We start from the raw sequence: 48,867 nt of genomic DNA, 5'->3' as shown, positions 1-48,867 counted from the left end.
CACCGAGCGGGGTTGCTGACTAAGCAGTACGGCCTGCGCCGCACCGTGAGCACGGTGCGGCGCAGGCCGTATTCGGTGACGAGTTCTGCGGCGGTGTCTCAGAGCGCGAGCATCGCGGGAATCGTCAGGACCGCCACGTAGTAGCCCATGAACAACACCCCGGCGTGGATCTTGAAGAACCGGCACAGCAGACCGCCCACCAGACCGACCGTGAGCGTCACGGCGAGCCCCAGGATCCCGCCTTCCCAGACGCTGATCACCACGACCAGCCCGGCGAACGCGGCGATGATCGCCTCGTGGCTCACGTAGCGCACGACGATACTCGCGGCCCGATGCGCGAAGTTCATCGCGAAGGGATAGGCGATGAGCGCCGCCACCGCGACGGCGGCGAGTCCGTAGAGCAGGAATTCGGTATTGGTGAGCGCGGTGGACAGGTTGTCGATATTGCCGTTGCCGTCGTCGGTGGTGAACACCGGTGGGGCGTTGAACAACGGTGCGGCCGGCCCGGCGGCCACCGGGCTCAACGGCAGCCCGAACGCGATGAGCGGGATGAGCGCTTCGGCGATATAGGTGGATTCGGTTGTGCCGTTACGTGCGGCGATCACCGAGGTGAGCCGGCGGTAACCGTGTTTGATACGGGCCCCGACGAGCTCGCCCATCAGCACCGTCATGGCGACCGGACTGAAGACGAACGTGGCGCTGGAGACCGTGGCGGTGGCCGCGACGTAACCGGTCTGCCCGCGGTCGAGTATCCGGAACGGGTTGGGAAAGTATCCCTTCCAGGTCTTGACATCGGGAGCCAGCCATACCGTGGCCGGTTCCTTGCGGGCCATTTCGGCGCGTCCCTGCGGGCCGAGCGACAGGAACAGGTCGGCGATCAGGGGTCCGACGGCGATACCGAGGAAGTAGCTGATGTTGAGTGCGACGTCGTAGGACTCCGTGAGCTGCTTGAGCCCCAGGATGAGCACGACGAACGGTACGAGCGCGAGAACACCCGCCCATTTGCCGGGCGAGGCATAGGCGATACCGACCGCGGCCAGCAGGAACAACCACGGCGCCGCCGACTGGACCGTATCGGCGACCGGGGCCAGCAGGGTGGCGAACAGGACGGCGGCCGGTACGGCGAGCACGGCGGCGATGAGCGCCGCGGAGATCGCTTTGCGCAGCGCGATATGCGGGACGCCGAGCGCGCGCAGCATGCGGGCTTCCCGCAGGAGCGGCACCGCCATCGTGTCCCCGGGTATGCCGAGCAGTGTCGTCGGCGCCGCATGCGTCATATGTTTGGCGACGGCTCCGGCGAGGAAGAAGGTGAACACGCCCGCCGGGGGAGCGCCCAGCAGGATGACCAGCAGGGTCAGCGGGGCGATGGTCGCGGTTTCGTCGGTACCCGACACCATGCCGATCAGCGAGAAGACGATCGCGCCGACCACGGCGAGCATAACGGCCAGCGCGATATCGCTGGTGAGAATCGCACTCATGACGCGGCCCCGGCACCATCGCGTTCGGCCGCGGCGAACCGGGCGCGCAGCCCGAGATCGTCGAGTTCGCGCCGGGTGTGCTCGGGCAGTTCGTCCAGCGACCCCAGGCCCTGGCGTTCCTCCCGCAAGGTGGCGATGACCTCACCGACGGCAATGTCTTCGGACGCGTCGGTGACCACGATCCGCTTCGGCCGGAACAACCGTCCGCAGATCACTCCGGCCACCACACAGCCGGCGATACCCACGAGCAAGGCATAGGCGTCGGCGAGTGAATCGTTGGTCACGAACGCGGAGAACACCCGCTCGGAGACCAGTAGCGCGGCCAGGCTCACACCGATACCGACGACCACGGATACGGCCAGGTGCCGGCCGACGACGGTATCGCCCCAGACCTCCAGGTACTGCGGGTGTTCGCCGCCGGGCCCGGTGTTCGGGGCAGCCGGCGCCGCCCCCGCTGCGGGTGGCGGGGTTCCGGCCGGTGGCGAGGTTTCGGTGGACATGGGTACTCCGTCGGCGTCGAGGGGGTCGGACAGGTCAGGATGTCGAGGCGGCGAGGGCGGTGACCACTCGCGAGGGTGCGGGCCGGCCGAGCACGGTGGACATCCACCGGGAGGTCGCGGCGAGGGCTTCGAGGTCGATACCGGTGCCGATACCGAGCCCGTGCAGCATCCACACCAAATCCTCGGTGGCGAGGTTTCCGGTGGCTCCGGCGGCATACGGACAGCGGCCCAGGCCGCCGGCCGCGCTGTCGAATTCGGTGATGCCGGCGGTCAGCGCGGCGTAGACGTTCGCGAGCGCCTGACCGTAGGTGTCGTGGAAATGCACGGCCAGCGTCTCGGGGCGGATACCGCGCGCGAACAGGGTGTCGAGGAGGTCGTGCACGTGTCCGGGCGTGGCGACCCCGATCGTGTCGCCCAGCGATATCGAGCCGGCGCCCATCTCGAGAAGGCGTTCGGCGAGATCGGCGACCGTCGCGGTGCCGACAGCGCCCTCCCACGGATCCCCGAAGGCCATCGAGATATACGCGCGGGTGGCGAGCCCGTGCGCGGCGGCGCCGTCCACTACGGGGCGTGCGGAGGCGAGTGCGCCGTCGACCGTGGTGTGCAGGTTCTTCTCCGCGAAGGTCTCGGTCGCGCTGACGAACACGGCGAGTTCCGTCGCCCCGGCGGCCAGTGCCCGATCGAACCCGCGGCGGTTCGGGGCCAGCACCACCTGCCTGGTACCGCGGGGCAGGTCGAGCCCTGCCATCAGTTCCTCGGCGTCGGCGAGCTGCGGAATCCAGCGCGGTGCGACGAAACTCGTGAGTTCGACGGCCGGCACGCCCGCGGCGACGAGCCGCCGGCAGAATTCGGCCTTGGCCGCCGTCGGCACCACGGCCGCTTCGGCTTGTAGCCCGTCGCGGGGGCCGACTTCGTAGACCCGGACCGCCGCGGGCAGACCCGGCCGGCGGTGTACGTGGGGCGCCGGCCGGCGAACGGTTTCGGTATCCGGACGCATCTCAGCTCCGGCCCCGCAAGCCGGCGAGCACCTTTTCGGCGTGCTCGACCCGGATGTTCTTGTCCTCGATCAGTTGCGCCACGACGGCATCGAGTTCCGCGGTGCTCGCGCCGGCGGTGACGGCGACGGTCCGGGCGTGCAGGCTCATATGGCCGCGCTGAATACCTTCGGCGGCGAGCGCGCGGCAGGCGCCGAGATTCTGCGCCAGCCCGACCGCCACCACGACTTCGGCCAGTTCGGTGGCCGACCGCACGCCGAGGATCGCGAGTGCCGCCTGCGCGACGGGGTGCGCCTTGGTGGCTCCGCCCACCAGCCCGACCGCCATCGGTACCTCGAGGGTTCCCGACAGGTGTCCGTCGGCGGTTTTCTCGAAATGCGACAGCGCCGTGTACCGCCCGTCGGGGCCGACCGCGTGGGAATGGCAGCCCGCTTCGACGGCGCGGGTGTCGTTACCCGTGGCCAGTACGGCGGCGGTGATGCCGTTCATGATGCCCTTGTTGTGGGTGGCGGCACGGTACGGGTCGGCTTCGGCGAAGGCGGAGGCGTGCACGATATCGTCGACGACCTGTTCCCCGCCCAGTAGTTCGCGGTCGAACACGGCGCGGGCCCGGACGAGGCGCCGGTCGGCCATATTGGTGAGAATCCGCAGCAGCGGGCGCCCACCGGCGAGGGCGGCCAGCCGGGGCGCGATGGCCTCGGCCATGGTGTTGACCGCGTTGGCGCCCATCGCATCGCGCACATCGACCGTCAGGTGCACCACCACATGGGTGCCGGTGCGCGTGGGGACCAGGCGTACGTGCAGGTCGCGGGCACCGCCGCCGAACCGGACCAGGGTCGGGTCCTGTTCGTCGGCGAGCGCGACGATTTCCGCGCGGTGTTCCAGGATGCGCAACCGCGCGGCTTCGGGATCGGGGAGATCGAGCAGCTGGATCTGCGCCTGCATCACGGGGTCGGTAGCGGAGGTGAAGAATCCGCCTTGGACCCGGGCCATCCGCGCGGCATTGCTGGCCGCGGCGACAACCGACGGTTCCTCGGTGGCCATGGGCACCAGATAGTCCCGGCTGTTGATCCGGAAATTGGTGGCGATACCGATCGGGATGCCCAGCACGCCGATCACGTTTTCGATCATGTGGTCGGCCTGTTCGGTGGCCAGGCCCCGCGCGGGGTCGAGAACGGCCAGGTCCGCGACAGCAACCCCGGTCCGTTCGGAGACCACCGCGCGCCGCTGCTCGACGGACGAGTCCTTGAATCCGGGAATTCTGCTGTTGACGGTCACTACGCCCTCCACATCGCGAGGTCGCCGTGCCGACGACCCCGGTGAACATCTGCCGGCTCCGACGCTACGGTCGCGCTGTAACCCGCGACATGTGTGCTCGGCACATGAAATACGCGATTCTATGGAGTATCGGCACATCCGGCATCACGGCCGGACTACCGAGCGCAGCTCGTCCAGCCGGGTGGCGAGCGAGATGCGGAAGAGGTGTTCGTCCTGGCGCCAATCCTCGCCGAGCAGGGCCTTCAGGCGGTCGAGGCGCTGGAGGATGGTGTTGGTGTGATAGTTGAGGGCCCGGGCGGTCTTGGTCGGGCTGGCCTCGTGCCGGACGAACGTCCGCAAGGTGGTGAGCAGATCGGTACCGTGCCGGGCGTCGTAGTCGGCGACCGGTCCGATGGTGCGGTCGAGGAACGCTTGCAACGCTTCCGGGTTCGCACCGAAAAGCACTGTGTACGGGGCGTATTCGTCGGTGCCGGCCGCCCGGTCGTCGATGCCGAGCCCGGCCAGCAGGCGCACGGTCTGCCGGGCGGTACGGAACAGCTGCGGGAGTTCCGCGGCGGACCCGGCTCGCGGCGCCGCGACGACCAGTACCGGTGCCCCGAGCGCGCCGACCAGATGCGCCCGGAGATCGTGTGCGAGGGCCATCGGGTCGAGGGCCGATCCGATCACGGCCACGACGGCCGAATACTCGCCGACCAGACCCTTGTCGCCGATGAATGCCGCGGCCGCCCGTTCGGCACCCGCCCGGCGGGCCGGGGGTACATCGACGATGAGCACCGTGGTCAGCTCCGCGAGTGCGAGGCGATGAGTCCGGGCCCGCTGATCCATATCGCGCCGCCGTTCCGGCGACGTATCCAGCAGGTCGGCGATCAGTTCCCCGCGCTCCCGCCGGTACGCGTCGGTGGCCGCCCGCTGCTGCAGGGCCAGCAGCGCGGCGACCTGAGCCGCCCGTTCGATCGTGCGCCGCTCCACCGGCCCGAGTTCCACGCTGCCCGGGCCGAGCAGCAGGGTCCCGAAGAACAGTTCTCCGGCCGTGACGGCAGCGACCGCCTCGACCGACCTGTTGTTCTCGACGGACCGGCAGTGCCCGCTCGACCGGCTCAGCGATATCGCGGCGCGCACCGCCGGCGGCAGACTCACCCGCACCTGCTCCTCGGCGGCCATTGCGGAGGTGGCGATCGGGAAGGATTCGGTATCGATGATCGTGACCCGCCGGTCCAGGGCCGCCCCCAAGGTCCGCGCGACCTGCGGGAAGCCCCCGCCGGACAGCACCGCATGGACGAGTTCCTGGTGGACGGCACTGGACCGGTCGCGCGCCTCCAGGTGTTCGGTCAATTTCTCCAGGGCGCCGCGGGTGCGGTCCTGCGACTCCCGGAGCTGGGCCAGGATATTCGCGGTTTGCAGCACCACCGAGGCGTGGTCGGCCAGGGCCGAGAGCAGCGCGATCTCCTCCGGGGTGAACCGGTGTTCCTGCCGGGTCGCGGCGAAGAGCACCCCGAGCACCGTGCCGTCGGACAGCATGGGCACACCCAGGATCGAAACGATCCCCTCGGCGAAAACGGCCTCGTCGATGGTTTCCACGTGCGGGCCCTCCACGTACTCGCTGTACCGGGGCACCCACTGCGCCGAGCGGGTATCGGCGATCCGGCTCGCCAGCCCCGAACCGGCCGGGACGTGCAGATCCTGGAACTGCGGGGTCACCGCGCCCATCGTTTTGCGGACATGCAGGTCGCGAGTGGTGGGGTCGAACTCCGACAGGTAGGTCACGTCGGTGCCCATCATCTCGTGCGCGCGGGCCACCAATCTGGCCAGCAGCGCGTCGATATCGCGGACCTCGGCCAGATCGCGGGCACTGGAGAACAGGGCGGTGAGTTCCTGTTCGCGCCGCCGCAGCCGCGCGACCTCGGCCCGGTCGCGACCGGCCCGGTCGACGATCTCGCCGATCGTCTCCTCGTCCAGGCCAAGCCCGGTCAGCGAGCGCGCCAGCGCCGTGACGTCCGGCTCGCCGCGCGTGACGGTGCGAAGAACCTCCTGGACGATACGGGCGACGCTGTTCATGGGTACAGACTGCCCCGGTGCACCGGGACCGGTCGCGGCGCACCCGGGTCGGCGCTGTGACGCCGATATGGATCGCCGGGTGGCTAGCCGGAAAGCCCCGACACCCGTTCCACCACCACGAGCGGAATCTCCCGTTCGGTCTGCTGCTGATGTGCGGCCATATGCGGGAAGCGCTCTTCCAGCATCCGGAACAACCGCTCGCGCTCGGCCCCGGTCGCGGTATGCGCGGTACCGGTGAACAGATCGATACCCGCGGGGGTCGGCCGCTCGACGATCACCTGCGGATTGGCCACGAGATTCCGATACCACGCCGGATGCTCGGCGGCGGCCATATTCGACGCCCACAGCACGATGCGATCGTCCTCGTCGATCAGGTAGCCGAGCGGCACGATATGTTGCCGCCCGCTGTGCCTGCCGACGGTGGTGAGCAGAACGAGATCGGACCCCTTCAGCATTCCTTCCATCGTGATCTCCCCGCCATTGGCGCGGAAATTCTCCACCACGGACCGATTGAACGCGCGCATATCACTCGGCAACGACATCTGCCGGATACTAGTGCCCACCGGTAACCGGATCGACGTAGCCGCTCTCTCGCGGGATCGCGGGCGCCGGTGGCCGGGTGGCTCAATGCTCCCCGATCTCCAGATCGATGATCTCCAGGTCCTTTTCGATTTGCGCCCGGGTATCGAGCAGGAGCGGGACGAAGGTCCGGTCCACCAGGCCCGTGAAGCGGGCGGCATGGCTGGACAGCGATACCGCGCCGACGGCGTGACCGGTGCGGTCGTTGATCGCGACCCCGACCGCCGCGACGCCGCGTTCGGTTTCCTCGAAATTGATGGCGAACCCGCGCGCCGAGACCTGCGCGAGAGTCTTCGTCAGGGAATGGAATTCGTCCTCGTCGAGGCCCGGGGTGCCGCCCGGGCCGGAGCGGCGGTACAGCTGGCGTAGTTCGTCCTCGGACAGGGTGGCGAGCAAGGCTTTGCCGCCCGACGCCCGGTGCGCCGGCATCACCACCCCGTCGCGGTCGTTGGTGGCGTACACGGATTGGGCGCGGACCGTACCGAGGAACCGGACGGTATCGCGGACCCGGATCATCAGGTTCGCCGATTCACCGCTACGCCGGGACAGCACTTCGAGATGGGGCTGGCAGAGAGCGCGGAAGGTTTTGGTCCAGGCGAGCCGGGCGGGTGCCGCGTCCAGGGACGGGCCGGGGAAGTAGACATGGGATTCATCCTGCACCGCGAACCCACGGTAGGCGAGGGTCTGCAGGAGCCGGTGGGCGCTGGAACGGGAGATGTCCAGATCGGTCGCCGCGTCCATCACCCGCAGGCTGCCGTAGTCGCGCAGCAGTTGCAGCAGGCGGAGCCCGCGGTCGAGGGAGCCTACCGCGCTGGGCGGTCGTTCGGGTAGTGGCGGGTTGCGCATAGCGGAATCTTATTCCGTCCGCCGGTGGGATGCACTCATGCTTTTCCGCATGATTGAGTGTGACCTGGATAACGGTGTCCTGGTGGTCGGTGGAGGCATCGGCGGTCTCGCGACCGCACTCGGCCTCGTCCGGGCCGGCCGAAAAGTCGTGGTAGTCGAGCAGGCCGGCGAGTTCGGAGAGATCGGTGCGGGTTTGCAGCTCGGTCCGAACGCCACCCGGATCCTGGATTCCTGGGGGTTGCTGGAACAGGTGCGGGCGGTAGGCGTGGCGCCGGAGAATATCGCTATGCGGGACGCGATCTCCGGCGTGGAGATCGCCCGGTTCCCGCTCGGTGCGGATTTCCGCGCCCGCTACGGCACCCCCTACGTCGTGATCCACCGGACCGATCTGCACGCGATCCTGCTGGAAGCCTGCCGCCGGGCGGACGTCGAACTGCTGACCGATGTGCGTATCGAACGGGTCGACACCACCGATACCGGCACCGTCGCCCACGCCACCGGCGGCCGCACCTTCACCGCCGCGGCCACGATCGGGGCCGACGGTCTGCATTCGGTGCTGCGGCAGGCCATCGTCGGTGACGAACTGCAGCCGTCCGGATACGTGGCCTACCGCGGCACCGTGCCCGTCGACGAGGTGCCCGCAGGTGATCGCGAACTCGACGATGTGCTGGTCTGGGCCGGACCCGGCTGTCATCTGGTGCAGTACCGGCTGCGGTCGGGGGAGGTACTCAATCAGGTCGCGGTGTTCGAATCGCCGGGCTTCCTCCGCGGTGACGCGGACTTCGGCGGGGTCGACGAACTCGAGGCCGCCTTCGCGGACTGTCATCCGCAGGTGCGGGCGGCGATCGCGCATATCGGCAAACAACGCCGGTGGCCGCTCTACGATCGGTTGCCCGCCGACGACTGGGGTCACGACCGTGTGGTGCTGACCGGTGACGCGGCCCATCCCATGCTGCAATACCTGGCCCAGGGCTGCTGCCAGGCGCTCGAGGATGCGAACACCCTCGAAACGCTGGTTCGCGACGGCGCCGGCGATATCGAATGGCCGGAGGTGATCCGCCGGTTCACCGCAGCCCGGATTCCGCGCACGGCCGAGGTGCAGACCAAGGCGCGCCTGTTCGGCGAGATCTGCCACGCCCGCGGCGTGCACCGCCACGTGCGCAACGAACTGCTCGACCGGCTCGATACCGCCGACCTCTACGCCCACGCGGATTGGGTCTACCGCGGCCCGCTTTTCGCCCCGGTGCCCGCCCCGGCCCACTCCTGAGTCCGAACACACTCCCAGACAAGGTCTTTCGTTCATGCGTCTAGCAGTTCTCGACGGCGATCGCGCCGCCGTCGTCTCCGGTACCGACGTCTACGACGTCACCGAACACCTGGCCACCTCGCCCGGACCCTACGGCGGGCCCTGGCTGCCATGGCTCGAACGGGGCGGTCGCGTGGCCGACCTCGCCGGCATCGACCTGTCGGCGTGCCCCGGGCAAGCGCTGGATGGTGCCGCGTTGCGGGCACCGCTCTCGCGTCCGGGCAAGATCGTCGCGGCGCCGGTCAACTATCTCGATCACAAAGTCGAGATGCACGAGCAGAAAACAATCGCCGAATACGGCGTCTTCCTCAAGGCCAGCTCCTCGGTGATCGGCCCGGGCGAGCAGGTCGTGCTCCCGTACAGCGATATGCGGACCGACCAGGAAGGCGAGCTGGCGATCGTCATCGGCCGTACGGCCCGCAACGTGAGTGTCGACGACGCGCTCGACCACGTCTTCGGTTACACCGGTGTCCTCGATATCACCGTCCGCTCCACCGAGGACCGTTCGACCCGCAAATCGTTCGACACCTTCACCCCGCTCGGGCCGTGGATCGTGTCCGCCGACGAGATCGGCGACCCCGACAACCTGCCGCTGCGCTGCTGGGTCGGCGACGAACTGCGCCAGCAGACCGATACCGCCGAGCTCATCTTCTCGGTCGCCGAGCTCGTCGCCTACAGCAGTTCGGTGATGACGCTGTACCCCGGCGATATCATCGCCACCGGCACACCCGCCGGCGTGGGCCCGCTGTACGACGGCGCGCGGATCCGGCTGGAGATCGGCGGTATCGGGACGCTCGAGGTCGGGGTCACCGGCCGGGATGCCATCGCCTACGCCGATCGCCCCGGCGCCCGGCACGACGTGCGCGCGGCAAGGGGGTAAGGCCGTGGATATCAGGACCCGAATCGAATCGTCGCCGATGCGGCCGCTGCAGTATGCCGTGGTCGCGGTATGCGTGCTGCTGAACATGCTCGACGGATTCGATGTGCTGGCGCTGGCGTTCAGTGCCTCGCATATCTCCGACGAATGGGAACTGTCCGGTTCTCAGCTCGGTGCGCTGCTCAGTGCCGCGCTCATCGGTATGGCGGTGGGGTCGATCGTGATCTCGCAGGTCGCCGATATCGTCGGCCGCCGCCGGACCATCGTGGTGTGCGCGTTCATGGTCGCGGCCGGGATGGCGCTGTCCGCGGTGGCGACCGGTTTCACGATGCTGCTCGTCGTCCGGGTGCTCACCGGCCTGGCGATCGGCACGCTGCAGGCCTGCCTGAACGTCATGGTGGCCGAATACTCGTCGGCCCGCTCCCGGTCGACCGCGATCAGCGTCTACACGGCCGGTCAGCCGATCGGCGGCACGGTCGGCGGAATCATCGCGGGGGTACTTCTCGCGCAATTCGATTGGCGCGCGGTGTTCCTGTTCGGTGCGGGCGCGACCCTGGTGACAGCGCTGATCGCCCTGGCGGTGCTGCCGGAATCGCTCGACTATCTGCTCACCCGGCGCCCCGCGAAGGCGCTCGAGCGGGCAAACGTCATTCTGGTTCGATTGGGTCAGCCGGAACTCGGCACCCTGCCGCGGGCACCTGAGCGCGCCCGAGGTTCCGCCGGACGCTGGAAGGAACTCGCCACCGGCGCCAATCCGATCACGACCCTCCTGCTGGGGTTCAGCTTCTTCGTGCTCATGGCGGGGTTCTATTTCGCCAACTCGTGGACCCCGAAACTCGTCACCAGCAGCGGGTTCACCAGCGCCGACGGTGTGCAGGCGGGAGTGCTGTTCAGTGCGGGCGGGATCGCCGGTGCGCTGGTCTTCGGGCCGCTGGCCGCCCGGCTCGGTGTCCGGCGGACCCTCACCGCACTCTTCGTGCTCGCGGGTGCCGCCTTCGGGCTGTACGCGGTCTCGGTGGACTCGCTGAACGCGGCCTTCGTGACCGCCGCGTTGCTCGGCCTGGCCACCAGCGCGGTCATGGCGGGCATGTTCTCGATCGGGCCCATGTACTACGGGTCGTCGGTCCGGGCGACGGCGGTCGGCCTGATCATCGGTCTCGGCCGGGTGGGCGCGATCCTGTCGCCGATACTCGCCGGTGCGCTGCTCGATCTCGACTGGGCGCCGCGCAGTATCTACTTCCTGTTCGTCCTGCCCATGCTGGCCGGTGCCGTCGCGATCTATGCGATGCGCACCCGCCGGCCGGTGCTCGCGGAGAGCCGGGACAACGCTACCGAGCCCGGTACCGAGCCGGGCACCGCGGTCGTCGTGCACTGAGCGGTCCGCCGAAACCTGCCCACTCCCTTCTGCTGAGGAAATACTTCGTGACAAGCGAGAACATCACCGAGGAACCAACTGCCGAACTCGACCGCCTGTACGCCGATTTCGCGCGCAACTCGACGGCACCGCTGTGGACCCAGACCACCGATCTGATGCCCGCGGCACCGGCCCCCGCCGCTGTACCGCATGTGTGGAAATGGTCGGAACTGCTCGATATCGCCCGGCGCTCCGGGGAATTGGTGCCGGTGGGCCGCGGCGGCGAACGCCGGGCGATCGGACTGGCCAACCCCGGCCTGGCGCCCACCGCGTACGCCACCCCGACGCTGTGGTGTGCGATCCAGTGGCTCGGTCCGCGCGAGACCGCGCCGGAGCACCGCCACGCGCAGAATGCCTTCCGTTTCGTGATCGAAGGGGAAGGTGTGTGGACGGTCGTCGACGGCGACCCGGTCGCGATGCGGCGCGGTGATCTGCTGATGACCCCGGGCTGGTGCTTCCACGGCCACCACAACGAAACCGACGAGCCGATGGCCTGGATCGACGGCCTCGATGTGCCGCTGGCCCATGATCTCGATTTCGGTTTCTTCGAATTCGGTCCGGAAACGGTGACCGATACCAGCACACCACCGATCTCGCGTTCGGAGCGGCTGTGGGCCCATCCCGGCCTCACTCCGCTCGCGGCGCAGGACCCCGCCGGTGCCACGCCGATCGCGGCTTATCGCTGGGAGCACACCGACCGCGCGCTCACCGAACAGTTGCTCCTGGAGGAAGAAGGTCACGCGGCCACCGTCGAACCCGGTCACGCGGCGATCAAATACACCAATCCGACCACCGGCGGCGATGTGCTGCCGACGATCCGCTGTGAATTCCACCGGCTACGCGCCGGCGCCGCCACCGCGCCGCGCCGGGAGGTCGGTTCGTCGATCTGGCAGGTGTTCCAGGGCGACGGCCGCGTGACGCTGGGCGCCGAGAAACGGGCGCTGACCACGGGTGATCTCTTCGTCGTCCCGTCGTGGGTGCCCTGGTCGCTGGACGCGGAGACGGAACTGGACCTGTTCCGCTTCTCCGACGCGCCGGTGGTGGAAAAATTGCGGTACCACCGGCCCCGGTGAGATCCGCGAGCAGATTCGCCCGAGGAGCCGGACCGGTCGCTCCGGCCGGACGGCACTGAACAGCTGCGCCCCATCGCCCGCACAGTACGGGCGATGGGGCGCAGCGCTGTTCCGGTATACGGTCAGCGCGACACTTCCGCGCTCACCTCGGTCAGCACCGACCGCAGCCATTGGTGGGCGGGGTCGGCGCGATGGGTGGGATGCCACCAGAACGCCTCCACCAGCGGGACGACCTCCCAGGGGCAGGGGAGGATTCGGACGTTCGCGGCGGCGGCCAGCCGGTCGGCGAGGCGACGTTGCAACAGTGCGACGCAGCGGGTACCGGTGACCATGAACGGCACCGCGAGGAAACTCTGCACCACCACCCGGATATCGGGTTCGATGCCGATCATGCGCAGCTGCCGGGCCGCGGGGGTGAAGGCGGTCGGTGCGTGATAGGTGACCACCCAGGGCAATTCGGCGAGCTGCTCGAGAGTGACGGTATCCCCGACCTCGTCGTTGTCCGCCGACACGATGAGCACCCAGCTGTCGGTGAACACATCGAGCGACGGCATATCGGTCAGGAACCCGTGCGGTAGGAAGGTGCCATCGGCGGTACGCAGCGATTCGGGGGCCTGGTCGATATGGGCGCCGGTCTGCTGATCCAGGCGTAATCGCACGCCCGGGGCCTGCTCGGCGAGGACGGTGGCGAGCTGGTCGCAGAACACCGTGGCCGCGTAGTCGGAGACCAGTACGGTGAACTCCCGGTGGGAGGTGGCGGGGTCGAAAGCGGGCACGGCGTCGAAAACCCGCTGGATCCCGACGAGCGCCGCGGCGGCCGGTTCACGGAGTTGCTCGGCCAAGGGGGTGAGTTCGTAACGGTTACCGCTGCGATGCAGGAGTTCGTCGTGGAAATGGCGGCGTAGCCGGCGCAGTCCCGCCGATACTGCAGGCTGGCTCAATCCCAGGTTCTCGGCGGCCCGCGTGACATTGCGTTCGGTGAGCAGCGCGTCGAGCGTCGTCAAGAGGTTCAGATCCAGATTGCGCAGCGAGCCGGTGGTCATACCTCGAACCATAAGCGCCGTGGATGGTGAGCATAAGCAATCCGCTCTTCCGTGATGGTGATCTGGGTCGCAGAGTGGTCGCTATCACCTCGTCGCGGAGGGCTCGGCGAGGTCACGAGAGCCACTGGAGTCTGTTGTGTCAGCTGTCCGGAATGTGTTGGTGATCGGCGCCGGTTCGGCCGGTACCGCCGCCGCGATCCTGCTCGCCGAGGCCGGGATATCGGTCGACCTCGTCGAGGCCAAACCCGATATCGCCGCCCTTGGGTCGGGTATCACCCTGCAGGGCAATGCCTTACGCGTGCTGCGGCAGCTGGGGGTCTGGGACGAGGTGCGGGCGAAGGGCTACGCCTACGACACCCTGGGCCTGCGCGCGCCGGACGCCGCGGGCACGCTGCTGGTCGAACTCGACGAGTTGCGCTCCGGTGGCCCGGACCTGCCGGCGAACATGGGTATGTTCCGCCCCGATCTGGCTCGCATTCTCGTGGACCGGGCCGTGGCGGCGGGCGCGAAGATCCGCTTCGGCCTCGCACCCACCGGCCTGGCCGCCGACGACCAGGGCGTGACCCTCGATTTCTCCGACGGATCCACCGGCCGCTACGACCTGGTCGTCGGCGCGGACGGTATCCATTCGTGGACGCGGCGCACCCTCGGTATCGATATCGAGCCGCAGCCGACCGGGATGGGTATCTGGCGACTGTTCGCCCCGCGTCCGGACTCGATCACCCGCACCGACCTCTACTACGGCGGCCCGGCCTATATCGCCGGTTACTGCCCGACCGGCCCGGATACCCTCTACGCCTACCTGGTGGAAGACGCCCGCGAGAATGCCAGCCCGACCCCGGAACAGGGCCTGGCCGCGATGCTGGAGCTGGCGGCGGCCTACCACGGACCGTGGGACGAGGTGCGGGCCTCGATGACCGACCCGGACCGCATCAACTACGCGAAATTCGAAAGCCATGTAATCGACGGGCCGTGGCATCGCGGCCGGGTGGTGCTGATCGGCGATGCCGCGCACAGCTGCCCGCCGACCCTCGCGCAAGGGTGCGCCCAGGCACTGGAGGACGCCGCTGTGCTGGCCGAACTGCTGATCGCGCACGACGCGATCTCCGAGCGCCTGTGGCGGGAGTTCACCGATCGCCGGCTGCCCCGGGCAAAGGATGTCGTCGAATCCTCGGTCCGGCTGGGGCAGTGGCTGCTCGACGGTGAACAGGGCGATGTCGCCGGACTGATGACCCGGATCTCCCACTTGGTCGCCGAGCCCGCCTGAGCGGCGCTTGGCCGATTCAGCGACCCGAAACGAAGGGCAAGAGCATGAACGAACGATTGATCACCCATTTACGCCATGTCGATTTGGCGGTCCCCGACTACGACAAGCAGTTCGAGTTCTACACGAATATGTGGGGGCTGGAACCGGAGACGACCGAGAACGGCCTCGCCTTCCTGGCCGCGGCCGGCTCGCCGGAACAGTATTCGGTGCGGCTGCGCAAGGCCGAGGAGAAGCGCCTCGACCTGATCGCGTTCGGCGCCGCGACCCCCGCCGATGTGGACACCATGGCCGAACGGCTGGCCGCCGACGGGGTGAAACTGGTCAGCCAACCCGGTGAACTGCAAACCCCGGGTGGCGGTTACGGATTCCGGTTCTTCGACAACGACGGCCGCACCCTCGAGGTGTCCTCGGATGTGGCCGTGCGGCAGCACCGCAAGGTCGAGGAAGGGGAGCCGGTGCCGGTCAAGCTGTCCCATGTCGTGATCAATTCGCCGAATCCCGAAGCGACCGTCGCCTTTTACCAGAAGCACCTGTCCTTCGCGCTGTCCGATACTCTTTTCCACCCACATATGGGCGAGATGATGTGGTTCCTGCGCACCAACCGGTTCCATCACAGCATCGCGATTGCGCGCTGCCCGCACGTCTCGCTGCATCACGCCTCGTTCGAGATGCGCGGAATCGACGAATACATGCGCGGCACCGGCCGGCTGCTGCGCGGCGGAGTCGAGAAGGTGTGGGGTCCGGGCCGGCATATGGCGGGTAACAACACCTTCAGCTACTTCCTCGACCCGCACGGCAACACCGTCGAATACACCACCGAACTGGAGGAACTCGACGAGGACACCTGGCATCCGCATCTGTACGACTTCTCCGATCCCACGGTGAGCGACCAGTGGGGGACCGCGAATCCGATGGAGGAGTTCGTGGCGAAGAAATCGTTCAACGACCCCGACCGCGGCTGCTTCGTCGCGCCTCCCGTCTGATGCGGCTCGCGACTTTCACCGCGCCCGGCCTCGCGGAAACCCGTGTCGGGGTGGTCGACGCTGACAGGGTCTACCCGTTCGCTGCCGGGCTGACCATGCGGGATGTGATCGACGCCGGGTTGACCGAGGCGCACCGGCTGGCCGAACGTGCTCGCGCGCAGGAGTCCGCGCGACCGCTGGACGAGGTCCGGCTGCTCGCCCCACTGCGGCCGGCGTCGATTCGCGACAGTGTGGCGTTCGAGGAACACGTCGAAGGCGTGCGCCGCAGCGTGGACGGCAAGTCGGGGGTGCCCGACGCCTGGTACGACGCACCGACGTTCTACTTCACCAACCCGCACGCTGTTCTGGGACCGGACGAGGAAGCGCTGTTCCCGGCGAACTGTGCGGTGCGCGATTTCGAACTCGAGGTCGCCGTGGTGCTGGGCCGGGCCGGGCGCTCGCTCACCGAGGAACAGGCGCGGCAGGCGATCTTCGGGTACACGATCATGAACGACTGGTCGGCGCGGGATCTGCAGAGCCGGGAGATGCAGGTATCGCTCGGGCCCGCCAAAGGTAAGGATTTCGCGACGAGCCTGGGCCCGTGGATCGTTACCGCCGACGAACTCGACCCCTACCGCGACGCCGACGGATTTCTCGACCTCGAGTGCGCGGTGTGCGTCAACGGAGCCGAAATCGGCCGCGATGTGCTGAGCAACGCGGGCTGGACCTTCGAATCGATGATCGCCTACGCGTCCCGCGACAGCGGGGTCGTATCCGGTGATGTGATCGGTTCGGGCACGGTCGGCAACGGTGGCTGCCTCGGCGAACTCTGGGGCCGCCGCGGCGAGCAGGATCCGCCGCCGCTGCAACCGGGCGATGTCGTGACGCTGACCGTCGAGGGAATCGGAGTGCTGAGCGGCCGGGTCGGGATCTCCGATCCCGCGCCCGCGCTGACCCGTGTGCGGCGTCGCGACTACGCGGCGTTCCGGCGGGGGACGGTATGAGCACGCTCGCCGGACGCACCGTGGTCGTCACCGGAGCCGGGTCGGGTATCGGGGCCGCGGTCACGGCCGCGGTCACCGGCGCCGGTGCTCGCGTCGTAGCGGTCGACCGGGTCGCGGGGGACGGTATCCGCCGCCTCGACGTCCGCGATCCGGACGACTGGTCGGCGCTGGTCACCGACCTCGCCGGCGAACCTGTGCACGGCCTGGTCAACTGCGCGGGCGTCACCTGGCGGGCGCGGCTCGGGGACGTCACCCCGGACGCTCTCGCCGATACGCACGCGGTGAACGTCGGCGGTCCGCTGCAGGCGATCCAGGCCCTGTCCCCGCTGATGTCCGCCGGCGGTTCGATCGTCCTGATCGGTTCCCTCGCCGGCTACCAGGGCCACTACCCGCTGGCCTACACGACCAGCAAATGGGCGCTGCGCGGGCTCACCCGTACGGCCGCCCTGGAACTCGGCGACCGCGGAATCCGGGTCAACGCCGTGCATCCCGGTTTCATCGAGACCCCGATGACCGCGTCGGCGCCCGCGCAGTTCCGGGACGCGTCGATCGCGGCCGCACCGCTGGGGCGCGCGGGCAGCCCGGAAGAAGTCGCGTCCGTTGTCGTGTTCCTGCTCGGCGACGGTGCCTCGTACGTGACCGGAGCCGAGATCCCCGTCGATGGCGGTGCCGCCTCGCACGCGGGCGCGAAGCCGGTCTCGGATGCGCTGCGCCCGCTCTACCAACCCCCACACCCCACCCAGTGAGCAGAGGAATCATGTTCGAATACTTTCCGGGCAATTACATCTGGAACCTCGGTGTCGTCGCGACGCTCAACAGCGGCGGTCTGATCGACGAGGTCGACCGCGCCTGCCGCCCCATCCGCGAACTCGCTGCCCAGGGCTCCGATGTCGGCACCGCCGAATTCATGGCCGCCTGGCGGGCCGTGGCCGACCGGCTCGAACAGCAGGCCGTGGAGGCGGAGAAAGCCGGCCATATGCGCACCGCCGGGCAGGCGTATTTCCGCGCGTCGGTGTACGTCGCGCAGGCGGAGCGGATGCAGAGCGCCAAGGATTCGAGTCGTAATGCCGAATACCAGCGCAGCGTCGACCTGCTGCTGAAATCGTGCGCGCTGATCGACCCCGCGACCACCAAGGTCGCTATTCCCTACGAGGACACCACCCTTCCGGCGTACTTCCACAACGCCACGGCCGATGGGTCGCCGACTCCGGTGATCATCATGTGGAACGGGCTGGATTCCACCAAGGAGATGATGGTCGGCGCCGGAGTGCACACCGAGCTGGCCGCACGCGGCATCTCCACGCTGATGGTCGACTGTCCCGGCAGCGGTGAGGCGCTGCGATTGCAAGGGCTCACCGCGCGGATCGACACCGAGGTGTGGGCCGCGGCCTGCGTCGACTGGCTCGAGGCGCGCCCCGATATCCGCACCGATCGGATCGGGCTGGCCGGTTGGTCGCTGGGCGGCTACTACGTCCCGCGCGCCGCCGCGTTCGAGAAGCGGCTCGCCCTCTGCGTCGCCTGGGGCGCCAACCACAACTGGGGCGCGGTGCAGAAACGGCGGCTCGACCGCGAGGGCGAGAACCCGGTGCCGCACTACTGGGACCATGTGCTGTGGGTGTGGGGTCAGCCGGATATCCCGACCTTCATCGAGTTCGCCGAGGATATCCACCTCGACGGTGTGGTCGAAAAGATCACCGTGCCGTTCCTGATCGCGCATGGCGAGAACGACCGGCAGATTCCGCTCGAATACGCGCACCGCTCCTACGACCAGGCGGTCAACAGCCCCAAGCGGGAACTGCGGATCTTCACCCCCGAGGAAGGTGCGACCGAACATATCGGCCTCGACCATCTACCGCATGTCACCACCTACATCGCCGACTGGGTGCGCGATACCTTCACCGAGCTCGACGGAGGTGCGCTGTCATGACCCCGGAAGAACTGGACCGCACCGACCCCGAGGGCGCCATCGCCGCCGCGGCCGCCCGGGTCTCCAACTGGGGCCGCTGGGGACCCGACGACGTCCTGGGCACCATGAATTTCCTCGACGACGACACCCGCCGCGTCGCGGCCACCGCCATCCGCACCGGCCGGTCGTTCTCGCTGTCGCAATCCTTCGATATGGACGGCCCGCAGAAAGGCTGGCGCCGGCGCACCAACCCGGTGCACACCATGCTCGACACGGGCACCGACGCCGTCGCCGGAATCCAGGGCTTTCCCCACGGTCTCGGCGGCGCCGACGATGTGATCGCCATGCCCCTGCAATGCTCCACCCAATGGGACGGTCTCGGTCATATCTTCGACCACGGCCACGCCTGGAACGGCCGGCCCGCGGACCAGGTCGTCACCAGTCTCGGCGATCAGGTCACCGGTATCGAAACCGTCGCCGACGTCATCTGCGGCCGCGGTGTCCTGCTCGACGTCGGCCGGGCGATCGGCGAAAACGGTGAACTACCGGACGGTTTCGCGATCACCCAGGCGCATCTCGAACAGACCATCGCCGCCCAAGGCCCGGCCTCGGAGATTCGCCGCGGCGATATCGTCGTCGTCCGCACCGGGCAGCTCACCCGCGCCCGCCGCGACGGCTGGGGCGAGTACGCGGGCGGCCCGGCGCCCGGGCTGTCGTTCACCACCGCCGATTGGCTGCACGGTACCGAAATGGCCGCAATCGCCACGGACACTTGGGGTTTCGAAGTCCGCCCGAATGAATTCGAGGTCGCCTTCCAGCCCCTGCACCAGGTCGCGATCCCGCAGATCGGCCTCTTCTTGGGCGAGATGTGGGATCTCGACGCACTGGCCGAAGCCTGCGCCGCCGACGGCAACTACGACTTCTTCCTCACCGCCGCCCCGATCAAGATCACCGGCGCCGTCGGCTCCCCGGTCAACCCGATAGCAGTCCGATGAGCTGACGAATGAGCCTTGTCGGTGCCGCCAGGTACTTTGCCGAATATGTCGGTGAGACCGGAGAGGATGAGCTGGGCCCGGTGATCGATGAGCTCGGACCCCGAGCCGAGGAGGTCATTGTGACAACAGCTGAACGACTGCAGCAAAGGGTCGCGCGGAAGGGCGCGCGGAGGGGCGTGCGGAAACTCTGGTGGAGACGCTGACGGAGTTGCTGACCATAAAGTTCGGGTCGTTACCCGCTGTCGCTTCAGACCGAATTCGTGCAGCCGGTAACGCCCAGCTTCGGACATGGATGCGGCGCGTACTGACCGCGACGAACGTGGACGACGTTTTCGGCCGCACCTGAGCTCGATGCGGGAGGATCTGCGGCCGCGGTCAGCGGCGGCGGCCGGCGCAGGGGGCGGTGCGGGCGGTTTTGGCCTGGTCGACTTCGTCGTCGGTGAGGGCGCGGACCGGTAGTTCCTGGCGGGCGACGGTATCGGCGCGGATGCCGTTGAGGGTGATGGCCAGGTAGCGGCGCCACACCTCGGGGTTGATCGGTTTGGCGAATTCGGCCAGGCCGTCGACCATATGGATCATCGCGAAGAGATCCGAGGGCTCGATATCGGGTTGCAGGACGCCCGCCTCCCGGGCGCGGGTGACGATCGCGGCGACCGCCGGTTTGATCCGGTCGCGCAGCCGGTGGAATCGCTCGGTGTCGAGGTCGAGTTCCAGGATCACCTCGCTGAACCCGCGGTTGATCGCCATATGGCGGCAGGCGTATTCCACGAATTCGATCAGGCCGAGCCAGGGGTCGGGGTGGCGCAGGCTCGATTCGGCCGCGTCGGCGAATTCGCCGAGATGATGTTCGAACACCTCGGAGATGAGTTCGGTCTTGTTCGCGAACCGGCGGTACACCGTGCCGACGCCCACGCCCGCGCGGTCGGCCACATCGTCGAGGGTGATCTCGAGACCACGGTCGGCGAACAGCTCACGGGCGGCCTCGACGATGCGTTGCTGATTGCGGACGGCGTCGGCGCGCAGACGCCTGGTGCGCAAGGTCGTGGCGGGTTTCACAGCCGCAGTCTATCAACGCCGGGATTAAGTGGAGGCATCTTCTCCGTTATTGTGTTAGCGTTCAGCTAAGCGGAGACGACTTCTCCGGATAATCCATCCATTCAAGGGGCGAGATGACTACCACGATCGATCGCGGGCCATCCGCGCAGGAAAAACCGTCCGGCAGGCGCGGCTCACACGCGCTGCGATGGTGGGTTCTCGCCGTCCTCGGCGTTGCCCAGCTCATGGTCGTGCTCGACGCGACCGTGGTGAACATCGCACTTCCCGAGGCCCAGCGCGACCTCGGCTTCGACGATGCCAGTCGGCAGTGGGTGATCACCGGCTACGCGCTGGCGTTCGGCAGCCTGCTGCTGCTCGGCGGCCGGCTCAGTGATCTGTTCGGCCGGCGCAACACCTTCATCGTCGGGTTGATCGGCTTCTCGGTGGCGTCCGCCATCGGCGGCGCGGCCGCCAACTTCGAGATGCTGGTCGCGGCCCGTGTCGGCCAAGGCGTCTTCGGTGCACTGCTCGCGCCCGCGGCACTCTCGCTGCTCACCGTCACCTTCACCGAACCGTCCGAACGCGCGAAGGCCTTCGGCATCTTCGGCGCCGTCGCGGGCACCGGCGGGGCCATCGGCCTGCTGCTCGGCGGGGCGCTCACCGAATGGGCGTCGTGGCGCTGGGTGATGTTCGTGAACCTGATCTTCGCCGCGGTCGCGCTGGTCGGCGCGGTACTGCTGCTGGCGCGGCATGCCGGTGGTGTGCGGCCCAAGCTCGATATCCCGGGTACCGCCGTGGTGACCGCGGCGCTGTTCGCCATCGTCTACGGCTTCTCGCACGCCGAGAGCGAAGGCTGGACCGATTCGGTCACGCTCGCGTTCCTGATCGGTGGCGCGGCACTGCTCGCCGTGTTCGTCTGGCTCGAGACCCGGGTGGCGCATCCGCTGCTGCCGCTGCGGATCGTGCTCGACCGCACCCGCGGCGGCGCCTACCTGGCGGTGTTCGTCATGGGTATCGGGATGTTCGCGATCTTCCTGTTCCTCACCTACTACATGCAGCTGACCCTGGGCTATTCGCCGATCATGACCGGTGTGGCGTTCCTGCCGATGGTCGCGGGCATGGTGGTCTCGTCCACCACGACCCCGTCGCTGCTGCTGCCGAAGGTCGGCCCCAAGGTGGCCGTGAGCGGTGGGTTCGTGATCGCGGCGATCGGTATGGCCTGGCTGACCCGGATCGGGCTCGACACCGGCTACGCCACCCATATCCTGCCCAGCCTGATCCTGCTCGGCCTCGGCCTCGGCGCCGCGATGTCGACGGCGTTCCAGAGCGCCACCGCCGGTGTGCGGCACGACGATGCCGGGGTCGCCTCGGCGATGATCAACACCAGCCAGCAGGTCGGCGGCTCCATCGGTACGGCGCTGCTCAGCACCATCGCGGCGTCGGCCGCCGGTGACTACCTGGCCGGCCGGGCGCCGAGCGAGATCACCGTAGCCCAGTCGGCGATCGAGAGCTACACCACCAGTTTTGCTTGGGCCGCAGGGATTTTCGTGATCGGTGCGGTGCTGCTCGCCGCGCTGCTGCCGAATACGGTGCCGGCTCCCGCCGAAGGTGAGCCCGTGCTCGCGCACTGATGTCCACGAAGACGTGCCCGCCTTCGCCGTCCGCGGAGGCGGGCACGTGCAGTTTCCGCCGGGGAATGCGTGGATAGGTAGGCCCGTGGTCTACAGGTCGGTCGCGTAGTCCGGCTACGGGGGCGGGACTACCGGGCCAGTGCGAGAACGCTTGCCCGGCTGAGCTTGCCGCACAGGAGCGGGCATCGAGTTCGCGGTTCAGTGTTCCGGCGGCAGGATCGGCGAGCTGAAAACCTCTTCGAGCGGGGTGGGGCCGGTGTAGCGGCGGCAGCTGCAGCGCACCCATTCGCGCAGGCCGCTGGTACCGCGGCGGGAGAACTCGGCGTGGCAGGTGCCGGATTCGCGATCGTGCAACGCCAGGTCGTGACCGCAACCGCAGCGCGCGGTGAGGTGGTTCCGGCCCGGCCGGGCGGTGCGGCGATGCCCGAACCGGCCGACGGCCCAGCCGAGCGCGACCAGACCCGCACCGACAGCCAGGCTGAGAGGATCGAGCATGGTTACAGTATATGTATACGCATAGCCGACTGGATCGGCGATCCGGGCAAACGGGGCCCGACACGAGAACGGGTCTCGCACGACACGGCCGCCGCGCTGCTCTGGAACCCCTGGACGCTCAGGGGCGTGGAATCGCCCGGGGCAGTTCGTATCCCCGTTCGGCCAGTACCGCGCGCAGTTCGTCCGGACGGTTGGTGATCAGGCCGTCGACACCGAGGTCCAGCAGATGGACCATGGTGGCGCGGTCGTCGACAGTCCACGGCACCACGCGCAGGCCGCGGCGGTGTGCGGCTTCGACGAGGGCGGCGGTGGTGAAAGGCGCATAGCCGGGGTCGGTGATCGCGCCGTCCTGCGGGTCCCCGTGCACCGGGGAGACCGCGTCGGCGCCGAGTGCCGCAGCGGCCGCCACATATTTTTCCTGTGGTGACCCCGGGAAATCGTCGATATCCAGGCCGCCCAGCCACGGTGAGCCGCCCGGTCGGCCCACCTGCAGGAATTGCTGCCCGTTGGTCAGGGCGACGAGCGGCAGTTCGGGCGCCCGCGCGCGCACCGACCGCAGCGCCGCCCAGTCGAAGCTCTGCACCGACACCCGATCCGTCATATCGGCGCGCCGGATCTCGTCCACCACGATGCGGGCGAAATCGTCGCGCGGCATGGTCTCGTGCGGTGCGGCGGCTTCGACCTTGGTTTCGATATTGAGCCGCACGGAGTCGGCGCGATGGGCGCGGACGAGGTCGAAAACCTCGGAGAGCAGGGGTATTTGCGCGCCCGGCACGGTGCGCTGGGCCGGATAGCCGGGCAGCGGACGGGAGCCGCAGTCGAGGGTGCGGACCTGCGCGAGCGTCAGGTCGCGGATCAGGGTGGGGCCGGGTACGTACGGGAATTCGGGGTCGCCGGGGAAGGCCGGCGCGGTATCGGCGCATTTGGCGGGGTTCGGGTCGCGGTCGTGGGTGATCACCGCGTACCCGTCCGCGGTGATCTGCACATCCAATTCCGCTGTGTCCACACCGAGTTCGAGGGCATTGCCGAAGGCGGCCAGGGTATTCTCCGAGACCAGGGCGAGCCCGCCTCGGTGCGCCTGCAGGTCGAAATCCCGGGTAGGCGGTGGTGGCTCGCTCGCGCCGGGACCACATCCGGTGACGAGAGCCAGTAGTAGCACGGCGAGCGTCCGGCGCATGGCTCCATGCTGTCGCAGAATCCCCTCACCGTCGACTCGGCCACCGGAGGGGCGACCGGCCCGTGTGGACGACGAGTGTCGCGCCGGCCCAGCGGAATCGTTGTCTGCGGCGGCGCCTACACCTGCGCGCAGGCGATACCGGACCCACCCTGACCGTCGAATCCAGCGGCCGCAGCATACTCGGGTGGATCGAGCAGCCCGGCGGCTACCCCATGGTGGATCTCGTCGCCACCGATATCACCGACGACACGATGCGGGGCAGCGTGGACGGCTCCGGCTGCACGACATTCCGGGTCGGCCGCGATCGTTCCTGAACTCGGCCGGCGCGATATCGCGCACGAGCGATCGGCGTTTCCGCGATCGGGGTGCCACAAGCGGGGATCGGGTGACGGCGGGGCAGGGTGATCGAGTGGCTGCGGCGGGGTGACCGGCCTGGTCTCGTACACCCCGGTTCATCAGCGCGACCGGTGAACCAGGGTGTACGAGTCAGGGGTCGGATCAGCCGGCGGGCCGGGTTGCGCGGCGGGGACGCCGTGCGGTGTCGGCGCCCGTCTGTGCCGCACCGGTGGTGCGCTTCGTACCCGACTGGCTCCGGTGTGCAGTACCTGACTGCCGGTGTGTCTCATGGCTCGACGCGGCCGCCCGGCCCCCGGCGCGACCCGCCGAATTCCCGCGCCGTCCGCCCGACCCACGCGCTCCGGCGTGTTCGGCGGAACCGGACCTTTCCCCCTGCCGGGAACGGGTCCCCGCTGTTTCGGGCCGGCCGCGTGCACCGGACCGCGCGGACCGCGGCTCGGCGGCCGGATCGGCATGGCCGGGAGCGCGACCGTTTCCGCCACCACGGCGGCCGCGCGAGCCCCGGCTACCGCGCGGGCCGCCCTGCGCTTCCCGCGACCTGCCGGGCTCCGGCGGCACCGGATTCGGCTCGGCCGCGACCACGGGAACGGTGCCGTCCGAGAGGTCGGCCAGGATCGGCGAATCGAGGGTGACCGGTCGCGGTTGCACGGTGATACCGGCCTTGCGCAGTAGCACCGCGACGTCCTTGCGCTGTTCGGGCAGCACGAGCGTGACCACGGTGCCCTCGGTGCCCGCCCGTGCCGTGCGGCCGGATCGGTGCAGATAGGCCTTGTGCTCGGCGGGCGGGTCGACATGGACGACCAGTTCGAGATCGTCCACGTGGATACCGCGCGCGGCGATATCGGTCGCGACCATGACGCGCGCGGTGCCCGCGGCGAACGCGGCGAGGTTGCGGTCGCGCGCGGGCTGCGAGAGATTCCCGTGCAGATCGACCGCGGCGATGCCCGCCCGCGTCAGTTCCCCGGCGAGCCGGCGGGCGTGATGTTTGGTGCGCATGAACAGGATGCGCCGTCCGCTGCCCGCGGCCAGCACCTTGATGATCTCCTTCTTCGCCGCGGCGCCCGCGATCTCGAAGACATGGTGTTCCATCTTGGGCGGCGGGGCGTCGGCCTCGTCCACCGAATGGGTGACCGGTGTGTGCAGGAAACGGTCGACCAGTTTGCCGACCCCGTTGTCCAGGGTGGCCGAGAACAGCAGCCGCTGGCCGTTCGCGGGTGTCGCCGCCATGATCCGGGTGACGCCGGGCAGGAAGCCGAGATCGGCCATATGGTCGGCCTCGTCCAGCACGGTGATCCGCACCGTGTCCAGGGCGACCGCCCGCTGCTTCATCAGATCCTCGAGCCGGCCCGGGCAGGCGACAACGATATCGATACCCTGTTTCAGCGCTTTGGCCTGCCGGTTCACCGGCACGCCGCCGAATACGGTGGTCACCCGCAGCCCGCGGACCTGAGCCAGCGGAGTGAGAGTGGCCGCGATCTGGGTCGCGAGCTCCCGGGTCGGGGCGAGGACCAGGCCGGTCGGGCGGCCGGGGGCGCGTTCGGCGCCGGCGAGCCGTTCGATCAGCGGAATCGCGAAAGCCAGGGTTTTCCCGCTACCGGTTTTGCCGCGGCCGAGAACATCGCGGCCGGCGAGGCTGTCGGGCAGGGTGGCGGATTGGATGGGGAACGGCGCGGAGATTCCCGCGGCCGTGAGTGCGTCGACGACCCCGGTGGAGACGCCGAGGTCGGTGAAATTCTGCGCGTCGGCAGTATGGGCAGGCATGGAGTATGGGCGCCTTTCGGCATCGGAGGTGATACCGCGACGTCCGATCGGACCGATGTCCGCGCCTGGAGGTGGCGGCGTCGCGGGTCCCGACGCGAAAAGCCAGGTATCCCGCGACGGAGGAGTACATGCATGCTCGCTGGCGCAGGTACTGCAATCACCCTACAGCACGCTTCTGGCAATTCCGGTATCCGCGAACACCCCGGCAGGGCCTGCGGATATACCTCTGCCGGGATTTTCCCACGTCTTCACCGGTATTCGGTTTCGCGCCGAACGCGACCGATATCACTTCGGACCGCGCCGTGACCGGCGTTCCGGGCGCTCGCACCGGGATTTCCGGTCGCGTATTCGCCGCCGGGTGCCCATGAGTTCACAGCCGGTACATCGCTACCGCCGGGCAAACGTCCGAAGTTTCTCCGGTTATGCGCCTACGGCCGGAACGGTCCGGTCCGTTGTTGTGAATTACCGAGGCGCGCCGTGTTTTTCATGAACTCGGGGGACAGCGATACGGCAGCGACATTACGCTGTGATCGGCAGTACAGCCAACCGAAGCGCTCCAATTCCATACACCCTCCGGGCGTGGTATATCTCTGCTGCGGCGCCCGTCCGGGTTCCGGCGAGTTCGTTGAAGAAGAGTGTGCGCGTGTCCAATCCAACCGATCCCACCCGCGGGCAGAATCCGAGTCCGCATTCGCCGGCACGTGTCGCGCCGGGCGCCCGTCCCGGCGATCCCGTGCAACGCGTGACACTCGTCGCAGGGCTCGGTTTCGCACTGGCGATCGTCGGTTTGGTCGTCACCGTGCTCGTCGCCCCGGCCTCGGGTGAGGCGGATCCGGAGACCGATATCGCGGCCACCTCGACCGAAAGTCCGGCCACTCCGGCCGCGCCGCCACCGGCCCCGGCCACCACGGTCCCCATACAGCAGTACCTGGCCGATCTGCCGCCGGTCGGCAGCACCGCCTACACCGGGGCGATCCCGGTGAACGGCGTGTCCTACCCGCACGCCATCTACCAGCAGTTCAGCGGCTGCGCCACCGAGGTGAGCCATACCTACGACCTGAACGGTGAATGGTCGCGCTTCGCCTCGTCGATCGGCGTGGCCGACGGGGGGAACAGCGCGGCGGTGCTGCGGTTCGAGGTGATCGCCGACGGTGCGTCGATCTTTTCCTCGGGAAATATCCGGGTGGGCGAGCCGCCGAAGATCGAGGTCCCGGTGACCGGCGTGCAGAACTTGACGATCGGCTTCACCCTGGTGGACGGAAGCTCGGGGAGTTGTACCGCGCTGGGCAACGGCGTCTGGGGCGATCCGATCCTTACCAAGTAAGCGGAACTCTCGGTCGTGGAATCGTTCACCGGTACAACCATGCTGTCCGTGTGGCACGGTGAAGACCGGCGTCCGAAGCCCTTTCGGCCGCATCGTGAATCCGCCGGCATATGCGCGGGAGAATATGCGCGCCGAACTCGAACGCGCGTGGTGCTGATTCCGCCGATTGGTTCGGCGAAACGACCGGAGAACCCGTTCCGACCATTCCGGCGATTTCATTCCGGTATGCGCACCTCGTCCGGGGTCTTGTCCGCGCGCAGGCCGCGCCAGCTCGGATGACGCAGCCCGTCTCCGGTGTATTCGCGGTATTCGATATCGCCGACCAGTACCGGCTCCGCCCAATGAGGGGTGCCGGGACGGCCGCGGCCGGGCGTCAAGGGGAACAGCGGTTCGCGGCGGGCGAGGTCGTCCAGGCGAGTGCGCAGGGAACGCCGGTCGGCAAAGGTGAACCCGGTGCCGACATTGCCGATGTGCACCAAATTACCGTCCGGATCGTGCGCGCCGAGGATCAGCGACCCGAACGTACCGGCCGCCGTGCCACTACCCGAGGTCCAGCCGGCGACGATCGCCTCGGTGGTCCGGCGGAACGGCGTTTTGATCCAGTCCGGGGAGCGCCGGCCCGGCCGGTACGGCGAGCCGATCCGTTTCGACACAATGCCCTCGAGCTGGTTGTCACGCGCGGCCGCCATTACCTGCTCGGCGGCGATATCCAGCCAGTACGGCGGCGTCTGGACCGGCGCGGTGGTGAACCCGAGGTCCTGTAACCGTTCCCGGCGGCGCAGATACGGTGCATCGGTCAGTGCCTCGCCGTCCGCGGCCAGCACATCGAACAGGAACAGCTGGACCGGCACGGCCCGGATGAGCGAACCACCCGGCCGCGCGACATGCATCCGGCGTTGCAGCAGCGCGAACGACGGCACCCCGGCCGGTGTCTGCGCGATGATCTCGCCGTCGAGCACCAGGTCGCGATCGCCGGCGGCCGCGGTGAACGCGGCCACGAGCTCCGGGTACGAGTCGGTGATGTCGCGCCGGTTGCGGCTGTAGAGCCGGCAGGTCCGGTCCCGGCAGACGACGATCGCGCGAACCCCGTCCCATTTCATCTCGATCGCCCATTCCGGGGTATCGGGCGCGCGGCCCGCCACCGCCAGCATCGGTGCGGGAACCGCCGGCCCGGTCAGGGCAAGGCCTCGGCGCCGCGGGCGGATGGTGTCGGCAGCCGAACCCGGGAACGGGAGTGTCTGCGTCGTCCCGTATCGCCGACGGTCCACGAGCCCGGTCCGGATGCCATGACGTCCTCCCGTCGTGCGCGAGTAATGCCTGGTCAGCGCGCAGAGTACGGGCGATCCCTGCGCATCCTGAACGGACACGCGGAGCGCGGCTCGTCCGTGATGTCCGACGACCGGAAGGCCCCGGCCCTGGCCGGGTCTTTCGCTCTCGGCGGAACGCACCGTGCTGTTTGCGGCGTAATCTTGTAATCAAGTAATCGTTGCAAACGAGAAGGTGATCGTCATGAGGCATGGACATCGCGGGCGCGGTTTCGGCCGGCCGGGCGGGTGGCAGCAGGCGGATCTTCCAGAAACCGGTGATGTGCCGGACTGGTTCGCCGGCCGCCTGCCGAGCGAATGGTTCACCGGCCCGCCGGAGATCGAGATCGACCGCGACGAGATCGTCGTGATCGGCGAACTACCGATGCCGGAACCGGAAGGCGACCAGGAAACCGGCGGCGAGAAGACCCGCCCGATCCCCGAGGCCACCAAGGAGGGCGCGGTCGCCCGGTTCCGGGAGTCCACCCGGGCGGCGCGGATGCAGATCGCGGACGAGGCGCAGCAGCGATACCGGCGCAGTGTCGCGTGGGGTGTCTCCGTGGACGGTCAGCGAATCCTGTTCACGCATTTGGCGGTGCCGGTGATGACGCGACTGCGGCAGCCGGAACGCAAAGTGCTCGACACCCTCGTCGACGCCGGCGTGGCACGCTCCCGGGCCGACGCGCTGGCCTGGGCCGTGAAACTGGTGGGCGAGCACACCGAATCGTGGCTGGAGGAGTTACGGGCCGCGATGCGTAAGGTCGACGACCTGCGGTCGGAAGGCCCGCAGGGGCTGTAACGCGAAGGTCCTGCCGGGGCGGCCGTCGCACGCTCCGGAGGTCTATCGCCCGGGATCCGGGCGGCGGAATCCGGCAACCGTCGCAATGGCGGGCAACGATGGGCGCGGCTTCGCCCCGGCGCGGGGTGCGCGGTCTCCCGTGCCGGGACGGTGCCGTAGGTCAGCTGGGGGTGTAGGTCATGCAGCGCGCGGAATGCTCCCCGCTCCCGGGTCCGACCCGGATCTCACCGGCGGTGCATTCGAGGTCGGTGTTGTGCGTGCAATCCGCCCGCTGGCAGGCGCCGACCATGCTCGTGACGGTATCCAGACCGCCCTTGGTGGCCAGCGGGATGAACGTCGCGCAATCGGCGCTGCCGTTCTGGCCGGAGACGTTGATCGCGTAGGCGTGGCAGCCGTCGTGATCGTTGTAGGAACAGTCGTTCACTGTGCATTCGCTGACGTGCGGCATTTCCATGGTTGTCATGCGCTTCGTCCTCCTGGGCTGTGGGAGTCTTGCTCATGCGGCTACCACAATAGACCCGCCTTCACCGTGCCGGATACCCGAGGACGGCCGTTTCGGCCCTGATTCCCGACCGGTTCCGCCATGTTTGCAAAAAGTTTGCTGAAGCGCTGTCACCGAATGCCTGCCCGAATAAGTGAACGTAATTTACTAAAGGGTGTTCACAAATGCGGTGTGGTGTGGTTCACTCCTGTTGACTGTTCGCCGAGGAGGCATCGCGCTACCTCCCGCCGCGGCCTCCGCGAACCGCACGTACCGCGTCAAAGGAGTCATCGTGACCGCACCGTCCCTGTCCCACGACTTCGATTTCACCGACCCCGACCTGCTCTCCGCCCGGCTGCCGATCGAGGAATGGGCCGAGCTGCGCCGCACCGCCCCCGTCTGGTGGGTCGATCAGCCCGACGGCGTCAGCGGCTTCGACGACGGCGGCTACTGGGTGGTGAGCAAACTCGACCACATCAAGGAGATCTCCAAGAACTCCGAGGTCTACTCCACCAACGCCAACACCGCGGTCATCCGCTTCAACGGTGAGATCACCCGCGACGAGATCGACATCCAGCGCGCCATGCTGGTCAACACCGACCCGCCGGAACACGACAAACTGCGCCGCATCATCTCCCGCGGTTTCACCCCCCGTGCCATCCAGAGCCTGCGCGACGCCCTGCGCGAGCGCGCCGAACGGATCGTGCACGACGCCAAGAAAACCGGCGGCGGCGATTTCGTCGAACAGGTCGCCTGCGAACTCCCGCTCCAGGCCATCGCCGAACTGCTCGGTGTGCCGCAGGAAGATCGCGGCAAACTCTTCGAGTGGTCCAACCAGATGATGGGCTACGACGACCCCCAGTACGCCGACAGCTACAAGATGGCCAACGCCCAGGTGATGGGCTACGCCTGGAACCTCGCCGAGGAACGCCGCGGCTGCCCCGCCGACGACATCATCACCCAGCTCCTCAGCGCCGATATCGACGGCGAAGCCCTGAGCTCCGAAGAGTTCGCCTGGTTCGTTATCCTGCTCGCCGTGGCCGGTAACGAAACCACCCGCAACGCCACCACCCACGGCATGAAGGCCTTCGTCGACAACCCCGAGCAGTGGGAGCTCTACCGCGCCGAACGCCCCCGCACCGCCCCCGACGAGATCGTCCGCTGGGCCACCCCGGTGATCGCCTTCCAGCGAACCACCTTGCAGGACACCGAAATCGGCGGTCAGGCCATCAAGAAGGGCCAGCGCGTCGGCCTCTTCTACGCCTCCGCCAACTTCGACGAAGACCATTTCACCAAGCCCTTCGAATTCGACTGCACCCGCAACCCGAACCCGCACGTCGGCTTCGGCGGCACCGGCACCCACTACTGCGTCGGCGCCAACCTGGCCCGCCTGCAACTCGACCTCATCTTCAACGCTATCGCCGATGTGATGCCGAACCTCCGACAGGTCGCCGAACCCGTTCGGCTACGGTCGGGTTGGCTCAACGGCATCAAGAATTGGCAGGTCGCCTACGAATGACACCCCCCGCCCGGCGCGGCCGGATGCCCGCGGTCAGCGACGCGGACATCCGGCGCGTAGCCGCGGAACTCCTGGTCGCCCATGGCGCGGAGGCCCTGACCCTCCGCGCCATCGCGCGTGAACTCGGTATCACCGCCCCCGCCCTCTACCGCTACTACCCGTCCCGCGAAGACCTCCTCGCCGCCCTCCGCCGCGATATCTGCCGCCGCCTGGCCGACGACCTCGCCGCGCAGGTCGCCGAACTCCCGGACGACGGGGTGGTCCGCCTCTTCGCCATCTGCCGCGCCTTCCGCCGCTGGGCCCTGGCCCACCGCAACGAATTCACCCTGGTCTTCGCCTCCCCGGCCGAAGACGGCTCGGGCACGGTCCGCCGCTTCGACGAATCCTTCGGCCTGGTCTTCCTGGAAGCCGCCGGCAAACTACTCGCGGCCTACGACCTCGCGACTCCGCCGGTCGAATCCATCCCGGAAGCACTCCGAACGGACCTGCTCGCGTTCCAAAGTGAACTCATGGCGCTCCTCGCGGGGTCGGATCAGAAATTTCCGGCCGAGAAGTTCGACCTCGGCGTGGCATATCTGATGATGACGGTCTGGGTCCGTCTCTACGGCCACGTGACACTCGAAGTCTTCGGCAACTACCCCATGCCGGTCAGCGACCCGGACGTCCTCTTCGACGCAGTCCTCACCGACCTCGCCGCCGGCATGGGCCTCACCACGGGAGCGGCCGGATAGGTTCGGCTCCGCTATCCGAGCGACCACCCCGCCGATGCACAAGCTTCGTCCCTGTCCCGTTGCCGCACAACACCGGTATGGGCCGCATCACGGGTTGGAGGGAATGAGTTGCCCGGTCGCGTTGCCCTTGGCTGGGTGCACGGTGGTGACCGTTCTGGTCGATGGGCAGCCGCGGCGCCGGATCCTCATGCCTCGCCATAGAGCACGCGGAAATCGTCGAGGGCGCCCGTATAGAACTCATAATCCTCGACGAGCTGTGCCCGGGTGATCCGGTCCGGGTGCTCGTGCGCAAACCGCTCGCCGAGTCCGGACCAAAACACTCTTTCCGGCAGTCTCTGCGCGCCTTCGGGCAAGAACTTCATCGCCTCACCGAGGGCCTCGGCCGCGAACTGCCAATTCTGCTCGACAATGGTGCGGTCCTGATCAGGGCGGCCGGCGTAGGACATACTTGCCTCGAGTGCGCGGCTTGCGAATGTCTCGGCGACAAGGATCCACTGGCCTGCGTCGATGAGCTGAGAAATGCCGAGGCCGTATAAAGCCCCTATCTTCCAGCTGACGTCCTCGGACAGGTACGGGACTGCGACGTCACCGAATGCCGATTGCACCGTCCACGCTTCCCGCCCTTCGATCAGCGAGGTCGCGGGCGGTCCCTGCTCGGCGGCGCCAGCGGCCGCTGCCAGGAGACTCAGGTAGGTGCGAGCCTCGACCAGTGTCCGCGCAGTCAGCATCGATCCGCTCCTGTACCCGGCAGCCGCCACCCGCGACGAGTAACTCCACCGAATCAGCTTCCCCAGCTGCTGTACAGCCGGGAACCTTCACCATTTGATTATGCCCTCGGCACGGGCGATATCGGGGTCGGTTTGATGGCCTGGCCGAACACCATCGGCATCCTCATCCTGCAACAGCGGGCCCGCAGGAAGAGGTTGCTGCCACTCCGCGGTGATGGAGGAAAAGCGGGTGCGGTGGCGGAGAAGCCGGACCATGCTGGGCATGTGAGCACCGATTTCACCGTCGCTATCGAACTACCCTTTCCAGCAGGCATTCTCGCTCCACGACTTGCCGGCCTCCGTTGGCGGGGCGACGCGCCTGGTGATCCGGTGAACGCTCCCGGCGCGTGGTACCCATACCGGGAAGGATTCTCCACCCGGGTACTGACCGTCGCCTGGTCCGACGGGACCCTCGAGGTGACACTGCCCGCGGCGTCCGCACCGGAAGATCTCGACCTGGCCCTCCGGATACTGCGCACTGCGGCGCACCATGCCGGCGGCGACGTCGACACCGAATACGGCACGCTCCCGCCCGGCGAACTCGGCGACGTGTACAACGACGACTGGGCACTGCATCAGCTCGCCCTGGGCCCGTGGTCTCTGCCCGAACTCGACCAGGACGACGAACGCACGCGCGGTCGCCGCCTACTCGAACTGATGCGCCGTGTGCAGTGGCCGGACCCACGGTACGACCCCCCAGGTGTTTTCCAAGCGAGCAAGGACGAGGAGAAGTTCACCTTCGCCGTGCTGCTTTCCGAACGCGCCTGTTTGATGCCTGCCGTAGACCGAATCCTGGTCCGCGACGGCGCCGACACCGTGCTGTAACCACCGCGTGCTGCTATGGAACATCTGCCGATCGAGCACACCCAGTTGGATGATGGGAACGATCTGGTGGAATTCATTTCCGAGGAAAACTGGACCGAGGTGGTCGCAGCCGTCCGCGAACTATTGGTTCCCTAGGGGGATCATGACTGATCCCGCCAACCTCCCCACCGACGACTCAACGCGAGTGCAGGAGCTCGGCAAATGCAGCAAAGACCTGCGTCGGTTGACAAACCATGTCAAGGACATCGCGATCATGATGACCCGGCTCGAAGGCCACCTCTTCAATTGAGTCAAAATGCAAACAGATCCCGGTAGTCACGGCTCCGTTGATCTGCAAAGGCTAGTCGCCGATCTTGCAAATTTGGCCTTACTTCTCGGTCATTAGATCTATTCTGCTTCGGATTCTTCCTTGTGCAAACCTGATGCGAGATCCGCAAGCGACTCTCCGCCTGCAAGCTTCCACCGTCGCGTGCCCTGTACAGCTACAGGAGAATGCTCATACGGCGCCAAGGACCAAATGGCCTGCACCAGCCCGGTGGCAGAGTACTGCTTGCCGTCGTATGCCCATAGCAGACACTTCAGGCGGTCGTTGACCCAGGTCGCCTGAGCCCGCCGCGGATCTGCAGCAAGCCAGCGGTCTACAGCTTGACCTTTCGGTTCGGTCTCTGTATGGAAGTAGAGAGAGGTCCCGTCGTTGATAGTGCCGGCATCTACCAGCAGCGCTACGGAATTCGGTCGCCGGGACCGGCGTGCTCTCCTCGCCGGCGGACGGTAGTCCGGCAACAGTTCAGGCACTTCCCTACCGACAGCGACATCTTCCAGCACAATCTTCGCTTGGTGCCGGCAGCGCGTCTCGTCGATGAACGTACTGCTGAGGAACGAATTACGTCCGTATTCGGCATCCAAGTGGTAGATCAACCACGATGCACACTGCGATGTCCAGTCCGGCACCCGGGCCAGCACTGCTGACCAATCAGCGGCAGGGTCGTCCAGTAGATCTTGCTCGACTCGCTGAAAAACTAGATGAGAAATCAGCATTTTACCACGGCGAGTCACATCGGCAGCGCGTCCATTGAGTTGTTTACGCTCGATCGCCAGCGCATCCCCAACCGCCCGGTGTAATTCCACAGACCTCCAAATTCGATTGTTGAAGTACCAAAAATTCTCCGGCTCCTCACGGAGGGTGTCCTTAATTCCGGAGTCGATACGGGTGCGGCCGAGTGAATTCCTGACATTCTGCTCGAATAAGCGATCTGAATGCTCCTCGAACCATGTGGATACATTCTGAACCGGGACAGTCCCTTGCCAGGCTTCATATGGCGTGTCCCTACGGATCCAATTGTTCATCCAAACCGTAAACGATATAGGACTAGGTGCAACGTCTCTGCGGAGCCTCGCATGAAAGTCAGCACTTCCGAATATTTGGCAGGACAACTGTGGGCCGCTGGCGTTGGCATCCTCAGCCAATCGGTTCAAAACGTCAGCCGATGCGTCCGACAATTCTCCGGGTCCCATTACGGCGATAATCAAAGTGATATGGAGGGCGGGGTCGCCGAGGGCGTCGTCCCGCGAGCGCGGTGAGGAAGCTGCGATCCGGCAGCCGCACGGCCATCTCATCGAGGCCGACTGTGGTGGGGACGGCGTTGGTGGCTTCGATGAGTTCGGCTTCGGCCAGCACGGTCGGTTCGGCGGTGTCGCTACAGCGCGTTCCATTGCCAGGGTTTTGGGATGCGACCACGCAGGCAGGCGATCCGATGGGCGGTTTCGGCTCGTGCCGCGGGGCGGTGGTGGGACAAGCTGATGGCGAAAGCGGTCCAGCGGAGTTCTTGGATGTCGGCGTAAATGCGGAATTCGGGTGTGGTGGTCATGTCGTATCCGCCGTAGGCGTTGACGAAGGCGTGGTAGTCGTCGGTGTGGAGGCGGTTGAAGTCGGTGTGGTCGACGGCTAGCTGGATGAGGTCCCATTCGGGGCGTCCGAGGGAGACTTTGTCGAGGTCGAGGAATGTCGGTGTGCCGGTCGGGGGTAGGACAAGGTTGCCCTGCCAGGCGTCGCCGTGGATCACCGAGGTCCGGTTCACCGGCGGAAGTTGTTCGTAGCGTCGCCGGAGTTCCCTGTACTGCTGGATCAGCCACTGCCGGTCGTCACCGGTGAGGGCAGCGGCTGTGGTGATTCGTTCCTCGAGTCCGGCGAACGGCTGGTATGCGGGGAGTTCGAAGGTGGTCGGTGGGGTGAGGGTGTGCAGGCGGGCGAGGGCTGTGCCGAGTTCGGCGGGGGTGGCGGGGCGGTGGTCGGGAATGAGCTGCCACCAGGTGACAGGGTGGTCGTCGATGACGATCGGCTGCGGCAATGTGTCCACGGCTTCGACGGCCGGGATGCCGGAGCGGTTGAGCCAGTGGGAGATGCGTAGCTCGCGACGGGCGGTCTCTGTGCTGCCGGGTTTTCCGATGCGGGCGATGATTCCGCCGGCGAATTCGAAGATGGCGTGGGCTCCGGTGCGAAGCGGGGTGGCGGTGGAGGCGTCGAGGCCGGCGTGGGCGGCGGCTTGTTCGAGGATCCCGGCTGCCGAGGCGAGAGTCATGGGGTCGCCTCGAGTTCCGGTAGGCCGGCGATGGTACGGCGGAGTTCGGCGACTTCGGTGATTCTGCGGTGTGGTGTCGTGGCGGCGGCGAGACTCATGAGTTCGTCGCGGATGCGCTGGGAGTGGAAGTGTGTGGCGTCGGTGACGGCTTGCATGCCGAGGGCGGCGGCGGTGCGAGGGTCGCCGAGTTGCATGGTGAGGGTGGCCAGGCGGGTGCGGGAGAAGGTTCGTGAGCGGGGGTAGTTGTCGCCTTGGAGTCGGATGGCTTGCTGGAGGCGGGGTGCGGCCAGTTCGATTCGCCTGCGTGCGAGGGCGACGGGGATGAGGGCTTTGCCGGTGCTGCCGAGGTGTTCGGCGTCGTCGTAGTAGCACATCCAGGCGGGGTCCTCGTCGGGGTTGCGGGCGGCGAAGTGCTCGTCGGCGCGTGCGACTTCGGAAAGGGCGTCGTCGGTGCGGTCGAGTGCGGATAGGAATTGTGCGCGCAGGGTGGCGAGCATGGCGCGGGTGGTGGAGGTGAGGCGGTCGGCGCGGACCTGGGCCAGTTCGATCAGTGAAAGTGCTCCGTCGGGATTGCCGACATAGGTGGTTTTGCGGGCCATGTCGGCAAGGGTCGCGGCGCGTAGTTCCCAAGATCCTGCGGCGTCAGCGCACCAGAGGGCGAATCGGAAGCGTCGTTCGGCTTGGGTGTGGGCGGCAATGTCGAAGGCGGAGTACGCGGCGATGCCGCTGAGATTGCCGACTGCCTCGCAGAGCGCTTGCCGGGTGATGGGGGCGGCGTGGGCGCGCAGCAGCGGAGCGAAGACGCTGAGATGGTGGGCCGCGCTGTCGGTGGCTGACCCACCGCCGTGCAGGTTCTCCGCCGCGGCGGCTGCGGCGACCGCGCACCGGACCTTGTCCACGTCGGACCGTCCGACGCGGCCCACGGTCTTCGATCCTGTCAGGTAGTCGGTGGGGATGTGTTCGGGATCGAAGGGGCTGAAAAGATTGACCGCCAGCGCATCTCGACGTTCGGTGGCTTTTGTGCGGCGGGCGGCGACGAAGCCGAGTTCGGTCTCGGTGGCGTGGAGCACCGCGCACAGCGCTTGGCGGTAGTCCTTGCCGGGCCAGCGCACTGCGCCGCGTTCGTAGCGGGCGATCGTATGCGCGTCGAGTTCACAGCGTCGTCCGATGGTTCGCCACAGATGGTCGTTGACTGCTTCAGCCAGTTCGGCGCGGGTCATCGACCGCCCCGCCACGGTCGGTGACGGGGTCGCTTCCCGGCGCTGCTGCAGTTTCAGGTTCGGTGTCGGCACCTTCGCTCCCCTCGATCGGCCGCGCCCAGTCTATCGACCTGCCCGAACTCGGGAGCTGTTCACCGTGATCTGCCCCACAATCTGCCCTCCTGGAATTCCGCGCCGCCCAGAAGTCTGGAGGAACAGTTCAACGCACATACCGGACCGGACGAGACCTGATTCTCGTGCGGCGGGAGGAGAGGACGATGAAACCACTTGCCTACGGCTATTTGCGACTCGACGTCGCGGGCGAACACATACGGGAATGCGAGAGAAGGATTGAGCTGTTCGCCGATCGGCAAGGCTATGACCTGGGCATGGTGTTCCACGAACGCACCTACGGGCGGGCGGGGCTGGATGCGCTGATCGCGGAGCTGATACGCGCGCAATGTCGCAATGTCGTGGTACCCGAGCTCGAGCATTTGACCCGGCGAGCCGCCCTCCGGCAGGCGGTGGAGACACGGCTCTGGTGTGAGGCCGGCGCGGGCGTGCTGGTTGCTGAGGCATCGCCCGGGGTGCGGGATCGGGAATTGACAGGAGCGATCCGATGACTGCGCTCGACTGTGCCACCGTGCAGGGGCACCCGGATGTTCCGACAAGTGCAGGCGAGTTCACCGTTCGCCCAGTAGCTCTCGTGCCGCGACGGCGTGTTCCGCTGCGTGTGGGCGTGATCGGGTTGGGTAGGCAGGCGCTCGAGGATCATCTGCCCGGGCTGGCATCCTGCGAGACTGCCGAACTGGTGGCGGTGTGCGATGAGGATCCCGAGATCGTGCGCGAACACCAGTACCGGTGCCGGGTCCCCGGGTACACCGACTTCACCGCCATGCTGGGCTCGGAGCAGTTGGATCTGGTTGTGGTGTGCGTTCCGCACTGCGTCGGCCGCCGGGTGATCGAAGCCGCGGCCGAGCACCGTGTCCACGTGCTGAAGGAGAAACCGTTCGCCACGTCACTGACCGAGGCTCGGGAGCTGGCGCGGCTGTGCGAGGACGCCGGGATCGAGCTGATGGTTACCTTGCAACGGCGCTTCAACCCGATCTACACGAGCTTTCCGCAGTTGGCCGACCAGGTCGGGACGCCATTCGTAATCGACGCCCGCTACACCTTGCACACCGCTGACCCCTCTGACGGGTGGCGCGGCGACATCGCCACCGCCGGCGGCGGCTGCCTGATCGACATGGGCTACCACGTCATCGACCTGATCCTGTGGTATTTCGGTCTGCCCGACCGGATTACGGCGGACCTGTCGGTCGATGCCCGCCCGGACCGAGAATACGACGCCGAAGACACCGCACTGGTGCACTTCTCCTACGACTCCGGACTCTACGGGTCGATTCTGCTGTCCCGTTTCATCGGACCCAAGGCCGAGGAGCTGCGACTGGTCGGCTCCAAAGGCATGGTCCATCTCGAACGCGGCCGCATCCGCCGCCTCACCAATGACGGCGAAGTCGTCGAATCCCTGTTCCGGGAACAGGCCTGGCCCTCGGCCGCGACCACACAGATCGACTACTTCCGCCGGGTGATCGACGGTGAACGCCCCAACCTCAGCGGACCCCGGCAACACCTGGGCCACCTGAGATTCGTCACCGCCTGCTATCAAGCCGCCCGCACTCACACCACCGTCGACCCCAAGGAGCTCCGGTGAACTCGCCCCTCGCTTTGCTCGGCGGCACTCCCGCCGTCAGCGACCCGCCCCCGCACTTCCAGTGGCCGCCGACCGACCACCTCACCCGCAAAGCTGTACTGGACCAACTCGGCGACGCCATCTCCATCTACGACCGCTCCGGCGTCATCGCCGACCTCGAAGACGCTCTCGCCGCCTACTTCGGCAGCCGATACGCCGTGCTCACCAGTTCCGGCACCGCAGCCCTCTACTCGTTGTATGCCGCCTGCGGGCTGCGTCCGGGCGATGAAGTCATCGTGCCCGCCTACACTTTCTTCGCCACCGCGACCCCTCTGCTACACCTGGGCGTCATCCCGGTCCTGGCCGACTGCGACGACACCGGCAATCTCGACCCATGCGAACTTCCCCAGCGCATCACAGAGAAGACCAAAGCCGTTGTTGTCACGCACATGTGGGGGATGCCCGCCCAGATGCGCAGCCTCGCCGGTCTAGCCGAGGTCTACGGGCTGCAGCTCCTCGAAGACGGCTCGCACGCCCACGGCGCCACCATCGCAGGCCGCAAGGTCGGCACCTTCGGCCGCGCCGCCGCCTTCAGCATGAACGGGCCCAAACCGCTCTCGGCCGGCGAAGGCGGATTCGTCCTTACCGACGACGACAACCTCTACTACCGTCTGCTCCTGCACGGCCAATACAACAAACGCTGCCGCAACGAAATCCCCGAACACCACTCCCTGCACCGCTACGCGGTCACCGGCATGGGCCTCAAACACCGCATCCACCCGCTGGCCGCCGCCATCGCACTCGACCAACTCGGCCATCTCGACGACTACCTGACCGGTCGCAACCGGATCGCAGCCCACATCGCCGACCGCCTCGACGGCTTACCCGGGATAGTCGCACCCCGGTCCGGCCCCGAGACCCGGCCCTCCTGGTACGGGATGGCTCTGGAATACCGGCCCGAGGAACTCGGCGGAATCCCCGTCGAACGCATCCACCAAGCGCTACTCGCCGAAGGCTGCCGGGAAATCGACCGGCCGGGTTCCACCTGTCCGCTCAACCTGCTGGAACTGTTCCGGACACCCGGTACCCTCTTCCCTGAATACGCTGGCGAATTCGCCTACCGTCCAGGAGAGTTTCCGCGCGCCGAACGCCTGCACCACCGCACCCTCGAGCTCCCGGTGTGGCACCGCGAACACGACCTCCCCCTCGTCGACCGCTACCTCGACGCCATCGAAAATGTCATCCACCACGCCGACCACCTGAAAGGGTGAACCTATGACGAGCCATCTCGACCACCTCACCACCGAAGCCGAACGCGACGGCGTCCAGCAACTCGTCGTCGGCGCGGTCGTCGAACACGACGGATGTATCCTTCTGCTGCGCCGCCCCGGGAACGACTTCATGGGCGGCATCTGGGAACTGCCCAGCGGCAAAGTCGAACCCGGCGAAAACCTCGACGAAGCCCTCGCCCGCGAAGTCGAAGAGGAAACCGGCCTCCAGGTCACCGGCATCGGCCGTTACATCGACAGCTTCGACTACCGCTCCGGCAGCGGTAAACGCAGCCGCCAATTCAACTTCACCGTGCACTGCACCGCCTTCGAACCTGTACGGCTCACCGAACATGACGCGTACACCTGGACCCCACCCACCGAAGAACCCCCCGTGACCGACGCCGTCAAACAGACTCTCACTGCGTATCGAAGGGCCGACTGAACACGTGATTATTGCGGACGCGACGACACCGGAGCTCCGTATATTTGCGAACACGACGCCAGAGCTGCTGTCGTACGGGCTTCCAGCATGCCGAAGCAATGCGGCCCTGGTCACCGACCTGGCCGCGCTTGTCACCCCGATGCAGCTCTACCCACGGGGTTTTCGCTGGCCGGCGATCGAATCCGGAAATAGCGGATGTCGGTCTGGGGTTACTGTCCCGCATGTCGACCTCGAGGCCGCTCTACTCGACCCGGGCGATTCTGACTATGTGCAGGCGGCTGCCGACTTCGCCGGGGTAGCGGCTCGAGGTGATGGTGACCGGCTGCCATCCGCTGGGGTTGTGGGCGCGGATGCGGGCGGGGGTGACGGCCTTTGTGCCGGGGAGGCCGGACTGCAGCATGATCGCCGATTTGGCGACCGCGGCCCAGTCGTCGCGGTGGATGAGTTCGGCGTCGCCTTCGCGTTGCCAGTCGATCCAGGTGGGGACGTGGCCGATCCACTGGGCGATGAGCGGGGCGCCGGTGGGTGGGAAGGCGAGTAATGCGGCGGCCGGGGTTTCGGGGCCGGGTTCGTCGGTGAGGCCGAGGGCTTCGTGGGGGCCGAGGGCCGCCGGTTCGACGTCGGAGACATCGTGGGTGAGGCCGCGGAGCCCGGCTCGTTCCAGGTCCGTGCGGCCGCGGGCGAAGATCTGCCAGTTCATCAAATGGCCGTTGTCGTGCAGTACCACGATGTTCGAGGTGAACTGGGCGTCGGGCTCGGGGTTGGTGCCGAGGGCTATCAACGCGGTGGCGTCGTCGAATTTCACCACCTTGCGGAAGAATTCACCCGGTGAGCGCACGCGTTTGAAGCCGTCGGCGTCGTCGGTGCTCATCATCCAGGATTCGAGACGCTGCTGGACCTGTAATTCGCCGGCGTACCAGCCGATTCCGGCTGCGGGGCGGTGGGCGGGAATCGGTTCGTCGGGTGCGCCGACCCAGAGGTGCAGGGCGTATACGTCGTCTTCCGGGCCGAGGACGGGGAGGGCGCGCACGCGGCGGTGACCGCCGCGGCCCGAGACGACCTGGTCGACTTCGGAACCGGACTGGCGGACCCAGTCGGCCAGGTCGGCGGCGTCCACACCCTCGTTGCGTTGCAGGGAACGCAGGGAGACCCAGTCACGGCGTTCGCCGTCCTTGGCGACGATGGTCATCGGGGTATCCAGTGGCCCCAGCGCCTCGATGAGAAACCATGACATCGGAAGGCGTCTACCTTTCCGGAACGGTGGCCGTCGAGCGGCCACGGGCGATCAACTCGAAGGGTTCGGGGCGCAGGGTGCCCCGCTCCTGGAGAGCCAGTGGTGCGTCGGAGGAGCTGTGCAGGTCGAAGGCGTGTACCAGCCGGCCGAGCAGGAGCGTTGCCTCGTGCAGGGCGAACGCGCGGCCGATGCAGGAACGGGGACCTGTGCCCCACGGCTGGAAGAACCGATCGGGGAAGGCGCGCAGAGCGGCGGTATCGAAGCGATCGGGGTCGAAGTCGCCGGCTGCCGGACCCCAGACCTCCGGGTCGCGGTGGGCGGCCAGTGCCAGCACGAAGACGGCGCGGCCGGCCGGAATCCGGTAACCGCCGAGGTTCTGGTCGGCGCGCGCGATCCGGAAATAGCCGGGCGCGGGCGGGCAGAGACGCAGGCATTCGTTCAGGAATTGGCGTGTGAATCGCATCCTGGTCACGGAGTCGTAGTCGAGGCTTGCCGCCTGCAGGGGCATTTCGGCTCGTACGCGCTCCTGATAGGAGGAGTTCCGCGCCAGGTGGTACAGGGCGACTTCGAGGAGCGCCGCGGTGGTCTCGTGCCCGGCGATCAGGAACGTGAGTGTCTGGTCGCGCACGTTGGCGGTCGGCAGGCGTGTCCCGGTCTCCGGATCGACAGCGGTCAGCATCAAATCCAGCAAATTGGTCGGTTCGCCGTCGTTCGCGACCTGCCGGCCCGCTATCAGTTCGTCGACATACTGCTGCAGTGAGGCGATATCGCGCCGCACACTCGAAGCGCGCAGGGCTTCGCGGAGGTGGCCGAGGATCGGCACATCGTTGGTGGATTCCGAGGCCCACTGCAGGGTGCGGCCGAGTTCTCGCACGAAACGGTGGGAATCGCTGCCGTCGCCGGTGGAATCGAGCAACCGCAGGTTGCGTCCGAACCCGGCTCGGGCGATCACCTCGAGGGTGGCGCGAGTCATCGCCGAATGGACTGCCACCGACCCGCCAGCGGCCGAGGTCCACTCCGCCACCAGATCATCGGCCACCGAGGACATCGCGTCGTGGTAGGTGCGCATCGCGGCCTGCGCGAAACCCGGGGTGAGAATACGCCGGGCCTGTCCCCAGAGCGGATCCTTGGAGCTCGCGGTGAACATCCCGTGTGGTGCCATCGGGCGCAGCTTCGCCAGCGGGCCCAGAAGCACACGGCCCCAATTTGTTTCGTCATTGCACTGGGCTGCCAGTCGGCCCCCGGCCACGATGATCAACTGGGTGCCGAGCAGTTTGCGCGCGAAGATCGGGCCCAGTCCGCCCTGGGCGAGTTTCAGCTCGTGCTGCGTCGGGCGGTGCCGGTCCACGCTGGCCACGTCCCCGATGATCGGTAACCGGCCCGGCGGATGTGGCAGCGCGTCCACGGGCAGCGTGGCGCTGAACGATTCCATGCGACCACTCAAACATGTCTGCCGACTGCTCGCCATGTCGCATGCTCCGGCGATCGCTGTGCTGGTTGCGTCGTGCCACACGCTTGTGTTTAGCTGTGGCCAAGTCGGGCGGCTCATTCCCCTGGCTGGACGTTTGACAGCTCGCATCTGCCGCGTATTCCGAGTACCCGGCTGTCTGCTGAGCAACTAACACGACCAGCAGATAGGGCGGCAATGCACGACGAATGGGCCGAGACGGTCCGAGATTCCCGGCCGTACCCGGCATACGGTCTTCACGGTCCGACGTCTTGTGGACAGCGCGAGGTTCCCCGCCCGGTGAGGCCGATCAGAGGGCCGCCGGTTCGCTTCGGTTACAGCCAGAGCCTATCTTCGTGTGGCGGAGAATTGCCTGGCAGATTTCCGAACCCTTGACCTTCCGCAGGTCGTCGGGGACAGCCGCACGGTTGGCGGGCCGGATTCGGAGGGGAACTCCGGCCCTGGCTCAGCCGCGGTTCATCGAAACACGGACTCGGTCACGCCTCCCGGACGAGTCCTATCGGCATGCCCCTGACGGCGGGGAGTTAAGATCAGTGGCCGTATCACCTGTGCGGCACCGAATGTGTCGGTGCCGGGCTGCTCGACTTCGTGAGAGACCGATCGAGACCGGACAGGGAATCCATGACCACATTTCGCACTGTGCGTGTTGCGTTGTTCGCTGTGATCGTTGCGTTGACCGCGGCGCTGGGGGGCGCGATTCCCGCGGCTGCCCAATCGTTGCCGACCGTGGTGCTGGTGCACGGGGCGTTCGCCGACCCCACCGGCTGGGATGGTGTCGCGGCGCGCCTGCGCGCACAGGGGCACCGAGTGTTGACCCCGGACAATCCGCTGCGTGGGCCCGCGCGCGATGCGGCGGCCGTTCAGGCGGTTCTCGACACCGTGGAGGGCCCGGTGGTGCTGGTGGGGCACTCCTACGGCGGATTCGTGATCAGTAACGTGCACGATCCCGATGTCGTGTCGATGGTGTACGTCGCGGCGTTCGCGCCGGTCCAGGGTGAGATCGCCCAGCTGGCGCTGGATCCGATCCGGTTCCCGGGGAGTCGGCTGCTTCCGCCGGCGCTGCAGGTGAAGCTGGTGGACGATCCGCAGGGGCCGATGGGCCGCAACCTCGACGGCTATATCGCGCCCGACCGCTTCCACGACGTGTTCGCGCAGGACGTCGATACCGCCACGGCCGATCAGATGCTCGCCCACCAGAAGTCGATCGCCGTCGCCGCGAACCTGGAGCCGTCCGGTGCACCGTCCTGGGCGGGAGTTCCGACCTGGTATCTGGTGTCGGGTCAGGACCGGGTGATTCCGCCCTCGTCGCAGCGGTTCATGGCGAACCGGATGGGCGCGCAGACCACGGAACTCGACTCCGCGCACGCGTCGCCGGTATCGCATCCCGACGAGGTCGCGGCCGCGATTACGACCGCCGCCGGCTGATCAGAGCAGTCCGTCGAGGACGGTGGGGGCCAGGCCGAGGGCGGTGGTCATGCCGATGCCGGAGGTCACCGAGACGACCCGGATACCGGGCGCGGGGGTGGCGACCAGGAAATCGGTTTGGGGTGAGTCGGCGTAGATGCCGCGCCAGCGGCGGCGGACGGTGAGGTTCTCGACGCCGAAGAGGCGGGCGCCTTCACGGCGGAGCAGGCCGGTGACCGATTCCTCGTCGAACGGGAGGTGGGTGCGGCTGTAGTGGTGGGTGTCGCCGAGGACGACGGCGCCGTCGGGACGCTGGGTGAGCATGAGGTTCATGACCGCGTCCAGCGTTTCGGGGGCGCGCGCGGTGATTTCGCGGCGCACCTCGGCCGCGGCGGAGGTGGCGGCGAGGCCGCCGTAGCGGAGCATCGAATAGCCGGTGAGCACGGCGGGGTCGATGCGGACGTCGCCGGGCGGGTCGACCTCCAGCATGTGCAGTTTGCAGCGGCGGACGTCGTATTCCTCGGCGAGGGCGGGGAAGAGTCGGTCTACGTCGTGGCCGGAGGCGTGCACGATCGCGGTGGCGGACAGGTCGCCGCGGGCGGTGTGGACGGCACCGGGGGAGAGGGCGCCGGCGTGGGTGTGCCAGGCGAAGTCGACGCCGTTCGCCGCGAGCCAGGCCGCCAGTGCGGGGATCGCCGCGCGGGGATCGACCCGCAGGTCCAGCGGCAGATGCGCGCCGCCGACGATTTCGCTGCCGGGGTGGGCGGCGGGGAACGATTTCTCGACGGCGGCGCGGTCGAGCAGGACGACCTGCTCGCGGCCGCGGGCGGCGGCGAATTCCTCGAGGACCCCCATTTCCGCGGTGCTGCGGGCGACGACGAGCGTGCCGGCGCGCACGATCTCGAACCCGGCCTTCTCGGACAGCTGTAACCATTTCTCGCGGGCGGCCAAGGCGTAGTCGAGGACGGTGCCGGCCTGGGGGGTGACGCAGAGGTGCCCGAAGTTGCGGATGGACGCGCCCACGGCGCGGGCGTCACGTTCCACGACCGCGACCCGCATACCCCGCTCCACCGCATCGACGGCGTGGGCGAGGCCCACGATTCCGGCACCGACGACGGCGAGATCGACGGGGTCGGCAGGCAGGGTTGCGGACGTGGACGAGGTAGCTGTCATGCCGGGAATACTCGCAAGGCCGGCCGCGCAAGTTCAAGCCGCGTGAGCAACTTGTCTATATAAGTTCACCGATAGTTTGACGAGGTCGCCGCAGTTCGAATCGAATCGTGGTGACCGATTGCGTATGCTTGTCCGGTCAAGTTCGGCCGGTGCATAGAAACGCGGATCAGGGGGACGATGTGGCCACACCGCTGCACGGCAGGGTTTCCGCCGCGCTCAGGGAGCGGATCCGGCGCGGTGAACTCCCGCCCGGCGCGTCGCTGCCCTCGGAAGCGCGGTTGTGCGCGGAGTTCGGCGCGTCCCGGGGCACCGTCCGTACCGCGCTGGCGACCCTGCGGCACGAAGGGCTCATCGCGGTCGGTCAGGGCCGCCCGCCGGTGGTGCGCGATACCGCGCTCGGGCAACCGTTCGAAAGCCTGCTGTCGTTCACCGCCTGGGCGCAGCGGATCAGTAGAACGCCGGGGCAGCGCACCGTGGAGATCGCGCGCCGTGGTGCGGGTGCGGCGGCGGCCGCGGCGCTGGGAATCGAGGAGGGCACGCCCGTGGTCGAGGTACTGCGGGTGCGGTCGCTCGACGGTGAGCCGGTGATGCTCGAACGCGCCGCGTTCGTGGAGCCCGTCGGGCGGCTGCTGTTCGATTTCGACCCGGACGCCGCATCGATCTACGCGTACCTCGCCCGGCAGGGTGTCGACCTGCATTCCGCGCGGCACACCATCGACGCGCTCGCCGCCGACACACTCGATGCGGAACTGCTGGGCATCACCGCCGGTGCCCCGCTGCTGCGGGAACGCCGCCGGACCTCGACGGCGGCCGGTGAACCGGTCGAATACGGCGACGACCGCTACCGGCCGGACCGGGTCACCTTCACCATCGACAACACCCGTCCTCCCGACTCGGGTATCGCCCATGATCTGCGAGTCCGCAAGCAGGCGGAATAAGTGCTGTATCCACCGCCGCCGGGTGGGTCGATGCCCGGGGGATCAGCCGGTGGAGCGGCCATAGTCTCCGTACAAGCGGCTTCTTACGGTTCGGTGCGCCGGACTATCGGTAGGCGGCAGGAACTCCGGCAGCGTTTGTGCGGCCCCGGATGGCGCCGCACACTTGCCCCCGGTAGGCCGAAAAACCCAGGGAGGCAACATGTCCGAGCCGCTGATCCAGCTTCCGACTCCCGGTGAGTCCATTCCCGAAACCTACGACCGCATCGCGCGCGCCGGCGAGGTGGTTCCGATCGAACTGCTCGGTGGTGTGCGTGCGTGGCTCGCCGTCAGTCATCGCGCGGTACAGGAAGTACTCGACGACAAGATTTTCGCCAAGCACCCCTCGCATTGCCCGGCCCTGCGGGACGGCACGATTCCCGCGGATTGGCCGCTGCGGGCGCTCACAGACGCCGAACATATGCTCAACCAGGACGGCGCCGAACACCGCCGGCTGCGCCAGACGATCAACAAGGCGTTCACTCCCGCCCGGATCGCGGCCATGGAACCCCGCATCCAGCAGATCGCCGACGAGCTGATCGCTGCCTTCCCGGCCGGAGACGAGATCGATCTGGTCGCGAATTACACCACGCCGCTGCCCGTCCGGGTGATCTGCGATCTGTTCGGTGTGCCCGTCGCCGATCAGCCGCGGCTGAAGAACTGGACGCTGACCATCGTGTCGGCCACCAGCACCGGCGAGGAAACGCAGGCGGCGATGGCGGCGATGAGCGGCTATTTCGTCGAACTGCTGCACAGCAAACGCGCCGCACCGGGCGACGACCTCACCTCGGCGTTGCTGGCCGCCAACGACGCGAACGAACTGACCGAAGAAGAACTGATCGGCGTGCTGTGGCTGGTGATCGTCGCCGGGCACGAAACCACGGTGCATCTGCTCGGCAACGCCGTGGTCGCGCTGCGGCAGTTCCCCGAACAGCTCGCCCGTGCCCGGGCCGGGAACCGCTGGGCCGATGTGGTGGAGGAGGCGCTGCGCTACCGGTCCTCGGTGGTGGGCGCGCTGATGCGTTATCCGGTCACCGATGTGACCGTCGCCGGTGTCGAGATCCCGGCCGGCAGCCCGACGCTGTGGTACGGGCGGGTCGGGCTGGATCCGGAACGGAATCCGGACGCCGATACCTTCGATATCGACCACGACCACAAGGATCAGCTGGGTTTCGGTCGCGGACCGCATTTCTGCCTGGGTGCGCCGCTGGCGCGGCTGGAGAGCCGGATCGCGCTGGCCACACTGTTCGCCCGCTACCCCGAGCTGGATCTGGCGGTGGAGCCGAAGGATATCGAGTACACGATGCAGATCAGTACCGTCGGCCCGGTCGAGCTGCCGGTGCGGCTGGGGCCCGCGGCGTAACGTGACGGATCACGCCCGCCCGGCGGTGATTTCGGCGCGGCGGAGCTGCCGGAACTCCCGGGGTGTCTGGCCGAATCGTTCCTTGAACGCGGCGGAGAACCAGGCGGGCGTGAAACCGCAGCGGGTCGCGAGATCGGCGATGGTCGTGGGGGGGGGGGGGGGGGGGGGGGGGGGGGGGGGGCCCCCCCGCCCGCCCCGGCCCCGGCGGGCGCCGGCCCGGGGGGGGGGGGGGGGGGGGAGGACACCCCCGCGCGGGGGGGACGCGCCCCCCCCCCCCCCCCCC

At 67.7% G+C, this 48,867-nt stretch carries 47 protein-coding genes; 25 read left to right on the top strand and 22 right to left on the bottom strand.

Annotation, left to right across the window (positions count from 1 at the left end; translation table 11 throughout):
- Positions 1 to 98: 98 nt before the first annotated feature.
- The 7 genes from QH276_RS24595 to QH276_RS24565 all read right to left on the bottom strand — a co-directional run bounded on the left by QH276_RS24595 (position 99) and on the right by QH276_RS24565 (position 7,731).
- On the bottom strand, positions 99 to 1,478 hold the full coding sequence (locus QH276_RS24595) for a tripartite tricarboxylate transporter permease (RefSeq protein ID WP_280398784.1): 1,380 nt from the start codon (positions 1,476 to 1,478) through the stop codon (positions 99 to 101).
- Complete coding sequence (locus tag QH276_RS24590; protein ID WP_280398783.1) at positions 1,475 to 1,978, bottom strand: hypothetical protein; 504 nt, start codon at positions 1,976 to 1,978, stop codon at positions 1,475 to 1,477. The genes QH276_RS24595 and QH276_RS24590 overlap by 4 nt, the downstream gene beginning before the upstream one ends.
- A 34-nt stretch (positions 1,979 to 2,012) precedes the next feature.
- Complete coding sequence (locus QH276_RS24585; protein ID WP_280398782.1) at positions 2,013 to 2,975, bottom strand: hydroxymethylglutaryl-CoA lyase; 963 nt, start codon at positions 2,973 to 2,975, stop codon at positions 2,013 to 2,015.
- A gap of 1 nt (position 2,976) precedes the next feature.
- Positions 2,977 to 4,251, bottom strand: coding sequence for a hydroxymethylglutaryl-CoA reductase, degradative (locus QH276_RS24580; RefSeq protein WP_280398781.1), 1,275 nt, complete (start codon positions 4,249 to 4,251; stop codon positions 2,977 to 2,979).
- A 144-nt stretch (positions 4,252 to 4,395) separates the two neighbouring features.
- A complete protein-coding gene (locus QH276_RS24575; protein WP_280398780.1) occupies positions 4,396 to 6,306 on the bottom strand; it encodes a helix-turn-helix domain-containing protein in 1,911 nt (636 codons plus the stop codon).
- A gap of 83 nt (positions 6,307 to 6,389) precedes the next feature.
- Positions 6,390 to 6,848, bottom strand: a complete 459-nt coding sequence (locus QH276_RS24570) for a nitroreductase/quinone reductase family protein (protein WP_280398779.1) — start codon at positions 6,846 to 6,848, stop codon at positions 6,390 to 6,392.
- Positions 6,849 to 6,930: 82 nt separating this feature from the next.
- Positions 6,931 to 7,731 carry an IclR family transcriptional regulator gene (locus QH276_RS24565; RefSeq protein ID WP_280398778.1) on the bottom strand — a complete coding sequence of 267 codons (801 nt, stop codon included), beginning with the start codon at positions 7,729 to 7,731 and terminating at the stop codon, positions 6,931 to 6,933.
- 49 nt (positions 7,732 to 7,780) lie between these two features.
- Between QH276_RS24565 and QH276_RS24560 the strand changes: the two genes are divergently transcribed.
- The 4 genes from QH276_RS24560 to QH276_RS24545 are packed head-to-tail and all read left to right on the top strand — an operon-like array spanning position 7,781 to position 12,401.
- Complete coding sequence (locus tag QH276_RS24560) at positions 7,781 to 8,998, top strand: FAD-dependent monooxygenase (RefSeq protein ID WP_280398777.1); 1,218 nt, start codon at positions 7,781 to 7,783, stop codon at positions 8,996 to 8,998.
- Positions 8,999 to 9,032: 34 nt separating this feature from the next.
- On the top strand, positions 9,033 to 9,917 hold the full coding sequence (locus QH276_RS24555) for a fumarylacetoacetate hydrolase family protein (RefSeq protein WP_280398776.1): 885 nt from the start codon (positions 9,033 to 9,035) through the stop codon (positions 9,915 to 9,917).
- A 4-nt stretch (positions 9,918 to 9,921) separates the two neighbouring features.
- Positions 9,922 to 11,289, top strand: a complete 1,368-nt coding sequence (locus tag QH276_RS24550; RefSeq protein WP_280398775.1) for an MFS transporter — start codon at positions 9,922 to 9,924, stop codon at positions 11,287 to 11,289.
- A 47-nt stretch (positions 11,290 to 11,336) separates the two neighbouring features.
- A complete protein-coding gene (locus tag QH276_RS24545) occupies positions 11,337 to 12,401 on the top strand; it encodes a cupin domain-containing protein (protein WP_432278618.1) in 1,065 nt (354 codons plus the stop codon).
- Between the two features lie 122 nt (positions 12,402 to 12,523).
- Here QH276_RS24545 and QH276_RS24540 read toward each other — a convergent pair whose 3' ends face one another.
- Complete coding sequence (locus QH276_RS24540) at positions 12,524 to 13,444, bottom strand: LysR family transcriptional regulator (protein WP_280398774.1); 921 nt, start codon at positions 13,442 to 13,444, stop codon at positions 12,524 to 12,526.
- Positions 13,445 to 13,580: 136 nt separating this feature from the next.
- Between QH276_RS24540 and QH276_RS24535 the strand changes: the two genes are divergently transcribed.
- From QH276_RS24535 to QH276_RS24510, 6 genes are read left to right on the top strand one after another with little or no spacing between them, the layout of a single operon-like run.
- Positions 13,581 to 14,711: an FAD-dependent monooxygenase gene (locus QH276_RS24535; protein ID WP_280398773.1), complete on the top strand. Its 1,131-nt coding sequence runs from the start codon at positions 13,581 to 13,583 to the stop codon at positions 14,709 to 14,711.
- Positions 14,712 to 14,755: 44 nt separating this feature from the next.
- Positions 14,756 to 15,694 (top strand): VOC family protein, encoded by a 939-nt coding sequence (locus QH276_RS24530; protein WP_280398772.1) that lies wholly within the window; start codon positions 14,756 to 14,758, stop codon positions 15,692 to 15,694.
- Positions 15,694 to 16,677: a fumarylacetoacetate hydrolase family protein gene (locus QH276_RS24525; protein WP_280398771.1), complete on the top strand. Its 984-nt coding sequence runs from the start codon at positions 15,694 to 15,696 to the stop codon at positions 16,675 to 16,677. Before QH276_RS24530 ends, QH276_RS24525 begins: the two co-directional genes overlap by 1 nt.
- Positions 16,674 to 17,423, top strand: coding sequence for an SDR family NAD(P)-dependent oxidoreductase (locus QH276_RS24520; protein WP_280398770.1), 750 nt, complete (start codon positions 16,674 to 16,676; stop codon positions 17,421 to 17,423). The genes QH276_RS24525 and QH276_RS24520 overlap by 4 nt, the downstream gene beginning before the upstream one ends.
- Positions 17,420 to 18,604, top strand: a complete 1,185-nt coding sequence (locus tag QH276_RS24515; protein ID WP_280398769.1) for an alpha/beta hydrolase family protein — start codon at positions 17,420 to 17,422, stop codon at positions 18,602 to 18,604. Before QH276_RS24520 ends, QH276_RS24515 begins: the two co-directional genes overlap by 4 nt.
- Positions 18,601 to 19,578: a cyclase family protein gene (locus tag QH276_RS24510; protein ID WP_280398768.1), complete on the top strand. Its 978-nt coding sequence runs from the start codon at positions 18,601 to 18,603 to the stop codon at positions 19,576 to 19,578. Before QH276_RS24515 ends, QH276_RS24510 begins: the two co-directional genes overlap by 4 nt.
- A gap of 375 nt (positions 19,579 to 19,953) precedes the next feature.
- Here the strand turns inward: QH276_RS24510 and QH276_RS24505 are convergent, their stop codons facing one another.
- Complete coding sequence (locus QH276_RS24505) at positions 19,954 to 20,634, bottom strand: TetR/AcrR family transcriptional regulator (RefSeq protein ID WP_280398767.1); 681 nt, start codon at positions 20,632 to 20,634, stop codon at positions 19,954 to 19,956.
- 113 nt (positions 20,635 to 20,747) lie between these two features.
- Here QH276_RS24505 and QH276_RS24500 point away from each other — a divergent pair, with 113 nt between their 5' ends.
- The gene (locus QH276_RS24500; RefSeq protein WP_280398766.1) at positions 20,748 to 22,244 is read left to right on the top strand and encodes an MFS transporter; all 1,497 of its coding nucleotides are present in this window, start codon (positions 20,748 to 20,750) and stop codon (positions 22,242 to 22,244) included.
- Positions 22,245 to 22,442: 198 nt separating this feature from the next.
- Here the strand turns inward: QH276_RS24500 and QH276_RS24495 are convergent, their stop codons facing one another.
- Both QH276_RS24495 and QH276_RS24490 read right to left on the bottom strand, forming a co-directional pair.
- Positions 22,443 to 22,739 carry a hypothetical protein gene (locus tag QH276_RS24495; protein WP_280398765.1) on the bottom strand — a complete coding sequence of 99 codons (297 nt, stop codon included), beginning with the start codon at positions 22,737 to 22,739 and terminating at the stop codon, positions 22,443 to 22,445.
- Between the two features lie 118 nt (positions 22,740 to 22,857).
- Positions 22,858 to 23,916, bottom strand: coding sequence for a glycerophosphodiester phosphodiesterase family protein (locus tag QH276_RS24490; protein ID WP_280398764.1), 1,059 nt, complete (start codon positions 23,914 to 23,916; stop codon positions 22,858 to 22,860).
- A gap of 62 nt (positions 23,917 to 23,978) precedes the next feature.
- Between QH276_RS24490 and QH276_RS24485 the strand changes: the two genes are divergently transcribed.
- Positions 23,979 to 24,230: a hypothetical protein gene (locus tag QH276_RS24485; protein ID WP_280398763.1), complete on the top strand. Its 252-nt coding sequence runs from the start codon at positions 23,979 to 23,981 to the stop codon at positions 24,228 to 24,230.
- A gap of 184 nt (positions 24,231 to 24,414) precedes the next feature.
- On the opposite strand, the gene QH276_RS24480 is transcribed toward QH276_RS24485, so the two are convergent.
- Positions 24,415 to 26,034: a DEAD/DEAH box helicase gene (locus QH276_RS24480; protein ID WP_280398762.1), complete on the bottom strand. Its 1,620-nt coding sequence runs from the start codon at positions 26,032 to 26,034 to the stop codon at positions 24,415 to 24,417.
- A gap of 742 nt (positions 26,035 to 26,776) precedes the next feature.
- Here QH276_RS24480 and QH276_RS24475 point away from each other — a divergent pair.
- On the top strand, positions 26,777 to 27,358 hold the full coding sequence (locus QH276_RS24475; RefSeq protein ID WP_280406914.1) for an NPCBM/NEW2 domain-containing protein: 582 nt from the start codon (positions 26,777 to 26,779) through the stop codon (positions 27,356 to 27,358).
- A gap of 215 nt (positions 27,359 to 27,573) precedes the next feature.
- Here QH276_RS24475 and ligD read toward each other — a convergent pair whose 3' ends face one another.
- Entirely contained in the window at positions 27,574 to 28,509 is a 936-nt protein-coding gene (gene ligD / locus QH276_RS24470; RefSeq protein ID WP_280398760.1) for a non-homologous end-joining DNA ligase, read from the bottom strand.
- Positions 28,510 to 28,867: 358 nt separating this feature from the next.
- Here ligD and QH276_RS24465 point away from each other — a divergent pair, with 358 nt between their 5' ends.
- Positions 28,868 to 29,461: a hypothetical protein gene (locus QH276_RS24465; RefSeq protein ID WP_280398759.1), complete on the top strand. Its 594-nt coding sequence runs from the start codon at positions 28,868 to 28,870 to the stop codon at positions 29,459 to 29,461.
- A 160-nt stretch (positions 29,462 to 29,621) separates the two neighbouring features.
- Here QH276_RS24465 and QH276_RS24460 read toward each other — a convergent pair whose 3' ends face one another.
- The gene (locus QH276_RS24460; RefSeq protein WP_280398758.1) at positions 29,622 to 29,924 is read right to left on the bottom strand and encodes a DUF1540 domain-containing protein; all 303 of its coding nucleotides are present in this window, start codon (positions 29,922 to 29,924) and stop codon (positions 29,622 to 29,624) included.
- 310 nt (positions 29,925 to 30,234) lie between these two features.
- Between QH276_RS24460 and QH276_RS24455 the strand changes: the two genes are divergently transcribed.
- Together QH276_RS24455 and QH276_RS24450 are read left to right on the top strand one after the other, a co-directional pair.
- Positions 30,235 to 31,461: a cytochrome P450 gene (locus QH276_RS24455; protein ID WP_280398757.1), complete on the top strand. Its 1,227-nt coding sequence runs from the start codon at positions 30,235 to 30,237 to the stop codon at positions 31,459 to 31,461.
- Positions 31,458 to 32,192: a TetR/AcrR family transcriptional regulator gene (locus QH276_RS24450; protein ID WP_280398756.1), complete on the top strand. Its 735-nt coding sequence runs from the start codon at positions 31,458 to 31,460 to the stop codon at positions 32,190 to 32,192. Before QH276_RS24455 ends, QH276_RS24450 begins: the two co-directional genes overlap by 4 nt.
- Before the next feature lie 185 nt (positions 32,193 to 32,377).
- Here QH276_RS24450 and QH276_RS24445 read toward each other — a convergent pair whose 3' ends face one another.
- Positions 32,378 to 32,920 carry a hypothetical protein gene (locus tag QH276_RS24445; protein WP_280398755.1) on the bottom strand — a complete coding sequence of 181 codons (543 nt, stop codon included), beginning with the start codon at positions 32,918 to 32,920 and terminating at the stop codon, positions 32,378 to 32,380.
- A 135-nt stretch (positions 32,921 to 33,055) separates the two neighbouring features.
- On the opposite strand from QH276_RS24445, the gene QH276_RS24440 reads away from it, so the two are divergent.
- Positions 33,056 to 33,784 carry a hypothetical protein gene (locus QH276_RS24440; protein ID WP_280398754.1) on the top strand — a complete coding sequence of 243 codons (729 nt, stop codon included), beginning with the start codon at positions 33,056 to 33,058 and terminating at the stop codon, positions 33,782 to 33,784.
- Between the two features lie 142 nt (positions 33,785 to 33,926).
- Entirely contained in the window at positions 33,927 to 34,073 is a 147-nt protein-coding gene (locus tag QH276_RS24435) for a hypothetical protein (RefSeq protein WP_280398753.1), read from the top strand.
- Positions 34,074 to 34,171: 98 nt separating this feature from the next.
- Here the strand turns inward: QH276_RS24435 and QH276_RS24430 are convergent, their stop codons facing one another.
- The 3 genes from QH276_RS24430 to QH276_RS24420 all read right to left on the bottom strand — a co-directional run bounded on the left by QH276_RS24430 (position 34,172) and on the right by QH276_RS24420 (position 37,655).
- The gene (locus QH276_RS24430) at positions 34,172 to 35,131 is read right to left on the bottom strand and encodes an AIPR family protein (protein ID WP_280398752.1); all 960 of its coding nucleotides are present in this window, start codon (positions 35,129 to 35,131) and stop codon (positions 34,172 to 34,174) included.
- Between the two features lie 350 nt (positions 35,132 to 35,481).
- The gene (locus QH276_RS24425) at positions 35,482 to 36,363 is read right to left on the bottom strand and encodes a phosphotransferase family protein (protein ID WP_280398751.1); all 882 of its coding nucleotides are present in this window, start codon (positions 36,361 to 36,363) and stop codon (positions 35,482 to 35,484) included.
- The gene (locus QH276_RS24420) at positions 36,360 to 37,655 is read right to left on the bottom strand and encodes an XRE family transcriptional regulator (RefSeq protein WP_280398750.1); all 1,296 of its coding nucleotides are present in this window, start codon (positions 37,653 to 37,655) and stop codon (positions 36,360 to 36,362) included. The genes QH276_RS24425 and QH276_RS24420 overlap by 4 nt, the downstream gene beginning before the upstream one ends.
- Before the next feature lie 185 nt (positions 37,656 to 37,840).
- Between QH276_RS24420 and QH276_RS24415 the strand changes: the two genes are divergently transcribed.
- From QH276_RS24415 to QH276_RS24400, 4 genes are read left to right on the top strand one after another with little or no spacing between them, the layout of a single operon-like run.
- Entirely contained in the window at positions 37,841 to 38,185 is a 345-nt protein-coding gene (locus QH276_RS24415; RefSeq protein ID WP_280398749.1) for a hypothetical protein, read from the top strand.
- A complete protein-coding gene (locus QH276_RS24410; protein WP_280398748.1) occupies positions 38,182 to 39,276 on the top strand; it encodes a Gfo/Idh/MocA family protein in 1,095 nt (364 codons plus the stop codon). Before QH276_RS24415 ends, QH276_RS24410 begins: the two co-directional genes overlap by 4 nt.
- Entirely contained in the window at positions 39,273 to 40,526 is a 1,254-nt protein-coding gene (locus tag QH276_RS24405; protein ID WP_280396524.1) for a DegT/DnrJ/EryC1/StrS family aminotransferase, read from the top strand. The genes QH276_RS24410 and QH276_RS24405 overlap by 4 nt, the downstream gene beginning before the upstream one ends.
- 4 nt (positions 40,527 to 40,530) lie before the next feature.
- Positions 40,531 to 40,968, top strand: a complete 438-nt coding sequence (locus tag QH276_RS24400) for an NUDIX domain-containing protein (RefSeq protein WP_280396525.1) — start codon at positions 40,531 to 40,533, stop codon at positions 40,966 to 40,968.
- A 241-nt stretch (positions 40,969 to 41,209) separates the two neighbouring features.
- On the opposite strand, the gene QH276_RS24395 is transcribed toward QH276_RS24400, so the two are convergent.
- Both QH276_RS24395 and QH276_RS24390 read right to left on the bottom strand, forming a co-directional pair.
- The gene (locus QH276_RS24395; RefSeq protein ID WP_280396526.1) at positions 41,210 to 42,202 is read right to left on the bottom strand and encodes a GAF domain-containing protein; all 993 of its coding nucleotides are present in this window, start codon (positions 42,200 to 42,202) and stop codon (positions 41,210 to 41,212) included.
- Between the two features lie 10 nt (positions 42,203 to 42,212).
- Positions 42,213 to 43,634, bottom strand: a complete 1,422-nt coding sequence (locus QH276_RS24390) for a cytochrome P450 (RefSeq protein ID WP_280396527.1) — start codon at positions 43,632 to 43,634, stop codon at positions 42,213 to 42,215.
- A 657-nt stretch (positions 43,635 to 44,291) separates the two neighbouring features.
- On the opposite strand from QH276_RS24390, the gene QH276_RS24385 reads away from it, so the two are divergent.
- Positions 44,292 to 45,095 (top strand): alpha/beta fold hydrolase, encoded by an 804-nt coding sequence (locus QH276_RS24385; protein ID WP_280396528.1) that lies wholly within the window; start codon positions 44,292 to 44,294, stop codon positions 45,093 to 45,095.
- Here the strand turns inward: QH276_RS24385 and QH276_RS24380 are convergent, their stop codons facing one another.
- Positions 45,096 to 46,247: a TIGR03364 family FAD-dependent oxidoreductase gene (locus tag QH276_RS24380; protein WP_280396529.1), complete on the bottom strand. Its 1,152-nt coding sequence runs from the start codon at positions 46,245 to 46,247 to the stop codon at positions 45,096 to 45,098.
- A 149-nt stretch (positions 46,248 to 46,396) separates the two neighbouring features.
- On the opposite strand from QH276_RS24380, the gene QH276_RS24375 reads away from it, so the two are divergent.
- Both QH276_RS24375 and QH276_RS24370 read left to right on the top strand, forming a co-directional pair.
- Positions 46,397 to 47,185, top strand: a complete 789-nt coding sequence (locus QH276_RS24375; protein WP_280396530.1) for a GntR family transcriptional regulator — start codon at positions 46,397 to 46,399, stop codon at positions 47,183 to 47,185.
- Between the two features lie 199 nt (positions 47,186 to 47,384).
- Positions 47,385 to 48,584 (top strand): cytochrome P450 family protein, encoded by a 1,200-nt coding sequence (locus QH276_RS24370; RefSeq protein WP_280401719.1) that lies wholly within the window; start codon positions 47,385 to 47,387, stop codon positions 48,582 to 48,584.
- Between the two features lie 9 nt (positions 48,585 to 48,593).
- Here the strand turns inward: QH276_RS24370 and QH276_RS35595 are convergent, their stop codons facing one another.
- The gene (locus QH276_RS35595) at positions 48,594 to 48,725 is read right to left on the bottom strand and encodes a helix-turn-helix transcriptional regulator (RefSeq protein ID WP_432278727.1); all 132 of its coding nucleotides are present in this window, start codon (positions 48,723 to 48,725) and stop codon (positions 48,594 to 48,596) included.
- Positions 48,726 to 48,867 lie beyond the last annotated feature (142 nt).

The organism is Nocardia carnea (genome assembly GCF_029869215.1).
GTDB classification, from domain to species: Bacteria; Actinomycetota; Actinomycetes; order Mycobacteriales; family Mycobacteriaceae; genus Nocardia; species Nocardia carnea_B.
This window is presented reverse-complemented; position numbering and strand designations above follow the sequence as displayed.

Bases quoted from the DNA above. Each gene is read 5' to 3' on its own strand.
- QH276_RS24430 (WP_280398752.1), bottom strand. From the start codon at position 35,131: ATGAACAATTGGATCCGTAGGGACACGCCATATGAAGCCTGGCAAGGG.
- QH276_RS24425 (WP_280398751.1), bottom strand. From the start codon at position 36,363: ATGACTCTCGCCTCGGCAGCCGGGATCCTCGAACAAGCCGCCGCCCAC.
- QH276_RS24390 (WP_280396527.1), bottom strand. From the start codon at position 43,634: ATGGAATCGTTCAGCGCCACGCTGCCCGTGGACGCGCTGCCACATCCG.
- QH276_RS24385 (WP_280396528.1), top strand. From the start codon at position 44,292: ATGACCACATTTCGCACTGTGCGTGTTGCGTTGTTCGCTGTGATCGTT.
- QH276_RS24400 (WP_280396525.1), top strand. From the start codon at position 40,531: ATGACGAGCCATCTCGACCACCTCACCACCGAAGCCGAACGCGACGGC.
- QH276_RS24435 (WP_280398753.1), top strand. From the start codon at position 33,927: ATGACTGATCCCGCCAACCTCCCCACCGACGACTCAACGCGAGTGCAG.
- QH276_RS24460 (WP_280398758.1), bottom strand. From the start codon at position 29,924: ATGACAACCATGGAAATGCCGCACGTCAGCGAATGCACAGTGAACGAC.
- QH276_RS24440 (WP_280398754.1), top strand. From the start codon at position 33,056: ATGGCCTGGCCGAACACCATCGGCATCCTCATCCTGCAACAGCGGGCC.
- QH276_RS24410 (WP_280398748.1), top strand. From the start codon at position 38,182: ATGACTGCGCTCGACTGTGCCACCGTGCAGGGGCACCCGGATGTTCCG.
- QH276_RS24450 (WP_280398756.1), top strand. From the start codon at position 31,458: ATGACACCCCCCGCCCGGCGCGGCCGGATGCCCGCGGTCAGCGACGCG.
- QH276_RS24585 (WP_280398782.1), bottom strand. From the start codon at position 2,975: ATGCGTCCGGATACCGAAACCGTTCGCCGGCCGGCGCCCCACGTACAC.
- QH276_RS24480 (WP_280398762.1), bottom strand. From the start codon at position 26,034: ATGCCTGCCCATACTGCCGACGCGCAGAATTTCACCGACCTCGGCGTC.
- QH276_RS24465 (WP_280398759.1), top strand. From the start codon at position 28,868: ATGAGGCATGGACATCGCGGGCGCGGTTTCGGCCGGCCGGGCGGGTGG.
- QH276_RS24395 (WP_280396526.1), bottom strand. From the start codon at position 42,202: ATGTCATGGTTTCTCATCGAGGCGCTGGGGCCACTGGATACCCCGATG.
- QH276_RS24495 (WP_280398765.1), bottom strand. From the start codon at position 22,739: ATGCTCGATCCTCTCAGCCTGGCTGTCGGTGCGGGTCTGGTCGCGCTC.
- QH276_RS24575 (WP_280398780.1), bottom strand. From the start codon at position 6,306: ATGAACAGCGTCGCCCGTATCGTCCAGGAGGTTCTTCGCACCGTCACG.
- QH276_RS24520 (WP_280398770.1), top strand. From the start codon at position 16,674: ATGAGCACGCTCGCCGGACGCACCGTGGTCGTCACCGGAGCCGGGTCG.
- QH276_RS24415 (WP_280398749.1), top strand. From the start codon at position 37,841: ATGAAACCACTTGCCTACGGCTATTTGCGACTCGACGTCGCGGGCGAA.
- QH276_RS24530 (WP_280398772.1), top strand. From the start codon at position 14,756: ATGAACGAACGATTGATCACCCATTTACGCCATGTCGATTTGGCGGTC.
- QH276_RS24490 (WP_280398764.1), bottom strand. From the start codon at position 23,916: ATGCGCCGGACGCTCGCCGTGCTACTACTGGCTCTCGTCACCGGATGT.
- QH276_RS24590 (WP_280398783.1), bottom strand. From the start codon at position 1,978: ATGTCCACCGAAACCTCGCCACCGGCCGGAACCCCGCCACCCGCAGCG.
- QH276_RS24445 (WP_280398755.1), bottom strand. From the start codon at position 32,920: ATGCTGACTGCGCGGACACTGGTCGAGGCTCGCACCTACCTGAGTCTC.
- QH276_RS24500 (WP_280398766.1), top strand. From the start codon at position 20,748: ATGACTACCACGATCGATCGCGGGCCATCCGCGCAGGAAAAACCGTCC.
- QH276_RS24560 (WP_280398777.1), top strand. From the start codon at position 7,781: ATGATTGAGTGTGACCTGGATAACGGTGTCCTGGTGGTCGGTGGAGGC.
- ligD (WP_280398760.1), bottom strand. From the start codon at position 28,509: ATGCTGGCGGTGGCGGGCCGCGCGCCCGATACCCCGGAATGGGCGATC.
- QH276_RS24380 (WP_280396529.1), bottom strand. From the start codon at position 46,247: ATGACAGCTACCTCGTCCACGTCCGCAACCCTGCCTGCCGACCCCGTC.
- QH276_RS24525 (WP_280398771.1), top strand. From the start codon at position 15,694: ATGCGGCTCGCGACTTTCACCGCGCCCGGCCTCGCGGAAACCCGTGTC.
- QH276_RS24540 (WP_280398774.1), bottom strand. From the start codon at position 13,444: ATGACCACCGGCTCGCTGCGCAATCTGGATCTGAACCTCTTGACGACG.
- QH276_RS24555 (WP_280398776.1), top strand. From the start codon at position 9,033: ATGCGTCTAGCAGTTCTCGACGGCGATCGCGCCGCCGTCGTCTCCGGT.
- QH276_RS24565 (WP_280398778.1), bottom strand. From the start codon at position 7,731: ATGCGCAACCCGCCACTACCCGAACGACCGCCCAGCGCGGTAGGCTCC.
- QH276_RS24370 (WP_280401719.1), top strand. From the start codon at position 47,385: ATGTCCGAGCCGCTGATCCAGCTTCCGACTCCCGGTGAGTCCATTCCC.
- QH276_RS24595 (WP_280398784.1), bottom strand. From the start codon at position 1,478: ATGAGTGCGATTCTCACCAGCGATATCGCGCTGGCCGTTATGCTCGCC.
- QH276_RS24570 (WP_280398779.1), bottom strand. From the start codon at position 6,848: ATGTCGTTGCCGAGTGATATGCGCGCGTTCAATCGGTCCGTGGTGGAG.
- QH276_RS24510 (WP_280398768.1), top strand. From the start codon at position 18,601: ATGACCCCGGAAGAACTGGACCGCACCGACCCCGAGGGCGCCATCGCC.